We start from the raw sequence: 56013 nt of genomic DNA, 5'->3' as shown, positions 1-56013 counted from the left end.
GCGGGCGCCCGCACGCTCACCAGAGTGGAGCAGGCACTGGAGGCGGTCGAGCGCGAACTGTTCGCCGACCTCGACGACGACGAGATCGCCCAGCTCCACCGACTTCTCAGTCGCATCAAGACCGCACCGGACGACCCCGGCTGCACCGAGGACTGACCGCCCCACTACTCGCCGCCCAACAGGTGCCGGAAAGCAAACGAGCCGGGGCCCGCACCTCGAAGGTGCGGGCCCCGGCCCTGTTACGCCTGTCAGATCAGACGGGAACGATGTTCTCCGCCTGCGGGCCCTTCTGGCCCTGGGTGACGTCGAACGACACCTTCTGGCCTTCCTGGAGCTCGCGGAAGCCCTGAGCGGCGATGTTGGAGTAGTGGGCGAAGACGTCGGCGCCGCCGCCCTCCTGCTCGATGAAGCCGAAGCCCTTTTCCGCGTTGAACCACTTCACAGTGCCAGTAGCCATGTCAATCTCCTTTGATAGGGGGGGTCGAGCCGGAATCGGCACTGTGCCGACCCCGCGTCGCCGCGATGAGCCCATCCGGAGATGACCGGCAAAACAAAAATGCACCTGATGGTTACATCTCGTCAGGTGCACACAGAGTTTATGGGTACCACAACTGCAACTGACACGAGGATAGCACACAGCCGTCACGACCCCCGCGACCCCCCGCCGCGGCAGATCCGCCCCCACGCGGCCACCACCGAACGCATCGTTCCCATCACTCAGAGTGTCGAGGGCGATCGGCCGCAATCCATCCCGGCAGGTCACGCGTTGATCATGACCACCGGCAAACACCCCCACAAAAGCGACAATCCCAACATTAAGCGCTTTTATCGGGCTTTGTATTGGATTACGCGAGCATTTTGCCGGGAATTTATACCGCCAAAGATCAGGACTGGCGTTATGAATCCGATAATCCCCGGCGTCGTTCACCAGATACCAGGCCCTAGGCGGCCACCAAGGACACGGGTTCCGATCGCGGTGATATCCACCGCGAAATGGGTAAATCCGAGAAAGGCCCGTAGGTGCGGAACTGGCGGTCAATGAGCAGATTTTACTGATATCCGGGGGAAAACCATGCGTGGACGGCTCAAGTCAATCGTGCTAGGAATCGAGGTCGCGGTCCTGTTGGCCGTCTGTGCGCCCATGGCCACGGCCGCCTCCGGAGCGGAATCCGGCGGCGACGGGGACGGGCGGCGTTCGAATGGCGAGGTGGTCCCCGGTCGTGACGGGTCGGGCTCCACCGGGGTGTCGGTGCAGGTACTTCCCGCGCCCACCATCAGCCCGACCGTCAGCCCCACCCCCCTCCCGAGCCCACATCGGCCCGAGCACGGCACCGGCGGCCCGGCGCCCCACTGGCCCGGCGATCTCCCCGCCGGAACCTCGATCGACGAATCAGGAAGCCGTGACTACGGGACCTGGCCGGACATCGAGACCCACAGCTGGAGCAATCACGTCGAGGTCCGTGAATTCGGCCACGACCCATCCGCCGACACGGAAACCAGCCGCATAACACGCCACCAACCACGCGACGAACTCCCCGCCGGAACCGTCCCTTCAGCCCCCAACCCCGCGCCCCGTCAATCCGGCAAACTCCCCTTCACCGGAATGGACGCCCAGAGCGTGGGCATCGTGGTCGCGGGCAGTCTGGCGGCGATTATCCTGGGCGCCTTCCTCGTCAGCCTGTCGATCCGGCGAAGGCGGCCCGCTCCCCGCGAATAGCCCGCCGCCGTGGCACCGCCACGTCGCCGCCATGTCGTCGCCGTGTCACGGCCCTACGTGGACGTAGGGTGGGGCATCCCCATGCACGCGAACCGTGCCGCCACCCGCCGATGACATCATGTGACGGTGGATAGGGATGGGGAACACGGGCCGCGATGGGCCGGCGGGCAGGTCATGGCCGGGGGCTCTCCGCTGGTGCCGGGCGGGTACGCCCTGCCGGAGGCGGGCCTCCCCCTGGACTACTACCTGATCTTCGCCACGGCCGGTGACCGGCGCCGTGGAGCGCCGCCGTCGGGAGTCCTGGTCGAGGAGTTCCTCCTGCACGACGACCACACCGCGGCCGGCATCGGCAGCGCCGGGTGGACGCCGGCGACGGGCGCCTGGCGCAGCTCCCCCGCGCTGAGCCGCGAGATCCGCACCGACGCCCTGCTGCGTGAGCGGGTGCTCCCGGTGAGCCGCGCCGACGCCGCCGGCGCCTGCACGATGCTCGGCGGGGGCGCGTTGCCGCAGGAAGCACGGCTTCGCGGCTTCTTCGGTGACTGCCAGGCGCTGCCCACCGCCGCCCCCCTGGATCTGGGCTCACCCGATGGCGGAGGGGGGCGCCACTATCGCATCCTGTTCGCCGGAGACGTCCACGAACCCGGCCTCACCAACCTGCGGGCGTCCTTGAGGCTGGAGCCGGTCGGCGACCCGGCGGACCCGCGGGCACAAGTGATCGGCACGGCGACGGCGACCCCCGCCGGCCACACGCTCACCTGGGAGCTGCGCCGCATCGGGCCGGGAATCGCCTGGTGCCTCGACGTGACCGTGAGCCCGGGCGCCGGCCCGGCCTCCGCCGTCGGGGCGCTGCTCCACCACCACAGGCAGGCGATGCGCGGCCAAGGGCTGATTCCCGTCACGATCGAACGCTTCGCCTGACCTGTGCCGCGGACGACGCCGCGTGCCATCTCGACGAATCCGCCGGCTCCCCAGCGTCGCCACAGAATGCGCGGGGTCGGCGGCGAAGTGTCCTCCCTGGCCTGCGCCCCTACTCGGCGGTCTTTCCGCCGGCGTTGGCGTACAGCACATAGACCCAGGTCGCGAAGTAGGGGGACGAGAGGTACCGCTTGCCGTCGGCGGTGACCAGCAGACTGACGACCCCGTTGACGCAGCCCAGCTTCCTGGTGCCGTACTTCAGGATGAAGGGCCCACCGATTGCGCGTCCTTCTGGTTCCAGGTGAAGCCCTGGCCGCCCACCATCTCGCCGAGTGCGCCCGCGTCCGCCCAGGCATCTCCGTCGCGCTTGAGACCGCCGTGCACGGTGACGAAGGCGACGTCGAAGTCACCGTTCTTGGTGAAGCGGTTCCATACGTACCCGACCCTCCCCGCGTACACCCCGTACGGCGCCTCGCCGCGTCTGTACCCCGGGACGAACACCAGCGATTTGACGGCCGCCTGGCCGACGACGTCGTACACGCAGTGGCCCGCGGTCATGACGAGGCTCTTCTCGGCGCCCTTCGCGGAGGTCGCCGCGCAGGTGTAGTCGCGGCCGCCGCGGGTGAAGAAGACCCGGCCGACCGTCTTGGGCAACGCCGATGACCTTGGGCGGCTTCCCCTTCACCTTCCCGATCTTCTCCATCTGCCCGGTCGGCAGCCCCGGATTCCGCACCTTCTTGACCGGCACGGCCACCGCGGCCGGAGCCCTGGGTCCCGGCCGTCAGCGTTTGAGCCCACCGACCACCGTGGCGATCTGCTGCCACAACGCGCTGTCTCCGAGCGCGTAGCTGAGGAAGGGGATGAACAGCGCGGCATTGTTGAGGGTGACCCATCGGCGCAGGGATGGTTCGACCGGCCACGTGGGTGCTGCGAGAAGCAACCGGTAGCGGTTCAGCAGGGCTTCGAGCTGTTTACCGACCTCGTCGTGGTCCTCTCCGACCTCGGTCAACGATGTCTGCGCCACCCGAATACGCGGAATGAGCCGTGCGGCCTGTAATCGCCATTGATCTGAGTTGTTACGCATTACCCGGTGAGCTACCCGCATCGGTAGGACAAAAGCGAGAATCTCGAAAATGACGGCGATCGCCAAAAGCCCCAGATAGGGTGTTCGCCACTGCCAGAGAAACGAGGGAAGAAGGGGAATGAGAAACCACCACGTCGCCAGGTACACCGCGGGGAGTGCCGCCACCATAGACTGGCGGAAGTAGAATCGGCCGACCGGACCCAAGCCGGTGGCACCGTCGGGATGCTCCAGCATCGGGTCGAAGAGGGATCCGCGCCGGGGCGCGAGCCGCCACACCCTAGCGTAAGCGACCATCCTTCCCAGTCGTTGGCCCGCAACCACGCCCGCCAAAGACTGGAAGGCCAACCCCGCCGGGTTGTGCACAACGATATAGGCGAAGTTGGACGCGCTGGAGGCGAACCAGGCAGCGGCCAAGGCCACGCCGACCACAGTACCCGCGATTACTTGGTACCGTTTGCAGACCCGGCGCAGATCCCGACGGAGTCTACCCAGCTCGCGATTGGTAAGCCGCAGAATTCCGCTGTCAACCAGATCGCGCATTGTATGGTTCAACGCCGGGCCCAGAGTCTCACTCAACTCCACGCTGACGATGAAGGTCATCACCCCGCTCACATACAGCCAGTCCCACGGGTGACGATGTAGGGCGACCGACATGTATGCGACCACCAGCACGGCTACGATAACCGAAGCCCAAAGGAGCCTGCGCCGGAGTGCGGACATCGTCGTGGCTCTGAAAGAGTCGATGGCGATGACACCCACGGCGGTGATTGACCACGCATCGGCCAGGTTCCGGAGCGGCGCCTCATCTCCCCATACGGATTGGACAACCGCGACGACAGCGGCCACGAGTATCGGGATTACCCAGCTAAGCCAGCCGCGAAGATCGCTATCGCCTCGGAAAATACGGCGCCACATCATCGTCTTACGGTTCTCTTTCCTGGTCGAATTAGTGCCATCCTAAAGGATTCCGGTTGGACATATCCGCCTTACCACCTTCATCCGCCCTGTACCGATTTTGGGTTACCTCGCTATCATTTGCCGAGAACATTGCGGTATCCGATCAGAGAGGACTCCATGATGGAACTCGAGAACGGGACGGCGCAGGACTTCCGGAGATCGTCATTCTGCAACCCTGATGGTGGCTGCGTCGAGGTCGCTCGCGGCACGCGCGGGGCCGCAGTGCGCGACGCCAAGAACCCGGCCGGCGCTGTCCTCGTCTTCACCGAAGAAGAGTGGACTGCCTTCGTCCGCGGCGTCCGCGCCGGTGAGTTCGACTGAGACCGTGTCTCAGATGGGCGCCCTCCATCAAACTCTGACCGATCTGGTGACACCCGGCGAACAGGAACTCTTGCGCTCAGAGGCCCTGCGTCTTCGCGCTAGCGCGGACACCCGGATACGGCGGGACCCAAAATTGGTGGATGACGCCCAACTACTGAGCCCGGCCTCCGGCTGGTACACCTCCGGCGGGGATGTCCGCTGGGACCTGCACCAACGCACTCTGGTGGACCGGCTCGGTGGAATTCTGGGCCGTTCCGTGCAGGCTGTGGTGTCGTCCTATCTGTACTACGGGCGAGGCGACTTCATCGGCCTGCACACCGATCAAGGCGCCTGCCAGCTCACCGTGCTGGTTCTCCTGGACGGGACCGCAGGTCCGCTCTGGGTCCATCCTGAGCTCTGCGGACTGTCAGCCGCCGAGTTGCTTCAGCACACCCGTGAACATGGCGTCTGTCCGCCTGGTGGCGTCGCCGTTGACTTAGGAGACGGCCCGACCCTACTTCATGGCCAGCTCCTTCCTCACCACCGTTCCCCTCACGAAGACGACAGGGAGATCGCCCTGGCGGCCTTCTGCTACGAAACCGCCGCCGATTGACCGGCGTAGGGCGGCTCATGACGATGGATCGGCACCATGGCCCCGTGCAACGGCGCCGCCGTGCTCGGACTCAGTGTCGAAGCCCCGGGACACTCGCGCAGGCCGCACAGCTCATTGAGCAACGCCACCATCGACCACAATGATGACCCGCGGCGGACGCAGGGTGGTGATCGTTGATCGGCCGCTTGCGGTTCATCTCCGCCTACCGCCTCGTCTACGGGGTCAAGCGGCTGTGCCGGGTGTGAACGTGGCGCGCAGCGCCTTCTACGCCTGGCTGGGGCGGGAGCCGGCCGGCGCGGGCCGTTGAGGACGAGCGGATCGTGGAGAAGATCCGGCGCTTTCATGACGCCTCGGGGGGACGAACGGCTCGCCGCGGATCACCGCGGACCTGCGTGATTCCGGGGAGCGCGTCAACGCCGAGCGGGTGGCCCGGTTGATGCGTGTGCATGGCATCGTCGGGCTGCATCTGCGTAAGGGCAGGCGGACCACGATCCCTGACGAACTCGCTCCGCCGGTCCCTGACCTGCTCAAACGTGACTTCGCAGCCGGTGGGGTCAACCGGAGGTGGTGCGGGGACATCACCTATCTGCCGGTCGGTGACTCGTGGATGTATCTCGCGACGGTGATCGATATCGGGTCGCGGCGACTGGTCGGCTGGTCGATCGCCTACCACCTGCGGACCGAGCTGATCAGCGACGCGTTGAAGGCGGCGGTCGGAGCGCGAGGCGGCCAGGTCGACGGCGTGATCTTTCATGGTGACCGCGGCTGTCAGTACACCTCGGCCGAGTTCGCGGCGCTCTGCGACGGCTGTCGGATCCGCAGATCGGCGGGCAGGACAGGGACGTGCCTGGACAACGCCCTGGCGGAGGCGTTCAACGCCACGCTCAAGCGTGAACTGCTGCAAGGGGGACAACGATCATGCCGGAGACCCGGTCGCGACCAAAGAGCCCACAACGACCCCACACAGGCCCGGAAATGACTGTGGGCACCCTCCGTCAAGTGGAGAATGCCCAGGTCATCGGCCGGTGCCGTGGTGCGCCGCCAGGGACTCGAACCCCGGACCCGCTGATTAAGAGTCAGCTGCTCTAACCAACTGAGCTAGCGGCGCGTGACTACGGTGACTTTAGCAGTCCTGGCCAGGCTCCGCACATCCTCAGCGGCGATGTGGGGCTTTTCAGGTGGTTCCCCACAGGGCCCACGCCGGGCGTGTCGCGCGGAGGCCTCCGGGTCAGCCGGTGGCGAGGACCACCGGGGTGGGGGGCGTGGCGGGATTGGTGTCGTAGACGCCCCACGCGCCGTTGGAGAACGGGACGGGGTAGTTCTTCTTGCCCACGCCGTCGCCCCACTTGGTGATCACGTAGTCGACCTTGATGTGTCCGGCGGCGAAGCCGGTGACCACCAGGGAGGAGTTGTTGAAGGTACCGCCGGTCAGCTCCGCGAAGGTCTTCCCGTCGATGTCGAGCATGACGCCGCTCTCGGACGGGATCCCCGGGCCTCGGTCGCCGATGAAGAAGGGGGCCTTCTTGTCCTTGTAGACGACGTATCCCTCGGTGCCGAGAGGCCAGCTGGGGCTGGCGAACAGGCCCTTCTGCATCGGCTTGCCGATGGCCGGAAGTCCCGTGTCACCCATGCGTCCTGAGGCGTCGTCCCAGAAGTACGAGGCCCTGGTGGAGCCCTTGAGCAGCATCGGCTTCTCGGTCTGGACCGCGACGGGGTTCAGGGGCTTGTCGTCGGCGTGCGCCGAGACCGTGGCGCAGACGGCGGTGGCGCAGGCGAGGACGACGCCGGCGACACCGGACGTCCATCGACACTTGGGGGTGATCTTGAAAGGAGGCATGGGAGGATAGGATCTTTCATCAGAAGACAAGGGGACCCGCGCTCCGAGTGGTCAGGAGTTCGGTGCGGGGGGTGGAAAGCGCTCTCAGGGTGAGGCGAGGCTTCGTGGGGTCCATCGCGGCGCTGAGCGCGCATTCGTACGTGGTCGGTCAGCGGTGGCGGCTTGCCACCATGTGTCACAGAGGGCGTAGATCGCTCGCGTGCACGGCTGCTACCAGCCGACTTGTCCGCCGCTTCTGACGGCGAGATCCGGGTCTAGGGTTGCCCGGTGCAATGACTGCTCGGAGTGGGGTGCTCCACTCGGGTCTCCTCTCCAATCACGTCTACCGGGTTAGCTGACGGGTTCGGGCTTGGAGTCGCCCTACCGCTCACGCGGATTCACCCCAAGAGATTTGGGTCCCCGGCTCCCCCGGGCCTGGTGTGGCCCTGGAGATTCGACACTTGGGGCGGCGGCCTTCGGACTGAAGACCAGGTCACCGCCCCTTTCGTGGTTGAAACCTTACCCACCGAGTCAGGACAAAGCAAACGAAAGTGCTACAAAGCATTATTAGATCTACCTTCGCACTACAAACCCCTATATTTCAGACATCGGGGCTTATAGAGGACGTGCGGCGCGACGATCGGGGAGATCAGGGGAGATCAGGGGCCGGGAGACATGAATCGGGGCCGGACAGTCCCCCGCCTGTCCGGCCCCGATCTTCACGGTCCAGCGCCGATGCCTTCCCCCAAACGCATCGGGCGGTCCCGCTGTACGGACGCGGTCCCCCACCGCGTCCTTCTGGCGAAAAGCTCTGCGGCGCCCTCTCGGGCGGCTGGTCGCATCCCCCTTGACCTGCCTTAACACTACATACCGGGGCCTGAGCTACTCGTCATCGCCGGGTATAGATTCGGTCTAACTCGCTGGGATGACCGGGTACGGCCGGACCCGCCGGGCCAAGCGGCTATTCGGGCAGTTCGACCTTGACCTCGGTGCCCCTCTCCAGGGAGCGGCTGACCGTGCAGTGCCGCTCGTGGACCCGGTGGGCCACGGCGCGGAAGACCTCGTCCGCCTCCGCGTCTCCCTCGGGCAGCTCGACGTCGTACGTGATCGTGACCGGGCCGAGCAGCGTGGGCTCGGCCTTCTGGGCCTCGACCGTCATCGCCAGCCGTACGAGCCTGTGCCCGCGCTGGGCGGTGAGCGGCTCGACGGTCACGATGTTGCAGCCTCCGACCGCGGCGAGCAGTAGCTCGACGGGGGTGAAGACACCCTCCTCGTCACCACTGCCCATCGCGACCTCCGCTCCGCGCGCGTTGCGCGCCACGAAGCCGTTGTCAGTACGCTCCACATTCACCGATGCCATGCTCTGGAGCCTAGAGCCGGCGGGGAACGCTCAGGCGTCGGGGTGCTCGGAAAGGTAGGCGAGGTAGACGGGACGCAGCGCCTCCCCGAGCTCGCCCTCACCGGAGGCCATCGCGTCGCTGAGCAGCGCCGACACCCGGCTGAGATCGTTGGCCGTCTCATCCCCGTGACCGCTCGCGGCCTCGGCCGCCGGGATCACCTTCAGCAGTTCCCACAGGAAGCCGAAGTCACCGTGCGCCACGGCGTAGCGCACCGCCCTGTCGTGGAGCTCCTTGGGCGTCAGCGACTGCAGCTCGTCCTGGTCCATTAAGGCTCACCCCCTTTATGGCCCTTTCCCCGTGATCAGGGGGATATGCACGTTAGGCCAGTCGAACGATCATCTTGCCGAGGTTCTCCCCTCGGAGCATGCCGATGAAGGCGTCCGGGGCGTTCCGCAGCCCCTCCACGACGGTCTCCCCGAAGGTGATCTTGCCTTCCTGGAGCCACCCGCCGACCTCCCTGATCATGTCGGGCCTCCGGTCCGCGTGGTCCCCGACGATGAAGCCGCGCAGCGTGAGCCGCTTGCCGACGATCTTGGAGAGGTTGCGCGGGCCGCAGACCGGCTCGGCCGCGTTGTAGACGGAGATCGCCCCGCACGCCGCGGTGCGCCCGTAGCGGCGGAACACCTCGATGGCAGCCTCCAGGTGCTCGCCGCCGACGTTGTCGAAGTAGACGTCGATGCCGTCGGGGGCGGCCCGCCTGAGCTGCTCGACCACCGGCCCCTCGGCCTTGTAGTCGAACGCGTCGTCGAAGCCGAGCTTCTCGATCACATAGGCGACCTTGGCGGGGGAACCGGCGCTGCCGACGACCCGGGAGGCGCCCTTGAGGCGGGCGATCTGCCCGGCCAGGCTGCCGACCGCGCCCGCGGCCCCCGACACGAACACCGTGTCACCCTTCTTGAAGGCCGCGATGTCGAGCAGGCCCACGTACGCGGTCAGGCCCGGCATGCCGAGCACCCCGAGGTATGCGGACAGCGGCACTCCCGGCAGTGGCGTGATCCCACGCGCCTCCGGCGCGTCCAGCACGGCGTGCTCCCGCCAGCCGTAGTCGTGCAGGACGATGTCGCCGATCTGGAACTCCGGAGCGCGGGTCTCGACCACCTCGCCGATCGCGCCGCCGCGCAGCGGCTCACCCAGCTCGAAGGGCGGCACGTAGGACTCGCCCTCGTTCATCCGCCCGCGCATGTAGGGATCGACCGACATGTAGAGGCCGCGCACCAGGATCTGGCCTTCGCGCAGGGGCGGGAGCTCCAGCTCGACCGGCTCGAAGTTGTCCTTTGTCGGCCAGCCGACGGGCCGTGACCGCAACACGATCGCGCGTGTCATGGTTTACCCCCTTCGATCCTCAATTCGCCACCCCTCCAGCGAACACTCCCGGTCAAAACAATCTTCCACCGGCCCCGGAACCGAGGGCCCGAGGTCGTCCGGCCCTACCGCCGGCCCGTGTCCCCGTGCGACCATCGGGAGCGTGAAGATCATTATCAAGATCCTTGTCGTCGCGGCGGCGCTCTGGGCGGCCACGCGCCTGATTCCCGGGATCACCGTCTCCGGGTCGACCACGGCGAAGTCCGCGGGCACCCTCATCGCGGTCGCCCTCATCTTCGGCATCGTGAACGCCGTCCTCAAGCCGATCATCAAGACCTTCGGCTGCGCCTTCTACGTGCTGACGCTGGGCCTCTTCGCGCTGATCGTGAACGCCGTCCTGCTGCTCCTCACGAGCTGGATCGCCGAGCAGCTCAAGCTGCCGTTCCACGTGAGCGGCTTCTGGGCCGCCTTCCTCGGGGCGATCCTCGTCGGCCTCATCACCTGGATCCTCGACATGCTCCTCGGCCTCAACGAGGACTGAAACGAGGACTGAAACGAAAATTGGGACAAGGACGTGAACGAGGACTGACAGGCGGCCTCACGAAGGCGGCCCGACGGACCCCCGCTCGTGCAGCTCGGGCGCCTGGATGATCCTTCGCCTGCGGTTCTGCCCGTCCGCCGCGGCGACCACCAGCCGCACGGCGGCCCGCACGATGCCGTCGATGTCCCAGTTGACCGAGGTCAGGCCGGGGGTGAGCAGCCCTGACATCGGGTGGTCGTCGTACCCCATGACCGAGATGTCGTCGGGGACACGGAGCCCCAGCTCGGCCGCCGCCGCGTACACGCCGTAGGCGATGGAGTCGGAGAAGCAGAAGGCCGCGCTGGGCCGGGCGCCGCTGTCGAGCAACGCGCCCGCCACCTTCGTGGTGGCCGCCAGCCCGTGGGGGGCGGTCACGACGTCGATGTCCAGCCCCAGGCGCTCGGCCTCGGCGGTCACGTGGACGTCGGCGGGCCGGTCGGGGGTGCTGGACCACGTCGGGGTCAGGACGGCGACGCGGCGGTGGCCCTTCTCCCTGAGATATTCGAGGGCCAGCGTGACCCCCCTGCGGTTGTCGAAGACCACCTCCCCCGCCGTTCGCGCGTCGATCAGGGCGTCGCCGATGGAGACCACCGGCAGCGTCTCGGCGAGCTGCGCCCACAGCGGCGCCGCCGGGTCGACCGGTTGCACGATCAGGCCGTCGACCCGCTGGTCGCGGAGCTGGCGTGCCAGGGTGCGCTCACGCGCGGGGTCGCCCGCGGCGTCGAGGATGAGCGCGTACCGGTCCTTGTCGCGCAGGGCCCGCCCGATGCCGAACGCCAGCGACTGCTGCCAGAGGTCCTCCAGCGACCCGCAGAGCAGGCCGATCATGCCGGTGCGCCCGCTCGCCAGGGCGCGAGCGATGGGGTCGGCCTCGTACCCCAGCTCGGCGGCGGCCTGGCGCACCCGCTCTATGGTCTCCTCGGACACCTGCATGCCCCGCAGCGCGTAGGACACGGCCGCGGGCGACAGTCCGGTCGCCTGGGCCACCTCGCGGATCGTCGCCCGTTTGCGTGGCTGGGAGCGCGGCATCAAGCCAGCCTATGCGGAATCCCCGCCACGCGAGGGGCCCGGCGCGTCTCGTCCTCTGGACAGAGTGTTGACGGCGACGAGGTGAAGCGGTTCACTGAATCGAATCAGTGAACCGTTTCACAGCAGATCCCCAGGCATACCCGATAAAGTCGATAGGAATTGTTGGGTAGAGTGCTTCCAGGAGGTGACAGCGGTGAGCATCGATGTGCACCAGCACATGTGGACGCCAGGCTTCGTCGGCGCGCTGCGGGCGCGCACGGAGCCTCCCTTCCTCGATGGCTGGACGCTGTTCCTCCACGGCGAGGAGCCCTTCACGGCCAACCCCCTCGACCACGACCTCGGCCACCGGCTGGCGTTCAACCGCGAGCACGGTCTCGACCTGGCCCTGGTGTCGCTGTCGAGCCCGCTCGGCATCGAGCACCTGCCGGCCGCCGACGCCTGGCCGCTGCTCACCGCCTACCACGAGGGAGCGCTCGACCTGCCCGCGTCCTTCAGGGCATGGGCCTCCACCTGCGTCACCGAGATCGACCCGGCGCGCACCGCCAAGGTGCTGGACGACGGCTTCGCCGGCCTCCAGCTCCCCGCGACCGCCCTGCTCGACGCCGAGGGCTTCGCCAGGGTCGCGCCCCTGCTCGACCTGCTGGAGGAGCGCGACCTGCCGCTGTTCGTCCACCCGGGCCCGGCCGGGGCGCCGGACGGTCCCGCGTGGTGGCCGGCGGTCGTCTCGTACGTCCAGCAGATGCACGCCGCCTGGTACGCCTTCCAGGCGTTCGGCCGCCCGCGGCACCCGCGGCTCCGCGTCTGCTTCGCGCTGCTCAGCGGCCTCGCGCCCCTGCACGTGGAGCGTTTCATCGCCCGAGGCGGCTCCACCAGGGGCGTCGTCGACCCGGACGTCTTCCTTGAGACCTCGTCGTACGGCCACAAGGCCATCGACGCGATCAGCCGGGTGCTCGGCATCGAGGTCGTCGTCCTCGGTTCCGACGCCCCCTACGCCTCACCCCCCGAAGCCCTGCTCGGCGAGGCCGCCACCTACCAGATATCGGTGACCAATCCGAAGCGCCTGCTAGCTATGGAAGGAGTTGTGCCCAGATGAGCTGGGAGTCATTGCCCGACCGATTCCTCGACAAGCGCGAGCTGCGCGGTCTCGTCGAGGATCTGGCGGAGCGGCCTGAGCTCTGGTCGCACCACGTCACGTTCGGCGAGGCCGGAGAGGCCCGCCACTACGCCTCCCTCTACCGGGACTCCTACGTCGACGTGTGGCTCATCTGTTGGCGCCCCGACGACGACACCGGATGGCACGACCACGATGTGTCCTCCGGGGCCCTGCGGGTCGTCGAGGGCACACTCAAGGAGTCGAACCCCCGCATCGGGGGCGAGCACCTGGAGACCCTGCTGTCCGAGGGCGACTCGATCTCCTTCGGGCCCGACCACATCCACCGGGTCAACGGCCACGCGGAGACCAGCGTGTCGATCCACGCCTACTCTCCCCCGCTGTGGCGCCTCGGCCAGTACTCGATCAGTGACGACGGCGTCATGCGCCGGGTCTCTCTCAGCTACGCCGACGAGCTGCGCCCGACGGAGGCCGAGGCGCTGGTCTGAGCCCTGGCCGTGCCCCGGCCCGAGCCCTGCCCTGGCTCTGGCCTGAGCCCGTCGAAGGTACGCCTCGCGATGCCGGGGTCGTCGGTGAACACCCCGTCGACCCCGAGTTCGTAAAGCCTGGTCAGCCAGCTGGCCATGTCGCCGTGCGCGCTCGCGTACCCGGGGGCCGCCGGGTCTCCCAGGCGGTAGTCGGCGGGGAGCTCCGAGTTCTCCGGGCGCACGGTCCAGACGTGCACGGCCAGGCCCGCTCGGTGGGCGTCCCCGACGAGCGTGGTCGGCGCGCCAAGGGTGCCGCCCGCGCCCGTCGGCAGCACCAGGCCCACGGAGGGGCCGATGCCGTCGGCGTACGCGGCGATCTCGCGCAGCCCCTCGGGCGTCGCCAGGTCGCGGTAGGTGCGCGGGTCCCCTGAGACGACCAGGTCCTCCGGAGCCCCGGAGGACTCCAGGAGCTGGATGAGCCGCAGGCGCGTCCTGCCGCGCAGCGCCTTCAGGTTGGCGGTCTCGAACGACTGGATGAACACGGGGTCCGTCCGCTCGCGCCAGCCGTACCGGTCGAGGGTCGCGAGCATCGGCTCCTCCAGGGGAAGCCCGATGGAGGCGAAGTAGCCCGGGTGCTTGGTCTCGGGGTAGAGGCCGACGCCGGCCCGGCGGGCGAGGGCGGCGATCTCGTCGAACGTCGCGACGCGGGCCCTGCCGTCGAAGGCGGCGCTGCCGGGGCGGAGCCCGGGCAGGCGCTCCACGGCCCTCAGCGTGCGCAGCTCGGCCAGGGTGAAGTCCTCGGTGAACCATCCGGTCAGCCTGCGCCCGTCGATCACCTTGGTGGTCCGGCGCGTGGCGAACTCCGGGTGCGTGGCGACGTCGGTGGTGTGGGAGATCTCGTTCTCGTGCCGGGCGACGAGCACGTGGTCCTTGGTGGACACCAGGTCGGGCTCGATGAAGTCGGCGCCCATCCGGATGGCGGTCTCGTACGAGAGCAGGGTGTGCTCCGGCCGGTAGGCGCAGGCGCCGCGGTGCCCGATGACGATCGGGCGAGGACCGAGCCCGCTGGTGTGCGCGCCGGAGACCGCGGTCGCTCCCACGTACGGGTGCGGGCCGGGGGCCGTGACCCCCGGCAGCAGGGACACGACAGCGGCCACGACCCACGCAAAGACGATCACCGGTCGATGTTAGGCCTGGTCAGGGGCTCATTCCCCGGTCGACACGCAGGGGACTCCCGGCCTGCCGCCGCCTGGCGGCATCGATGGCCACGAGTATCGGCGATCACCAGCGGCCGTCACCACTTATCCGCAATCATCTGCACATAAAACGATCAGTCATGCGTCGGCGTCGTTTCATGCTTTCGCGACCTCCGAGGCTTCCCGGCCTCGCGGCCGGTCGCTCTTCCCGTCGGGCAGCACATCAGACACCTCATGAGGAGTCTCTCGTGAACGGACCGTCCCTCCTCCGCCGCACCCTCCTGAAGGGCGTGGGCCTCGGAGCCCTCGCCGCCGGCGCGACCGCGTGCGGCTCGGTCAACGGCCTGGGCGCCGGGCCCGGCGACAAGATCGTGATCGGGTTCGTCAGCCCCCGTACGGGACCGCTGGCCGGCTTCGCCTCCGGTGACGGCTTCGTCGTCGACCGCGTGCGCGCCACCGCCGCGTACGCCAAGGGCTTCACGGTCGGCGGGAAGACCTACGAGGTGGAGATCGTGGTCAAGGACACCCACTCGGACCCGGGCCGGGCGTCCCAGGCCGCTCGCGAGCTGATCTCGCGGCACCACGCCGACATGATCCTCGCCAGCTCCACACCCGAGACGACGAACCCCGTTGCGACGGTATGCGAGGCCCAGGGGATCCCCTGCGTCTCGACCGTGGTCCCCTGGGAGGCGTGGTACTTCTCCCGGCAGGCCGATCCCCGAAACCCCAAGCCGTTCACGTACACGACCATGTTCTTCTCCGGGGTCGACCAGTTCGGCGGATGCTTCGTCCCGATGTGGGACAGGATCTCCACCAACAAGGTGGTGGGCGGTATGTTCCCGGACGACCCTGACGGCAACGCCTTCCGCGCCGCGTACCCGCCGATCCTGGACAACGCCGGGTACACCTGGGTCGACGGCGGCGCCTACCGCGACGGGACGACCGCCTTCGGCTCGATGATCTCCACGTTCAAGCGCGAGCAGTGCGAGATCTTCATCAACGCCCCGCTCCCGCCCGACTTCACCGCCATGTGGAAGCAGGCCGCCCTGCGGGGGTTCCGGCCGAAGCTCGCCACCGTGGCCAAGGTCCTGCTGTTCCCCGCGGACACCGTCCCGCTCGGCAGCCTGGTCAGCAACATCGCGACCGACTCGTGGTGGGGCCCGTACATGCCCTACGCCTCCTCGCTCGACGGGGAGACCGCCAAGCAGCTCGCGGAGTCCTACCAGTCCGCCAGCGGCAGGCAGTGGCTGCAGACCCTGGGGTCGGTCTACTCGCTGTTCGAGATCGCCGAGAAGGCCTTCACCTCGGTCGACACCCCGCGTGACAGGAAGGCGGTCGCGACCGCGCTTCAGGAACTGAACTACTCGGGGATCTCGGGGGTGCTCGACTTCACCCGGGGGCCGGTTCCGGGCGTCGCCCTCCAGCAGCCCGTGGGGGTCCAGTGGAAGGAAGGGATCGGGCGGTGGCCGTACGAGATGGTCGTCGTGGACAACAGCCTCAACCCCGCCGTCAGGATCGGCGCGGACCTCACCCCCACGAACCCCTGACCGGCTCGGATGCGGGGCGCCCGGCGAGGACGCCGAAGGCCAGCTGGACGCCGCAGATGAGCAGGCCCGTCACCAGCGGCAGCGTCCAGCCGCCCGCGAGCTGGTGGAGCAGCCCGATGAGGAAGGGGCCGAGGGCGGCGAGCAGGTAGCCGGACGACTGCGCGACCGCCGACAACGCGGTGACCGAGGCGGGGTCGGGCGCCCGCAGGGCGATGATGAGCAGGGCGAGCGCGATCGAGGCGCCCTGGCCGACCCCGAGCACGATCATCCACAGCCACGGCAGCGTCGCCGGGGCGAACACCACGCCGAGGTACCCGGCGACGGTCAGCAGCGCGGCCACCACGATGTGCGGCACCTGCGACGGGACGCGACCCGCGTGTACCGGCACCATGAGCGTGGCGGCGATCTGGGCGAGGTTGGTGAGCGCCAGCAGGTAGCCGGCCTGGTCCGCGGGGAGCCCGGCGTCGCGGAAGATCGTCGGCAGCCAGGCGAGCATGATGTAGAAGGTCAGCGACTGAAGGCCCATGAACGCCATGACGTACCAGGTCACGCGCCTGCGCAGCAGCACGGCGTACGGCCTGTGCCCGCCGCCGTCCCGGTCGCGGCGGTACCGTCTCACCGCCTGCGGCGCCCACAGCACGGCCGCCGCCAGCGCGAGGACGGCGACGGATCCGGCCGCCGTGCGCCAGCCGTACCGCTCCTCGATGGGCACCATGACCGCCGACGCCGTGGCCGCGCCCGTCACCAGCCCCGACACGTAGATGCCGGTGAACAGCCCGACACGGTGGGGAAAGTGCTGTTTCACCACACCGGGCATGACCACGTTCATGATCGCGATAGCCGTGCCGGCGACGGCCGACCCGGCGTACAGGGCGGTCAGGCCGCCCATCCCGCGCAGGACGACGCCGGTGGCGAGGACGAGCAGCCCTATCAGCAGCGTGCGGTCGAGCCCGAGGCGCGTGGCCAGTGCGGGCGCGATCGGGGCCTGCAGGCCGAGGCAGACCACCATGACCGTGGTGATCGCCCCGCCCGCCGCGGGGGTCAGCGAGAGGTCGTCCATGATCTCGCTCAGCAGCGGCGACACCCCGGCGATGGCGGGCCGCAGGTTCAGCGAGGCCAGCACGAAACCCGCTATCAGCAGCACCCGTGCCCGGCCGAGCCCTCCAGGGGCGGATGCCCTGGTGGGGGTGGGGCGGGGCGCGGACCCCGATCCGGGCTCGGGGTCGGTGGTCGAACCGGTCATAGGCCCCGGAGCCTATCGGTGGCCATCACAACGGATACCTTGGGCTCAAATCCGTGGTGCTGTGCCGCCACCGTCCTCTGGGGTTCCGTACCTCTGTGGCGCCGCGCCTCTGTGGCGCCGCGCCGTACGGCCGCCCCCGCCCGGCGGGCCGATTGGGTGACAACGTTGTCACACCCCGTTGAAATGCGGGATGATGCGGACCGTGGCAGAGACCAGACGCGGGCGGCCGACGATGAACGATGTCGCCGCGACGGCCGGGGTCGCGCTCAAGACCGTCTCCCGCGTGGTCAACGACGAGCCGGGGGTCAACGCGGCGACCGCCGCGCGGGTCCGGCAGGCCATCGAGCTGCTCGGCTACCGCCGCAACGACGGCGCCCGTGTCCTTCGCCGGGGGCGCACGGCGAGCATCGGGCTCATCATCGAGGACGTCTCCGACCCGTTCTACTCCGGGCTGAGCCGCGCGGTCGAGGACGTCGCGATCCGCAACGGCTCACTGGTCTTCACCGGCTCGTCGGGGGAGGATCCCGAGCGTGAGCGCGAGCTGGTCCTGGCCTTCTGCGCCCGCCGGGTGGACGGGCTGGTCATCGTGCCCGCCGGCTCGGACCACGGCTACCTCGCCCCCGAGCTGAGCGCCGGCATCCGCGCCGTCTTCGCCGACCGCCCCGCCGGTCCCGGGCTCGACGTCGACACCGTGCTGTGCGACAACGCCGGCGGCGCCCGATCGGGGGTGGCGCACCTCATCGCCTGCGGCCACCGGCGCATCGGGTTCCTCGGCGACAGCGCCCGCATCTTCACCGCCGGGGAGCGCCTGCGCGGCTACCGGCAGGCCCTGGAGACGGCCGGCCTGCCGTACGACGGGTCGCTGGTCGTCATGGGCGCCCCCGACCAGAGGCGCGTCCACGCCGACCTCGCGCGCATGATGGAGCGGGGCGACCCGCCCACGGCCCTGTTCACCGGCAACGGCCGCACCACCGTCGCGACCCTGCGGGCCCTGGAAGCCCTCGGCACCGGGGGTCTCGGCGGCAGGTCGCCGTCGCGGATCGCGGTCGTGGGCTTCGACGACTTCGAGCTGGCCGACCTTCTCACCCCGCCCGTCACCGTGATCGCGCAGGATCCCGCGGGCCTCGGCCGCACGGCCGCCGAGCTTCTCTTCCGCCGCCTGGCCGGCGACAACGGCCCCGCCGAACGCGTCCAGCTTCCCACCCACCTCATCCCCCGAGGCTCCGGCGAACTCCCCCCGACCACCTGATCAGCGAACAGCGGCCTTACGACCAGAAATGAAGCGCCGGATCGTCGAGCGCCTCGACCACCTCGCGTCCCCGCAGCACCGTCTCGGCCCCCGGCAGGCTCCGGTAGCACAGCATCGCGTAAAGCACATCGGCGAAAGGCTGCTCACGGAGGGAGTCGGCTATTTCCGCCGCCTCCTCCTTGGCGTCCGAAGTCTGAATGAGACGTGCGCGGTCCCTGAGCATCGACACCGTTCGTATGAAGGCGGCGGCACGACCACGCTGCAGAGCACCCCGGTTCAACCCGAAGACGTCGATCGTCGCCGCGCCCCTGGGAGTCAGCGATCGGTAGACGCCGGTGTTCAGTGCCAGCTCAAGGTGTTCGTACGGGTCCTCGGCCGACGGATCCACGAGAAGGGGCGATCCGTCCTCGTCGAGCGGAAAGCACTCCCGCTTGTGGTGGCTGTTGCAATGGGAGCAGGCGAGGAGGTGGTTCGGCCAGTCGAAGGCGCGCAGAGGGGCATCGGCCAGGGGTTCGAAGTGGTCGATGTCGGTCCCGAAGCCGTCTCCGCAGTACATGCACCGCCTGATTCCGGTCGCCATGCTGTCGAGGTGGTCCGCCAACCCCGACCGGACGGCCCTGGCGTTCTTCCACATGGTGCGAGCCCTGGAGAGACCGGCGTTCTCCTCGCGGAGCTTGCTCGTATGCTCACGTAGCCGCGCACTCAGCTCGTCACTGAGGACGACTCGATAGACACGGATCATGGTGTCAGGCGATCCTCGCGGCGACCTCGTCGACGCGCGCGGCGAGCGAGCTGGTGAGGGTGTCCCGCAGGCGCTCGTACTCCTGCGCTTCCGCGGGAGAAGCCGTCCCCCGGAGGACGGCCCGTTCCAACTCGGTGAGCCTTCGCCGCATGTCCTCGGCGTGGTTCGAGTAGGGCGAATCCATGCCGAACAGGTCGGTCAGCAGCGCGTCGTCTCCACTGCCGTAGACCACGCGCTCGTACAGGTCGTCGTCGACGACGCGGGGAGGCACATGTTCGTCCACCCCGGGAAGCCGGATCAGACCTCCGGGATCGGCACTCTGGCAGATGTAGGGGCTGTGTGTGGTCACGATGAACTGGATGGCCGGGAAATGCTCCTTGAGCCACTCACCGATCTTCTTCTGCCAGCTGACATGCAGGTGGACGTCGATCTCGTCGATGAGAACCACTCCCGGCAGCGGGACAACGTACGTGCCGGAGAGCGCGGTGGTCATTTCGGTGCCGAAAACCTGGTGGAGCTGACGGGTCAGATCAAGCACCAGTGCTGTGACGGTCCTGTACCCGTCGCTCATCTCACGAAGAGAGATGAGCTCCCCGCCTCTCCTGGCCCACAGTCCCTCACTGTCGACCCGGTCGATCTGGAAACCATCCGGCAGCAGTCCGTCGTTGAGCAGGCCGGTGACGAAGTTCAGAAGGTCGGCGGCTCCCTCGCGCTGCTCCAGCCGGCGTAGGTGCAGGTCGACGAGCCAGCTCACGCTCTCGGCCAGGGAAGCGTCCTCGTGGAACAAACTCGCCAGGCGCGACACGGGGCCGCTGCTCACCATGAGTCGCTGCGTGTCGGACGAGCCACCCACCAGACGACGGAAGGGCCCGTACCCGGCGAAGAACCACCCTTGCGGATTGTCCGCCCACGGACCGCGAAGGGCAGTGGCTCCATATGCCCGCATGGTCGGCTGGGTCCCGTAGTGCCCTGACTCATCGATGAGCTCGCGGCTCCAGGTCAGGCTCGCGGAGAGCCTGGTACCGGGCGGACGGCGCCGCGTACGGCCCGTGAGCCTGTCCGTCTCCGCATCGAAGACCATCTGCACCTGGGATGTGCCTTGGGTGGCCTGGTGGGAGATCCAGCCGTCGAAGGCCGGCACGAGGCTCCGGGCCACCGAAGGCCCGGCAAGGGCGAGGGCGAGGGCGCGCAGCAGTGTGGTCTTGCCGGAGCCGTTGCGCCCAGCGAGGACGGTCCAACCCGCGTGGCTGCCGTCTGGCCTGGTCAGCCGCAGATTCGCCGCGCGCGGACCAGAGAAGCCGCGCACGCCTGCGACTTCGAACTCGGCGATGTGCACCGTCGACTCCAACCCGTGATCGCTGCCTTCCTGCCTGCTGCAACGATAAGACGTCGAAGGTCCCACAGCACCCGGCCACCGTCCCGCCGGATTCCAGCTACTCCGAGATCTTCAGCCCGCCGACGAACGCCCGCCACTCCTCAGAGGCGACCAGCAACACCGGCCCAGGCGAATCCTTACTATCCCTCACCGCGACAACCCCAGAGAGATTCATCGCCACTTCCACGCAGGCCGCCCCATTAGACCCTGATCGAGAAGACTTCCGCCAGATCGCATCACCCAGGTTGGTCACTCCATGGCCTCCTTCACTCCGCCGAGGAAAGTGCGCCACCCATCGGAAGTGACGATGACCGAGGGACCACCCGGGTCTTTGCTGTCCCGCACCCCCACCACCCCAGGAAGGTTCGTCGCCACTTCCACGCACTGCCCGCCGCTCGACCCGGATCGAGAAGACTTTCGCCACACTGCACCGCTCAAATCCATTTTCCGATCGCCTCCTGGACCAGGTTGAGAGATACGTGCTTCGGGTGGGCATCAGCGCGGATGGCATCGTACCTATTGATGATCATCTCAACGACGTCCGGACTGCCTGAGATCTGACCCTGCGCTGAGGACTCCACATGCACGATAGTCCTGGATCCTGGGAGTTCCGCAACCGTGAAGGGGCTCATCAGCCCACAGGTAGAAAAGGCGGTGAAAGGCACAACCTGGATCTTCAGATGCGGGTGCTGTGCTACTTCCGCAAGGTATCCGAGCTGGTCCTGCATGATCTGTGAACTGCCGACCGACCGGTGCAGAACCCCTTCGTCGATCACCGCCCAGATCAGCGGCGGCTTGTCCCGGGAGAGGATCGCCTTTCGCCGAGTGCGCGCCGCGAGCCGCTGTTCCACCTGTTCCGGTGTGGTGCCCGGCTCTCCCGAGAGAACCCGACGCGCATAGGCATCGGTCTGGAGAATACCGGGAATCAACAAGGGGTCCCAGCTCCGCAGTACGGTCGCCTCTTGCTCGACCTCAAGCCACTCGCGGAACCACCACGGAGCCCATTGCCTTTCTCGGTCCACCATGGCCCAAAGCTCCGTGAGAGTGCCGTCAAGGCCGAAAACCTGATCACAGCGCTCAGCGAAGGCCCTTTCCGGCTTGCGAGCCGCACGCTCGACCATGCCGACCATACTTGTCGAAAATAGGATCCTCTTCGCTAACTGGCGTTGCGTAAGCCTGGCTGCCATGCGATGGCAGCGCAGCTCGAATCCGAACTTGGCCAGTGGTGAGACCTCTGGATTCAGCTCGACCGGCTGAGGCACGCACCCTCCCTGTAACCCATGAGCGACATGGCACGACCCCGCACCAAAGAGTGTGTTCGGCGTGTTACCAATCAACTCCAAAGCGTAGTGGAAATTGGTCAAGCTGGGGAGACCAAGCCCTCTTTAGTGGGCAACACCCTGCGGGTCGATAGCACCCTCAAAGTGATCTTGCGTGTCACCCCTCCGGTGACGACGAGACGAGGACGAAATGGCGACGGACAATCTATTGGGGTCGTTGGAGCTGGTCGGGGCGGAGTCCTCGGTGGCGGGGGTGCGGGCGTTCGTGCGGGGGACGCTGGGCATGGGGCACCCCGCCCTGGACGACGTGACGCTCCTGGTTTCGGAGTTGACGACCAATGCCGTGCTGCACTCGGACTCGCGAGACGGCGGGCCGGTGAGCGTCACGCTGCTGGAATGCGATCAGGCCATCCGGGTGATCGTGAGGGACGCCGGTTCCGGCTCCCGGCCGCGCGTCTCGGGTGACCTCTGCGGCGAGGGCGGTCGCGGTCTGTTCCTCGTCGAGGAGCTCTCCCAGTGCTGGGGGGTCGACGAGGACGGGACCGGCCGGGCCGTCTGGTGCGAGGTCAAAGTGTGATCACCTACGAACCGACGGGCAGGGAGCGAAACAGAACGATCACGGTGTCAGACGTTCGCGGCCCCGGCCGCTCGTTCCGTAGCCTTCACAGGTGGAACGGATTCTTGTGGCGGGCATCAGCGGGGCAGGGAAGACCACCATGGCGCGGGCCCTGTCGGCACGGCTTCGGCTGCCGTTCCACGAGATGGACTCCCTTCACTTCGCCGGTCCCGACTGGGCGACAAATCCCGACTTTCACCAGCAGATCGCGAAGATCGCTTCCACCCCCGGCTGGGTCTTCGACTCCTTCGGGTACCCCGAGGTCCGCGATCTGCTGTGGACGCGTGCCGACACCGTGGTCTGGCTCGACTATTCGCGAGCCGTGATCATGCCTCGCATCCTGCGCCGGTCGTTGCTCCGGACGCTGCGCCGTGAGCGGATCTTCGGCGGGAACGTCGAAACGTGGTCCGACTGGCTCAGCCGTGAGCATCCCGCGAGGTGGGCGTGGTCCCAGCACGCCGCCCGCCGTGCGGAGATCGGGCGACGCGCCCGCGACCCCCGCTTCGAACCGCTCCAGGTCATACGGTTCGCCTCGCCCCGAAAGGCCGACGAGTGGCTCCGGTCCAGGTGAACCGACCTCCCGGACCCACCTACCCTCCTGCCGGACGGACGGACGGACGGCCGCGGCTCGCGCGGTTCGTCGTCTCCGCGCCGCACGCTCGTCAGGACATGCCGACTTGACCTCAACGTTGGTTGAGGTTCAAGACTGATCTCCACGAGATCGGTCATCGTCGTACAAGGAGAGTGGCATGCGGGTGGCACAGGTGACGCGTTTCGGAGGGCCCGAGGTTCTGGAGACGGTCGAGGTGCCGGATCCGGTCGCCGGGCCGGGACAGGTCGTGATCGACGTCTCGGTCGCCGACACCCTGTTCGTCGAGACGCAGATCCGCATGGGCTGGGGACGGGATTTCTTCCCCGATGAGCCGCCGTACGTACCGGGCGGCGCGGTCGGCGGGCAGGTGCTGAGCGTCGGCGAGGGGGTGGATGGAAGCTGGGTCGGCCGCAGCGTCGTGGCGAGCACGGGCGGTGGCGGAGGCTACGCCGAGCAGGCGGTGGTGTCGGAGGAGGCGCTGATCCCGGTGCCCGAGGGACTGGGCCTGGCGGAGGCGGCCGGGCTGCTTCACGACGGGGTGACGGGCCTTGGCGTGTTCGAGAGCGCGGAGGTCGAGCCGGGCGAGTGGGTGCTGGTCACGGCGGCGGCCGGCGGCATGGGGATCCTGCTCGTCCAGCTCGCGCACGCGGCCGGCGCGCGGGTCGCCGCCGCCGCGCGCGGTGTGCGGAAGCTCGACCTGGCCCGTGAGCTGGGCGCCGAGATCGCGGTCGACTACACCGAACCGGGCTGGGCCGAGCGGGTGCGGGAGGCGACCGGTGGCGCGGGTCCCGACGTGGTCTTCGACGGCGCCGGAGGCGAGTCCGGCCTGGCCGCGTTCGAGATCACGGCGCGTGTGGGCCGGTTCTCCGCGCACGGCGCGCCCAGCGGCGGCTTCAGCCCGGTCGACCCCGAAGAGGCGCGGCGGCGCGAGATCACCCTGCGCGGAATCCAGCACGTCCAGTTCGCCCCCGGCGAGCACAAGCGGCTGGCCGAGCGCGCGCTGTCGGAGGCGGCCGCGGGGCGGGTCAAGCCGGTCATCGGCCAGACCTTCCCCCTCGACCGGGCCTCCGACGCGCACGCCGCGATCGAGTCCCGCGAGGTCATCGGAAAGACCCTGCTGCTGGTGTGACCCACTTGGCCCGGTCCGGCTCCGCCCCACCGCTGCTCTAGGGGGCGGAAGCCGCGCCCGCCTGGAGGGAATCCGGCCGCGCGTGGGGAGGCTCCGGATGGGTGGGGTGGCGTTCCGGGCGCAGATGCCGTACGAGGGCGAGGGCGCCGAGGACGCCGCCCACTCCGGTCAGTGCGATGGCGAGGTGCGCGGGGACCATCTCGGCGAGCAGCCCGGCCAGCGCGGCCCCCGTCCCCTGGCTCGTCATCTGTCCCGAGGTCAGCAGGCCGAACGCCTGGCCGCGCACGTCCTCGGGCACGGAGTCGACGAACCTGCGCTGAAGGCCGAGGTTGTATGCGAGGCAGAGCCCCGTCAGCACGGCGAGCGCGAGGCACCAGGCAAGGCCGGGCCGTACGGCGAACCCGATCATCGGCGCCCCGGCCGCCAGCGCGAGCGGGAAGGACAGGCGTTCGCGCCGCGCGGGGGCGGCGAACCGGCCCACGACGAAGTCCCCGACCGCCATCCCCGCCGCGAACGCGGCCAGGACCAGTCCGGCCTGGGACGGCGCCCCGCGCTCGCTGAGGTAGGGCACCACGACGGCCTCGGCGCCGGCCACGAACATCATCGGCACCCACGTCGCGAGCAGCAGCCCTCGGACGCGTCCGTCGGCGAGGAGCAGCCGGTTGACCCGCAGCGTCGCCCGCACGGGGTTCCTCGCCCGCACGACTTCCCTGGCCGACACGCGATCACGCGGCGCCTGCGCTCCGGACGGGCCGGCGTCGCGTACCAGGGACGCTCGCGCGGGGCGGTCGGGCAGGCCGAGCCGCAGGACGAGCGCGCCCGCGGCGGACAGGGCCGCGGTGATCAGCAGCGCTCCTCCCGGCCCGGCGACCGTGAGGACGGCGCCGCCCACCGCGAGGCCGCCGATCTGCGCCCCCGCCGAGGTGACCGTCAGGACGGACCTGCCGAGGACGAACGCGTCGCCCGGCAGCAGTTCGGGTAGCGTCGCGGTGCGCGCGGCCCCGAAGACCGGGCTCAGCGCCCCGGTGGCCACGACGAGGAGCAGCATCGCCCAGACCGGCAGCCCCGCGAACCCCAGGGCGAGGCAGACGGCGGCGCGGGCGAGCTCGCCCGCGATCATCAATCGCCGGGGGCGCAGGCGGTCGGCGAGCGAGAGCAGGAAGGTCCCACCGATGACGTACGGCAGGAAACCGCTCATATAGGCCAGCGCGGACAGTCCCGCCGAGCCCGTGCGCCCGTACACGAGCACGGAGAAGGCGAGCATCTTCACCGTGTCGCCCGCCACCAGCAGCGTGAAGCTGCCGAATAGCACGCGGAACTCCCGGACGGCGAACACCTCACCGAACCTCGCCTGACGCTCAGATCCCTCGCTCAACGGCCACCTCCCCCTTCCGGGGACGATGCTGCGCGAGGGGCCGGGGGCCTGGCTAAGCTTTCGGAAATAGACGAAAGGTGAGCGCATGCCACGGCTGATCCGCATCGAGGTCAGCCCGCAGGATGTCGTGGCCAGCCGGTTCGCCATCTCGCCGCTGATCGAAACCCTGCACGCCCTGTGGATCCTGTCGGGGATGCAGGAGGCAGGCGTCCACCGGCCGTGGGCCGAGCGGAGGCGGCGGGGGTACGGACGGCTGCTCCGGGAGATGCCCGGTCTCGCGGCCCTTGTGGCGCTGTTCCGGCTTGGCGACTACAACGCGGACTTCATCGCCCCGCCCCCCTCCGGGGTGAACGTCGCGTTCGCGGACGAGCTGACGGCGATGCGCGCCACGCCCCTCGCGCAGGCCCGTGACGAGATCGCCAGGAACCTGCGCGGCAGGCAGGCACCGCCTCCGGAGGTCATGGCCGTCCTCGACCGGCCAGACGTGGTCCAGGTGTTCGCGGACGTGCTGGAGGCCGTCTGGAAGGAGACCGTCGAGCCTGACTGGCCGCGCTTCCACGCGATCCTCGAACGCGACCTCGTGCGGCGCGCGGGACGCCTCGCGACCTACGGGTGGGCGGCGGCGCTCGACGACCTCAGCCCCCAGGTCCGCTGGCGTTCGGACGGCGGGTCAGGTCATGTCCAGGTGCGCATGACCGGGTCAGGGGAGAGCGAGACGCACCGGCTCGGCGGCCGGGGGCTGCTCCTCGTGCCGAGCGTCTTCTACCCGAGCAAAGTGGGGGTCTACCTGGAGGACGCGTGGCCGTACGCGATCGTCTACCCCGCCCGGGGGATCGCCGTGGACGACAGGCCCTCGAAGGGCCTCGCGCGGCTCATCGGGAAGACGCGGGCGACGATCCTGCTGCGGACCCCGGCCACCACGACCCAGCTCGCCGCGCTGCTGGAGCTGAGCGTCGGCGGGACCGGCGACCACGTGGCCGCGCTGCGCGAGGCCGGGCTGATCACCGGCACCCGGGTGGGCCGGTCGGTCCTCTACCACCGGACGCCACTCGGGGACGCCCTGGTCGACGGCGGCTGACCGGTCGTCCGGCGATCGGCGCGGCAGCCCCTCAGCCCCTCAGCCCCTCAGCCCCTACAAGAGCGTCAGCCCTTCAGCGCGCCCGCCATGAGGCCGCGCATGAAGAACCGTCCGAGCAGCACGTAGACGACCATGGTCGGGATCGAGGCGAGGATCGCCGCGGCCATCTGCTGGCTGTACGGGACGGTCTGCGCGCCGGCGATGTTGTTGAGCATCACGGTCGTCGGCCACGACGTCGGGCCGGTCAGGAACACCGCGAACAGGAAGTCGTTCCACATCGAGGTGAACTGCCAGATGATCACGACGGCGAACGCGGGCCCGGAGACCGGGATCACGATCGACCAGAAGCTCCGCAGCATCCCCGCGCCGTCGACCCGGGCCGCTTCCATCAGCTCGTCGGGGATCGTGACGTAGTAGTTGCGGAAGATCAGCGTGCAGATCGGGATGCCGTAGACCACGTGGGCGAGGATCAGCCCGGGGATGCCCCCGTACACGCCGAGGTCCACCATGAGCTGGACGAGCGGGATCATCACCCCCTGGTACGGGATGAACATGCCGAACAGGAACAGCGTGAACACCAGGTCGGCACCGGGGAAGCGCCACTTGGACAGGACGAACCCGTTCATCGCGCCCAGCGCGGCCGAGATGATCGACCCCGGGATCGCCAGCAGGAAGCTGTTGGCGATGCCCGGCCTCAGCTTGTCCCACGCCACCTGCCAGGCCTCGGTCGTCCAGATCTTCGGCAGGCTCCAGGCCTGGCTCGGGTCCGCCTCGGTCAGCGGCTTGAAGCTGGTGACCAGCAGCACGTAGATGGGGATCAGGAAGACCAGGACGAAGCCGATCAGCAGCACAAACCGCACGTAGACCGGCCAGCGCGCCTGCCGGGCGACGGGCGAAGCCTCGTGCCCGGCCCTGGGCGTGGCCTCGACGGCCGTGGTCATGATCGCTTCTCCCTACGGGCGTTCCAGACCAGGTACGGCACCACGAAGACGGCGACCGTCAGCACGATGTACGCGGCGATCGTCGCGCCCTTCGCCGGGTCGTGGGCGTCGAACACGGCGACCCACATGAAGACGGCGGGCACGTCGGTAATGATCTGCTTGCCGGACACCGAGACGATCAGGTCGAAGACCTTGAGCGAGATGTGCCCGAGGATGATCAGCGCGGACAGGGTGACCGGCCGCAGGGACGGGAAGACGATGTGCCGGTAGACCTGCCACTCCTTGCAGCCGTCCACCCGCGCGGCCTCGCGCAGCTCCTCGGGTACGCCGCGGAACCCGGCCAGGTACAGCGCCATGACATATCCCGACATCTGCCAGATCGCTGGGATGGCCATCGCGGCCATCCCCCAGTCCTGGCCCCGGTACCACTCGTTCTGCAGGAACCCGAGGCCGAGCCCGTCGAAGAGCCGGTTCAGCCCGACCGCCTGGGCGTCCTGCCCGCTGTTCATCAGCCAGCGCCACACGACTCCGGTCGCGACGAAGGAGATGGCCATGGGGAACAGGTAGATGGCCCGGAAGCCGCCCTCACCCCTGATCCCCTTCTCCATGAGGAAGGCGAGGAGCCAGCCGAGGACCAGCGCGCCACCCACGAAGACCAGCGTGAAGACGACCGCGTGCCGGACCGAGATGCCCCAGCGCTCCTGGTCCCAGATGGAGACGAAGTTCGTGAGGCCCACGAACTTCCCCTCGGAGATCTCGTCGTGCTGGTCGGTCATGGCCAGCTTGAAGTTCCAGCCGAGCATTCCGTACACGAAGACCGCTATCGCGATGATCGACGGCGTCACCAGGAGCAGCCCTGGCAGCCATCTCTTGACGCGGGACACACATACCCCCAGTGAAGGCCCGCGCCCGCCACGCGCGGGCGCGGGCCGCTACGAGATCAGCTCACTGATTGTTGGCCTTGGCGGCCTCGACCAGCGCCGCCTGCAGCTTGACCGGGTCCTTGCTCTGCAGGAACAGGCCGACCGCCTCGGTGATGGCCGTCTTCCAGGCGTCGTTGGCGACCACGCCGTGCTGGATCGAACCCGCCAGCTTGTCGTTCGCCCACTGGCCGAGGTCCCACTCCAGGTAGTCCTTGTAGAGGGCCTTGTCTGCGTCCTTGCGAGCCGGGATGGAGCCCTTCTTGGGGTTGAAGGCGTCCTGGCCCTCCTTGCTCGCGGCGACCTTGAGCCACGCGAGCGCGCCCTCCTTGTTCGGAGCGCCCTTCGGGAGGGTGAAGCTGTCGGACAGCCACAGGAAGGTGCCGTCGGTGCCCGGCGACGCCGCCCAGTCGAAGTCCTGCTTGGACGTCTTGCCGAGGCCGCCGTCCGGGGGGTTGTGAAAGTAGCCGTACGCCCAGTCGCCCATGATGTTGAAGGCGGCGGCGCCGTCGGCGACCTGCTTGGCGGCGGGCTGCCAGTCGTCCTGCGGAGCGCCGGTGAACGACATGATCGTGCCGAAGTCGTTGAGCGCCTTGGTGACGGCGGGGCCCGACCAGTCCGCGCCCTTGACCCACAGCGCGTTGTAGGCGTCGGTGCCGAGGGAGCCGAGCAGCACGCTCTCCAGCAGGTGGACGGCCGTCCACTCCGAGCCGATCGACAGCGGGATCTTCCCGGCCTTCTTGACGGCCTGGAGGTCGGTGATGAACTCCTCGATCGTCTTCGGCGCCCCGTCCACGCCCGCGTGCTTCAGGACCCCCGGGTTGAACCACAGGACGTTGGAGCGGTGGATGTTCACCGGCACCGAGTAGACGTTGCCCTCGTAGGTGATCTGGTCGACCAGTTGCTGCGGGAAGACGTCCTTGAGCTTGAGCTCGTCGTAGAGGGAGTTCAGCGGTTCGAGCTTGCCGCCCTTGATGTAACCCTGCAGCTCGGCGCCCGCGTGCCCCTGGAAGGTGTCCGGCGGCTGGTTGGCCTGGAGCTTGCTGGAGAGCAGCGCCCGCGCCTTGTCACCCGAGCCACCCGCGACGGCGGCGTCGAAGAACGTCAGGTTGGGGTTCTGCTTCTCGAAGATCTCCCGCATGGCCTTCAGGCCGTCGGCCTCGCCGGGGCCCGTCCACCAGGAAAAGACCTCGACCTGCTTCCTCGCCGTCTGCCCGCCGCCGGTGTCGCTCGCGCCACCACCACCGCCACAGGCGGAGAGGGAGAGAACGCCCGCCACGGTGACCGCGACGGCCGACATCCACCGTCGTCGCATTCTTTGGTCCCTTCAAGGTTCGATGGAGGCTGTCCACGTAAGCCCGCCCCCGTGTACCAGGCCGTTGGTGACAACGTTGTCAGTACGCAATCAAGCCACTTCTCACAGCAGATCGTCAAGGGTGTGCAAATAACGTCTCCGTATAGGGCAAAACTCCCCATCCTCAAAGCCTGGTGATCACCTTGCGGTCCCCGTCGACGAGGGCCGCGAGTGTGATTCCGAAGTCGTCGACGATGCTCCGCAGCTGGGGGCGGGTGAGGCCGGGGACCGCGACCACCGTCGCGCCGCGCATCAGAGCCAGGCTCACCAGCACGGGGACGTCGCACCCGCCGTCGAGCGGCCAGGCCACCAGCACGACGTCCGACGCGACGAGGTCGGCCGTACGGTCGAGCGTGCGCACGCCCGCGAGGAACTCCCGGTGGCTCAGCACACCTTGCGCCATCGCCACGGCCGGCTCGGTGGCGGGGACCGGCTGCGGCTCGGGCAGGTCGCCCAGGGCGAGCAGTTCGTCGAAGTCGACCGAGTCCGGAGTGGGGCCGAACGTCACGATCTGCCGTACCCGCGAGGTGTCGGCCGCCTCGCCCGCCGCCTCCACGAGTTCGGGAGTGGTGAACAGCAGGCGGACGTCGTGGTGGGTGAACAGCGCGGCCATCTCGGCGATGCCGCTGCTCACGCTCACGGGCAGGGCCACTCCCCCGGCGGCGATCACGCTGAGCAGGGCGATGATCTGCGCGGGCACCGTGTGGACGTAGACCCCGGAGACCTGCCCCGCCTTCATTCCGCGCTTGACCAGGCCGGCCGCCGCCCTCGTCACGGTGGCCGCCAGCCGCTGGTAGGTGTAGACCGCTCCCCCGGCGAGGTCGACCAGGGCGTGCCGGTCACCCCGTTCGCCGGCCCTGCCGAGCAGGGCACCGGTCACGGTGGCGGTCGCCGGGAAAGTGCTGGGCGTCATCTGGACGACGGTACGGGCTGCCGCGTCTCTACCGGATCCGCCAATGTGTGTAGATAACTGTGTAGCCGCGCCGTGGACCCCTACACATGCCCCCTGACCGGAGCCCGGCCGCAGCGAGGCGATCACCGACCCACGGGCCGCGCGGGGACGAGCTCGGGCCGGCGGCGTCCTGAGACGCCGTGACCCGAGCTCGCGGGCCGCGCACCCCCGGGCTCGGTCTCCACCCCTCCGAGGTGACCTCACCCGTCACGCGGGACACGCGGCGTTCCTGCGCGACCGGCCGGCGGCCTGTCCGCGCCGCTCCCACGAGCCCCCTGCCCGGGGTCACCGGAGGACGGCCGCCGCCGACCGATCAGGCCACCAACTTAAGCCGGAAGACCGGGCCTCGCCCATGGTCCACTCTGCGCATTCAGGAGGTGACCAGGAGCCCGCCCACCTATGTAAGGGCTCACGCCCGCCGGCCTTCGGTCAGTCGCGCCCGCCCGACCTGTGGGCGCCCCACTCGACCATCCAGGCGGCCACCTGGGTGCGCGAGGAGAAGCCGAGCTTGGCCAGCATGTTGGCCACGTGCCGGGCGACGGTCGCCGAGCTGATGACCAGCTCGGCCGCGATCGCGCGGTTGCTGAGCCCCTGGGCGATGAGCAGGGCGATCTCCTGCTCCCGCGCGGTGAGGGTGGTTCCCGGGGCGAGGGAGGCGGGCGGCTCGCCGGGCGTGGCGGGGGGAAGGGCGCCGGGCGCGGAAGGGCGATCGCCCTGGGCCGTGATCTCCAGGGCGTACGCCACCGCCTGCTCCACCGTCATCCCATGGCCCCGCGAGGCGAGGCCGACCGGCGCGCCCGGCCCGGCCAGGCGCGCCGGGCCGCCCTGCTCGGCGGACCCCACCGGCTGGTCGAGGAGGGCGAGCAGGATCAGGGCGAGCGCGTCGCCCGCCGGCCCCTGGGCGGCGCGGTAGGACGCGAGCCCGGCCTCCGCGTGCTCGCCCGCCTCGTCCAGCCGCCCCTGCATCAGGGCGAGCGTGCCTCGCAGGGCGAGAGCCCGCCCGCGCAGGGCGCCCGACATGTGCGGCGGGGCGGTGGCGAGCAGGCGCTCCAGCCACGCGCCGACCTGGAACTGGCACGGCCCATCGCCGATCACCACCCAGCGCAGGTTGACGATCAGGCGGATCGCCGGCTCGGGGTCGCCGGTCTCGATCGACCATCTGATGGCGCTTGCCAGGTCGGGCCTCAACCCTTCGAGCCGCCGCGACAGGCGCTCATCCGCCGGCCAGGGCGCCTTGCGGCCCGGCCTGATCGCCGCGTCGAACTCCTCGGCGACCTGGTGGACGTAGTCGCGGTGACGCCGCCGGAAGCGGTCTTCCTCCCCTGCCGAGCTCAGCCGCTCGGCGGCGTAGTCACGAATGGGGCGGAGCAGGCGGTAGCGGGCCTCGCCCGCCATCTCGCCGCCGGGAACCACCAGCGACCTGGAGATCAGGCCGCGCGTGTGCGCCGGCATGTCCTCCATCCAGAGGCCGCCCCCCGCGCAGACCCGCTCGGCCATGCGCGGCGTCCATCCGTCCCTGAAGACGGTGACCCGCCGGAGCAGCGCCTTTTCGGGGTCGCTGAGCAGGTGGTAGCTCCAGTCGATGGTGGCGGCCAGCACGCGGTCGCGCGAGAGCGAACCCTCGCGGACGGGCGGGCTCATCGCCCGGAAATGGCCGCTGATGCCCGCGACCGCCTCTTCGACGCCGAGTTTCGTGGTCGTGGCCGCCACCAGCTCGATCGCGAGCGGGATGCCGCCGAGGCGGCGGACCAGCGACGCGACGGCCGCGGCTCCGTCACGGACCCTTGAGTACCCGGCCCACGCCCCGGCCGCGCGGTCGGAGAAGAGGCGTACGGCCTCACAGGGCGCGAGGTCACCGGGAAAGCGGCCGTCGCCGCCTTCGGGAAGCGTCAGAGGGGGGACCCGCCAGGCCGTCTCGCGAGCGAGCCCGAGCGGCCGGCGGCTCGTGGCGAGGATCCTGGCTTCGGGACAGGCGGACAGCACCCGCCCGCACAACCGGGCGCAGTCGTCGGGCATGGAGTCGCACCCGTCGAGGACCAGGAGCACGCGGCGGGTGCCTATCGCCTCGACCAGGGCGTCCTCGACCGGCTGCGACCCCTTGGGCGAGACGCGGAGCACCACGGCGACACAGGCGGCGATCTCGTGCGGCTGGACGGCGCCGGCGAGCTCCACCAGCCGCACGCCATCGGGGAACCGCCACGCCACCTCGGCTCCGACCCTCAGCGCGAGGCGGGTCTTGCCGATGCCGCCGACGCCGCACAGCGTCACCACGCGGCTCACGGCGAGGAGGTGCGCCAACTCGTCCACATCGGAGTGTCGCCCCACAAAACTGGTGGGCTCCGGCGGAAAGTTGGTGGTGGCGGTCATACGCCTCGGGGGGCTGGGGGGCTGGCCATTGCGTAAGTGTTCCATCAAACAACGGAGCGCGCTCGGCTGATGACGCTATTCGCGTCACCCCTGGTGGAGGCGGCCAAATCTGCCGACAGAATCAGAACTCTTTGTAGACTTCTGCGGGCGATTGAAGTCGCCGGGGAATGCGTCCGGGCACTTTGTCCCATCCAGGCGCCCCAAGTCCCTTCGTCTACGCGGGAGCAGATCTGTCAAGGCGGCGGCGCGATCCCGGTCGGCGGCCACAGAATGTTAACTACTTTCTCGTTTTTCGACCTTCCGTATTTGTGATCTTATTGGCTACTCTGCTCTGATCACGCCGCATGGACGGCCTCGCCGAGCGGGCCGTACACGAGCCCTGGCACGTTCCCGTGTGAAGTGTGCTCCAGCGGGCAGATCGGACGAGCAACGACGGAGACCGACGGTGACGCGAGAACGAACCCCCGTTTTCCTTCCCCCGCCCGTCCCGGGACCGAGGAAATGTTCCACCTCAAATCAGCGTTACGGACCGCCCGTTCTGCACGAAGAGTGATCGACAAAGGCTGAAGCTGCGATCCGCGGTCACGGAAGGTAAGATTCCACGAGCACCGGCCTCCTGGACGACTTTCGGACCGGTAAGGCACCTCACGTCGGGAGACTCAGATGGAAACCGCCGACCTGGAAGACCTGAGCCTCGAACTCCTCCTCATCGCCGCCCTTCACGAGGAGGCCGAGCGCCTTGCCGCGCAGCTTCCCGAGCCCTCGATCGGCAAGATCGACTGGGCCAGGCCCTTTCGCCGCGGGTAGCCCTGTAATGAGCGGCTTCGCCGGGCACAAGCGGAGCAACCGAAGTAATTGCCACTTTCAACTTAAATGCCCACCTTTACGAGGACGGCTTTAAACTGTCGGTGCCGCCGGTCACACTGCGAGCATGGCCGACCTCCCCCCGGAAACCTCCTCCCCGGACGACTCCACCCCCAAGGGCTCGCCACCGGGCGCCTCCGCCGCCGATGACGCGCCGGCCGATCTCGGCGAGGTCACCTTCAGCGACTGGAACGCCCACATCGTCACGATGACCGGCGTTGGATTCCTCACGGTGGCGCGCAGGCTCCCCGCCCTCATCGGCCACGCCGTCCGCATGGCCTGGCAGGCGAGCCCGCGCGACACCGTGGCGACGATCTCCCTGAGCTTGCTGGGCGGCGTCTTCACCGCCTTCGGGCTGCTCGCCACGACGGGCGTGCTGCAGGCCCTGTTCTCCGCCGGCCCGACTCCCGACCGGGTCAAGGCCGCGCTGCCCAGCCTGCTGCTCGTCGGCGTGGCCGCCACCCTGCGCACGACCCTGCAGGCCGGGGCCGGGTGGGCGCAGTCCCGGCTGGAGCCACAGGTCGGCCGCATCGCCGAGAAGCAGTTGTACGACCTGACCAGCCGCGTCGACCTGATCTGCTTCGACGACCCCGACTTCCACGACTCGCTCCAGCGGGCCCGCATGCGCGGCGTCTCCATGGTCGACAGCGTGGTCAACTCGGCGATCGACCTGCTCACCGGGCTGATCGGCATCGGCGCCGCCGCCGGCGTGCTCGGCATCCTGCATCCCGTGCTGCTGCCCCTGCTCGTGCTGGCCGTCATCCCCGACGCCTGGGCCGCCGTCCGCGCGGCCCGCATGCGGTACACCACGATGTTCTCCCTGATCCCGGTCCGGCGGCGCAAGTGGATCCTGAGCGAGCTCATGGCCGACAGGGAGACCGCGGCAGAGGTCCGCTCGTTCACCATGCGGCGCTTCCTCATGCGGCTGTACGACGCGGTGGCGGGCGCCGAGCAGGACGTCGTGGTCGACCTCGCCCGGCGGCAGACCCTGGCGAGGATCGTCGGTGAGGCGCTCGGCGGCGTCGGCACCGCCGTCGTCTACGTCGCGCTCGGCGTCCTGCTCGCGATCGGCGCGGTCCCGCTGGCCGTGGCGGGCACCGCCGTCCTCGCCATCCGGTCGGGTCAAAGTTCCCTGTCCAGCCTGATGTACGCCACCAACCACCTGTACGAGGAGGGCCTCTACTTCACCGATTTCCTCGACTTCTGCGCCCAGGCCCGCGACCGCATGGGCCCGGCCCGGCCTCGCGGGGCGCCCTCGGCCTTCGAGCGGATCACGGTCGACGATGTGACCTTCAACTATCCGGGGAAGGAGGAGCCCGCCCTCGACCACGTGTCCATCCACATCGACAAGGGCGAGGTGGTCGCGCTCGTGGGCGAGAACGGCTCGGGCAAGACCACCCTGTCGAAGATCCTCGCCGGGCTGTACGACCCCGGGAGCGGGCACGTCCGGTGGGACGACGTCGACATCGCGGACGTCGACCAGGAGGAGCTCCGCCGGCACATCGCCGTCATCGCCCAAGACCACACCCGCTGGCCGCTGACGGCGAAGGACAACATCGCCATGGGCCTTGAGAAGGGCGAGGAGGCGTTGATCTCCTCGGCCGAGGTCGCGGGGGCCGACCAGGTGGTCGCCGAGCTGCCGCACGGCTACCGCACCCTGCTCGACCGCCGTTTCAAGGACGGGCACGAGCCCTCGGGCGGCCAGTGGCAGCGCATCGCCGTGGCCCGGGGCTTCTACCGCGACGCGCCGCTGCTGATCTGCGACGAGCCGACGGCCGCGCTGGACGCCCGCGCCGAGCACTCGCTGTTCGAGCGCATCCGCAGGCACGCCGACGGCCGCACCGTCCTGCTCATCACCCATCGTCTGGCGAGCGTGCGCTACGCCGATCGCATCTACGTCCTCGACCACGGCGAGGTGGTGGAGCAGGGCACCCACGACCAGCTCATGGTCCACGACGGCATCTACGCCGACCTCTACAACCTCCAGGCCAGCGCCTACAGCGCGAACGCCGGCGGGCCTCGCAGCGGAGGGCCTGGATCAGCGTCACCTTGGCCATGAGCGCGCAGCCCCCCGCCACCCGGCGGAGGGACCATGGGTGCGGGAGAGCGCCCTCGGCGCGGGGCCGATCAGCCCGGCTGGGGTTCCTCGACGCGTTCGCACGGGGACGGCGTCTCGGAGAGGGCCAGCACGTCGCGGTAGTAACCGATCTTGCGCCGGAGGGCCGCCTGCTTCTCCCGGAGCTGGGCGATCTGCGCCTCGACCTCGCGGTCATGCGCCTCCAGCAGCGTGACGCGGTCGTTGATGGTGTCGTCCCCCTTGCGGACGAGCTTGGCGAAGCGCAGCATCTCGGCGATGGGCATCCCGGTGTCGCGCAGGCACCTGACCATGCCGAGCCACCCGAGGTCCTCGTCGCTGAACCGCCTCTGGCCGGCGGCGTTCCGCTCGACCGGCTCAAGGAGGCCGATGCGCTCGTAGTAACGGAGGGTGTCCAGGCTGAACCCTGTCTCCTCGGCGGCCTGTCCCGGTGTGTAGACGCTCACGGCGTCGAGCATGACACCTGGAGTGGGCTCCAGGTCAAGGGTGTTGACCTGGAGCCCACTCCAGCGTGCAAGGTGTGCCGCATGACACACATCGCACTCGGGACCATTCCCTTCGGTACGACCGTCGACGAGGCGACGTCGTTCGCGATCCTGGACCGCTTCGTCGAGGCGGGCGGCACCTGCGCCCCCGGCCGGGCGTGCGGCTCCCCGAAGGCGGTCACGTGCAGGTCGGCGAGGAGATGCTCGACGCTGCGCGCCCGGCTCGACGATCCCGCCCTGGCCTGATCACCGCCTGGCCTGATCACCGCGCGGGCCGCCTCACAGTTCGGGCAGGTGGTCGGCCAGGTAGCGGCGGACCAGCCGCCTGCACTCGGCGATCAGGTCGGGATCGCCCTCGGGATGTGACCGGAAGGCGAGCTTCAGCACGGCGTCGGCCGCCTCCACGGCCACGATCAGCGCGCGGTCGAGACCGGGGCCGGTCGGCGCCCCCAGAAGTTCGATGGTGAGCGCGCGGAGCCGGTCGGCGACGATGACGTTGTTCTCCAGCGCGGCGTCCAGCAGGCGGTTGGTCCCCTTGAGCGGTGGCCCCTCGGGGGTCGGCAGCACCTCGCCGAAGTCGACGATGGCGAACCCCGGGGTGGTGCGCTTCATCGCCACGAACTCGTCCACCGCCAGGTCGACGGCGTCGGTCCAGTCAGAGACGCCGGCGGCGCCCAGCCGGGCGGTGAGCCGGGCGAGGAACGCGTCGAGGTTGCGCAGCGCGAGCGCCCGCACGAGCCCCTGCTTGTCGGGGAAGAACTGGTAGAACGTGCCAATCGGCACCTCTGCCCTGCGGGCCACTTCCTTGGTGGTCAGCGCGTCGTACCCCACCTCGTCGAGGAGCCGGGCGCATTCGTCCAGCATCCGCTCGACCCGCTCGACACTGCGGCGCTGAGCGGGACGGCGGCGGAGCGTCCCTGCGGAGACGTTCGTCATCCCCCCATCATCCTCCCGAATCGGTTTCCTGGGCTTAACATGAGTTTCACTCATATCACCGGAGGCGACCATGTTCCTTTGGGGTACGGCCACCGCGTCCTACCAGATCGAGGGCGCCGTGGAGCAGGACGGCAGGGGAAGGTCCATTTGGGACACCTTCGCCCACGAGCCCGGCCGGATCAGGGACGGCCGCACCGGAGACGTCGCGTGTGACCATTACAACCGGTGGTCAGAGGATGTCATGCTCATGGACGCCCTGGGGGTGAACTCCTACCGGTTCTCGATCTCGTGGTCACGGATCCAGCCCGAGGGACGGGGGAAGCCCAACGAGGCCGGGCTCGGCTTCTACGACCGGCTGGTGGACGAGCTGTGCGCGAAGGGCATCGTGCCTGCGGCCACGATCTTCCACTGGGACCTGCCGCAGGCCCTGGAGGACCGGGGCGGCTGGCTGAACCGCGACACCTCCCTCTACCTGGCGGACTACGCGGGGATCCTGGCGGAGCGCCTCGCCGACCGGGTCCCGATGTGGATCACGCTCAACGAGCCGTTCATCCACATGGTGTTCGGCTACGCCCTCGGCACCCACGCCCCGGGCAGGACGCTGTTCCTCGACGCGCTGCCCGCCGCCCATCACCAGTTGCTCGGCCACGGGCTCGCCGTACAGGCCCTGCGGGCGCACGGAGCCGAGCGGGTGCTCATCACCAACAACTGCACGCCCGTCTGGCCCGCGTCCGGCTCGGCGGAGGACCTGGCCGCCGCCGATGCCTACGACACCCTGCACAACAGGCTGTTCAACGACCCCGTCCTTCTCGGCAAATATCCGGACTTGTCGGCGTACGGGGTGACCACGCTGGACGCCGTACGGGACGGCGACCTGGAGATCATCGCCCAGCCCCTGGACGGCCTCGGCGTCAACTACTACAACCCCACACGTATCGCCGCCCCCGCCCCGGGGCAGGACCCCGCGCCGCTGCCATTCGAGGACGCGGGCGTCACCGGCTACCCCACCACGGCCTTCGGCTGGCCCGTCGTCCCCGACGGCCTGCGCGAGCTGCTGGTCGGGCTCAGGGACCGGTACGGCGACACGCTGCCGCCGGTGTACGTCACCGAGAACGGCTGCTCGCAGGCGGACGAGCCGGGCCAGGACGGCACGGTGGACGACCAGGCGCGCATCGCCTTCCTCGACGGGCACATCGGCGCCGTCGGCGCCGCCATCGCCGAGGGCGTGGACGTGCGCGGGTACTACGTGTGGTCGCTGATGGACAACTTCGAGTGGGCCGAGGGGTTCGGCCAGAGGTTCGGCCTGGTCCACGTCGACTTCGCCACGCAGAAGCGCACACCCAAGGCGTCGTACCACTGGCTGAGGGAGCGCATCGCCGCCCGGCCCCGGCCGTGACCGGGCGGGACGGCTAGAAGACCGACACGTGGACGTGGTCGTAGTGGTTGGCGGTGACGCCGCCTCTGTCCGACATCTGCCGCCAGCCCGCGCCCGTGCGTATGTCGTAGTAGCGCTGCCGCCAGATGATGTACATGATGCCGATCTGGCGGCCGTTCTCGATGCACCACTGGGCCAGGGCGTCCCCACGGGCGACCGACGCGGCGTCGGGCATGCGTCCGCCCGTGCTCATCATGAAGTCGCAGGCGCGGCCCTTGCCGTGCTCGCCCGGGTCGCCGGAACGCAGGCATCCGACGCTGAACGGCATCGGGAAGCTCTGCATGATGAGGGCCCGGACGCTCACCATGCGCGCGGTCAGGCCGCTGGCCGAACCGGGCGTCTGGAACCCGAACTTCTTGAGCAGCTGCTCGACGTCCTGCTTCTTCGACTGGAGCTGCCTGATCTCCTTCTTGAGATCGACGATCTTGTCGTCGGCGTCCGCCTTGGCGGCCTTCGAGTCCTTGATCAGCGAGCTGATGTGCTTCAGCCGCTGGTTCTTCTCCTCGGCCAGGTAGGTGACGGTGGCGGCCTGCCCGAGGATCGTGTCGGGGTCACCGCTGTACGTGAACACCTTCGGGCCGTCGATCGTGCCGGACATGTAGGAGTTGCGGTAGAACTGCGCGACCTGCTCCTCGGCGTCGGCCAGGTCGGCCCGGAGCTTCCTGACCCGGTCGCCGGCCTTCTGCGCGGCTTCCCGGACGTCCTCCAGGCTCTGGATCTGGCCTCGGTAGGCCTTCTGCAGGTCGGCGGCCTGCTTGGTCAGCCTGTTGAGCTGGGCCTGGGGGCTGGGCTTGGCCTCGGCCGCCGGCACGGCGAGCACCGAGAACAGGCCGACGAGGACGGCGGCCAGCCCCATCACACGGCCTGATCGCATCAGCCCTCCCCAACTTCAGACGCCCCGACTATAGAAGCCGATCTTCAGGGCTGTCACACGATCGGAAGAACCTACACACCCTTAGTGAACTATCTACCACTTTGGGAAGATCCGGCATGCGGGTTTCCCGACAATGGGCTCGACCGGACATGCGGACGCCGGATGACGTTCGCGCTGATCGCAGGGTTGACCGAACCTCGACAGCCGGGCGACCGATCTTACCGAGGGACGCTCCCCGGAGTCCGCCACTCTTGCCAACCGGGACAGAACATGATTCTGTCTCAGCGACCGGGCGATGCGGCCCCTTGTGAGCCCGGCCCTCGGCGGCAAGACTAAAACAAGCAAGCATTCGGTCAAGTAAGGACCCGGCCCGCCCGACCAGGAGGCAGACACATGCTTCAGCACGACCGTCTTTTCATCGGGGGCGACTGGGTTGCCCCCGCGGGCACGGCGACGATCGACGTCATCTCCCCCCACACCGAGGAGGTCGTCGGGCGGGTGCCCGACGGCACTCCCGCCGACATGGACAAAGCGGTGGCCGCCGCCCGCCAGGCCTTCGACCACGGACCGTGGCCGAGGATGTCCATGGCCGAGCGCGCCGAGGTGGTCGGCAAGCTGGCCGAGCTGTACGCCGCCCGCCAGGCCGAGATCGCCGACATCATCACGCTCGAAATGGGCAGCCCGATCACCTTCTCGCAGCTCGCCCAGGCCCCGCAGCCGCTCGGCATGTTGCAGTACTTCAGCGAGCTGGGCAAGACCTTCGCGGTCGAGGACGAGCGTCCGGGCCTGTTCGGCCCGGTCACCGTTCGCCGGGAGCCGGTCGGCGTCGTCGCGGCCGTGGTGCCGTGGAACGTGCCGCAGTTCGTCATCATGACCAAGCTGGCCCCCGCGCTGATCGCCGGCTGCACGGTCGTGGTCAAGCCCGCTCCCGAGACCCCGCTCGACTCCTACCTCCTCGCGGAGATGATCAAGGAGTCGGGCGTCCCGGACGGCGTCGTGAACATCGTGGCCGCCGGTCGCGAGGCGGGCGAGCACCTGATCTCGCACCCGGGCGTCGACAAGGTGGCCTTCACCGGGTCCACGGCCGCCGGCCGCCGTATCGCGGGCATCTGCGGCGAGCAGCTGAAGCGCTGCAGCCTCGAACTGGGCGGCAAGTCGGCGGCGATCGTCCTGGACGACTGCGACCTGGGCGCGGCCATGGGGTTCCTCTCGATCGCCTCCCTCATGAACAACGGCCAGGCGTGCGTGGCCCAGACCCGCATCCTCGCCTCCTCCGCGCGGTACGACGAGGTGCTGCAGGCCGTGGCCGACATGGTCGGCGGCCAGCAGGTCGGCGACCCGTCCGAGCCGGCCACCGGTATCGGCCCGCTGGTGGCCAAGCGCCAGCAGGAGCGGGTCGAGGGCTACATCAGGCTCGGCATCGAGGAGGGCGCGAAGCCCGTCATCGGCGGTCTCGACCGTCCCTTCGACCGGGGCTGGTACGTCGCGCCGACCGTCTTCGCCGGCGTCTCCAACGACATGCGCATCGCCCGTGAGGAGATCTTCGGCCCCGTGCTGTCGGTGATCGAGTACCAGGACGAGGCCGACGCCATCCGCATCGCCAACGACAGCGACTACGGCCTGTCGGGCACGGTCTGGACCTCCGACACCGACCACGGCATGGACATCGCCCGCCAGGTCCGCACGGGCACGTACGGCGTCAACATGATGAACACCATGGAGCCGTCCGCGCCGTTCGGCGGGTACAAGGCGAGCGGCGTCGGCCGCGAGCTCGGCCCCGAGGGCCTGTCGTCGTACCTGGAGTACAAGTCGATCGCCCGCCTGGGCTGAGACGGAGTGCGCAACCGCCGCCCAGCGCGCCCCCGCGTCGGTGGGCGACGGCCCCGCATTACAAGGATGTCCGAGATCGCCCCCGCCAAGAGACATGCCCGGGTCTGGAATTCTCCTGGTGGATCTCATACCTCCTTTGGAGGTAGACGACATTTACTCGGATTTAGTTCGCGCCAGTACCTCGGAAGTTTCCCTGGCGATCTCCAACTCCTCGTCGGTCGGGACGACGGCGACGGCCACGGCCGAGTCGTCGGCGGAGACCAGCCGGGCCCCCTTGACCGAAACGTTGCGGAGCGGATCAAGCCGGATGCCCATCGGTTCGAGGCCCGTGAGCACGTTGCGCCTGACCAGAGCGGAGTTCTCCCCCACCCCGCCGGTGAACGCGATCACGTCGACCCTGCCGAGGACCGCGCAGTAGGCGCCGATGTACTTCCTGAGCCGGTGGCTGTACACGTTGTAGGCCAGGGCGGCCTCCTCGTCGCCCGACTCGACCCGCTCCATGACCGTGCGCATGTCGTTGTCGCCGCACAGGCCGAGCAGGCCGCTGCGGTGGATCAGCATCGACTCGACCTCGTCCGGCGTCATGCCGCCCCGGATCAGGTGGAAGATGATCGCCGGGTCCAGATCTCCCGACCGGGTGCCCATGACCAGGCCTTCCAGCGGTGTCATGCCCATGGAGGTGTCCACGCACCGCCCCGCGGAGACCGCCGAGGCGCTCGCGCCGTTGCCCAGGTGCAGGACGATCACGTTGGCGGTGCCGGGCTTGCCCACGAGGGCCGCCGCCGCGCGAGAGACGTACGCGGTGGAGGTGCCGTGGAACCCGTACCTGCGCACGCCGAAGCGCTCCGCCACCTCGCGGTCGATGGCGTACGTGCGGGCGGCGGGCGGGATCATGCTGTGGAACGCGGTGTCGAAGACCGCCACCTGTGGCAGGTCGGGCCGGAGCCGGCGCGTCACCTCTATGCCTGCGAGGTTCGACGGGTTGTGGAGCGGGGCCAGCGGGACGGCCTCCTCGATCTGTTTGACCACGTCGTCGGTGATCAGGACCGGTCCGGTGAACAAGGGCCCGCCGTGGACGACCCGGTGACCGATGGCGGTCAGGTCGGCGGAGTCCATCGACACGTCCTCGGCCACGCGCAGGAGGGCCGCTTCGTGGTCGGGGACGTCCGACCCGGGCTCCCCGATGCGCTCGATCTTGCCCTCCTTGAGCCGGATGGGCCCGTCGAGGTCGACGAGCTGGTACTTCACCGAGGACGACCCGGCGTTGACGACCAGGATCACTGGTCCACCCCCTGTGCCCGGAAAAGATGATGATGTCCGGGACCGATGCCCCAGGAAAGGGCGGTTAACCGGCGGTGTGCGTCCCCGCAGGCCGGGGACCCTCGTCTGCCCCCACGCGGGAGATCCACGTGCCGACGCGCCTGATGAGATCGGGCGTGGCGGAGGACTCCGCGTGGCCGTAGCCTGGCTCGATCCACAGCTCCTTCGGCTCGCGCGCGGAGTCGAAGAGCTGGTGGGCGTGCTCCAGGGGGAAGAAGTCGTCCGCGTCGCCGTGGACGATCAGCAGCGGCGTGGGCGAGATGCGCGCGACCGCCTCGTACGGCGCGAGCGGCACCGGGTCCCACTTCCCCGACTGGATGCGGGTGCGCTTGGCCAGCCGCGCCGCCAAGCGCCCGGACGCCCTCTCGATGGCCCAGTGGACCTGCCGCATCGGCCGGGTGCCGCGGTAGTACCAACGGGCGGGAGCGCTCACGGCGACGACCGCGTCCGTCCCTCCGTGCAGGGCCGCGTGACGTACGGCCACCGCGGCCCCCATCGAGAAGCCGACGGTCGCCACGCGGGTGTACCCGATGGAACGCGCGTGCCGTACGGCCGCGTCGAGGTCGAGGACCTCGGCGTCCCCGACCGTGGACAGGCCGCCCGACCTGCCATGGCCGCGGAAGTCGAGCGCCACGACGCCCCCGAAGCCGCTCAGCACGTGCGCGATGCGCCGCGTCGTCCCCTCACGCCAGGAACCGGTGAACCCGTGGGCGAGGACGATGCCGAGATCGGTGTCGCCTCGCGAGGGGGTGTGCGCCGCGTCGATCCGCACACCGTCCTTCGTGATCAGCGTCGCGGGGAATGCTGCGGCAAGAGGCATGGAACGAGCCTATTCGGATCCGCGTCCGCACAGGAGGTGTGCCACGGAGAGGCCGCCATGGCCGAGGGGGTTTCGGCCTTGGCCACCGCCGGCGTGACGCATCCGGTCACGAAGGCGCCGAGCACGAGTGCCCATACGGCGAGGCGGCAGCGGTGTCCCATCTGCCGCCTGCACGGAAACTGGCCGACAGGTTCGGCGGCCCGGCGTGCGGAGGCGGCGAATTGCGTCAGTCCTTCGTCCACCATGCTGGCAGGTCTGCCCGGGCATGGCGGTGTTAGTCCAGAGTGCGCATTCCTTGACCATCTGCGGCCGGGGTCCTGATCTTCCTCTTCCGCGTTCCATCCCTGGTCATCGGGGGTGCGACCGGCAGACCACAGATTTGTGAAACTCGCCGGAATTGCCCCTCTTTGCGCAGACCCGGCACGTGGTGGTAACAGCGATCAACTAAAATGGTGGAGGCCGCAGTGTCCGCGGCCGGCCTCCACGACCTTGAGCGAGACTCCATCATGCCTTTGAACAGCCGCGACGACCTGCGGAACATCGCGATCATCGCGCACGTCGACCATGGCAAGACCACGCTCGTGGACGCCATGCTCTGGCAGTCCGGGGCGTTCCGCGCCAACCAGGACGTCGACGAGCGAGTCATGGACTCCAACGACCTGGAGCGCGAGAAGGGCATCACCATTCTCGCCAAGAACACCGCGGTCAAGCACGCCGGCATGACCCTCAACATCATCGACACCCCCGGCCACGCCGACTTCGGCGGTGAGGTCGAGCGCGGCCTGTCCATGGTCGACGGCGTCGTGCTGCTGGTGGACGCCTCCGAGGGCCCGCTGCCGCAGACCCGGTTCGTCCTGCGCAAGGCCTTCGCCGCCAAGATGCCGGTCATCCTGTGCATCAACAAGGTCGACCGTCCCGACGCCCGCATCAAGGAAGTCGTCGACGAGGTGTACGAGCTCTTCATGGATCTCGACGCCACCGAGGAGCAGATCGACTTCCCGATCGTCTACGCCTCCGCCAAGGCGGGCCGGGCCAGCCTCAACCGTCCCGAGGACGGCGGCATGCCCGACTCCGAGGACCTTGAGCCGCTGTTCGAGACCATCACCAAGACGATCCCCGCGCCGGTGTACGACCCCTCCGCGACGCTCCAGGCCCACGTCACCAACCTGGACGCCTCCAGCTACCTCGGCCGCATCGCGCTGTGCCGCGTCCACCAGGGCACCATCAAGAAGGGCCAGCAGGTCGCCTGGTGCCGCACCGACGGCACCATCCAGCGGGTCAAGATCAGCGAATTGCTGATGACCGAAGCACTGGAGCGCAAGCCCGCCGAGCAGGCGGGCCCCGGCGACATCATCGCCATCGCGGGCATCCCCGACATCATGATCGGCGAGACGCTGGCCGACCCCGACGACCCGCGCCCGCTGCCGCTCATCACGGTCGACGAGCCGGCGATCTCGATGACCATCGGCACCAACACCAGCCCGCTGGTGGGCAAGGTCAAGGGCTCCAAGGTCACTGCCCGTATGGTCAAGGACCGGCTCGACAAGGAGCTCGTCGGCAACGTCTCGCTGCGCGTGCTCAGCACCGACCGTCCCGACACCTGGGAGGTCCAGGGCCGTGGCGAGCTGGCGCTCGCCATCCTGGTCGAGCAGATGCGCCGCGAGGGCTACGAGCTGACCGTGGGCAAGCCGCAGGTGGTCACCAAGACCATCGACGGCAAGCTGCACGAGCCGGTCGAGCGCCTCACGGTGGACGCCCCCGAGGAGTACCTGGGCGCGATCACCCAGCTCCTGGCCGTCCGCAAGGGCCGCATGGAGCACATGACCAACCACGGCACCGGCTGGATCCGCATGGAGTTCGTGGTCCCCGCCCGGGGCCTGATCGGCTTCCGCACCGAGTTCCTCACCGAGACGCGCGGCACGGGCCTGGTCCACCACGTCTTCGAGGCGTACGAGCCGTGGTTCGGCGAGCTGCGCACGCGTAACAACGGCTCGCTGGTGGCCGACCGGGCAGGCGTGGTGACCGCGTTCGCCATGATGAACCTCCAGGAGCGCGGCACGCTGTTCGTCTCCCCGACCACCGAGGTCTACGAGGGCATGATCGTCGGGGAGAACTCCCGCTCCGACGACATGGACGTCAACATCACCAAGGAGAAGAAGCTCACCAACATGCGCTCCTCCACCAGTGACGAGACCGAGAAGCTCATCCCGCCGCGGGTGCTCTCTCTGGAGCAGGCCCTGGAGTTCTGCCGCGAGGACGAGTGCGTGGAGATCACCCCGAACACCGTCCGCATCCGCAAGGTCGTGCTCGACGCGGCCATCCGCGGTCGCTCCGCCGCCCGCGCCAAGCGCGGAGGCTGACGCGGCAGAGCCGGTCTGGGTCCCATCGAAGGTCACCGCCCGTCTCACTTGAGGGCGGTGACAAGCCGGGTCCAAGCCGTCTCCCAATCCCGGATGTGACGATCCATGTCATAGGGATAGGGGGTGTGCCATGCAGATGGCTCACGGCCGGTTGTCACTGGCCTTCCTGATCGCGTGGACGGCGTTCGCCGCGATCGTGCTGCTGCTCGCCTGAGCGGCTTTCCGTACGGCTCGCATCAGAGCCGGGAGTTCCGTACGGCTCGCGTTCGAGCCGGAGTTCCGTACGGCTCGCGTCCGGGGGGGCGCGGGCCGTACCCGATCAGGGCCGGAGGATCAGCGGCGCCTCTTGTCCTGCTCCTCCTCGCCCGCCTCACCGGCGTAGCGCTTTCCAGGAGCCAGACCACGGGCCCCGTACAGCTCCGACACGGTCACGAAGGTGTAGCCCTTGGCCGTGAGCTCCCGCAGCAGGTTCGGCACGGCCTCGGCCGTGGTCTTGTGGATGTCGTGCAACAGCACGATCGAGCCCGGCCTGGCCACCGAGGCCCGCTGGGCGACCAGGACGCTGTTCCTGTCGCGCCAGTCGAGCGTGTCGAGGTCCCAGAGGATCTGCGCCAGCCCCTCGCGGGCGGCCTCCTGCGCCACCGTGGCGTTCGTCGAGCCGTACGGCGGGCGCAGCAGCCGCATCGTGGCCCCGGTGGTGTCCTTGACCATCTGCTGGGTGCGTTCAAGCTGGGCGCGCAGGGCGTCGTGGGACAGCGAGGTGAGCGACGGGTGGTCCCAGGAGTGGTTGCCCAGCTCGTGCCCCTCGGAGACCATGCGGCGCAGGTAGGGCCTGGTCTGGGCGTTCACCATCTGCCCGACCACGAAGAACGTGGCCTTGGCGTGGTACTCCGCGAGGACGTCGAGCACCCTTCCGGTGTAGTCGAACGGGCCGTCGTCGAACGTCAGTGCCACGCACTTGACCTGCCCGCACCGTATGGAGCGTTGAGGCGGCGCCACGATCGGGCGCGTCCCCGGCCACCCCGGCTGCTGGGCGATCACCCGCGCGGCCAGGAGCGCGGGATCGACCGCGAGGCGGACGGGCGCGGACTTCCGCACCCGGACGACGTCGTCCTTACGGCCCTGCTGGACGGGCGCCACCACCTCGCCGCATCCCGACAGTCCGAGGACCATCGAGACCGCGAGCGGGAGCGACCACAGGACTCCGACACGAAGAACAGCCACCCGCACGCTCCCCCCGAACAGCGGCAGGGGTCACGGGTAGTTCTCGGCCGCTTCCCCTCGCAGAGTCTTGGCGAGCTCGTCCCACCAGGGAGGAGTGTCGGCCTGCAACTCCGCGTGACGACGCGCCACACGAATGGCGCATCCGACGGGATCTGTACCCAGGTGACGACGTTTCACCACACCCTCCTGCCAATGGTAAAAGCCATCACGGAACGTGACGACCAGCCCGATCCAGACAGAAAGGATGGCGTCATCGCACACTTCGTACGCGTCCGTCACCCCCAGGCCGGCGAGTTCCACGCGGAGTTTCGCCATCGCCGCGCGGGAGTCAGTCACCTGACCACCTCCCGGCGACTTCCGGCCGGCCAGAACGGTAAGCCTTCAGCGCACACACAAGGATGATGTACCCCCATTGGGCGGGGCTTTGCACCACCATGAGCGAGACGTGATGTGACTGTGAGGAATCAATCACACACTCAGGGTCGCCCTACTGGTCGAGGGTCTCCCGAGGCTCCGTGACGACCATGACGAAGCGGAGCGTCGTCTCGCCCTCGTTGGCGTAGCGATGCGGACGGTCGGCGCTGAAGAGCACGGCCTCGTCCCGGCCGACGGCGTGGCTGCGGCCGTACACCGAGAGGGTGAGCTCGCCTTCGAGGACGGTCAGCATCTCGCGCGTGCCTGCCGGGTGCGCGTCGCCGTCGTGGTACTCCCCCGGCGCCAGGGTCCAGTCCCACAGCTCCAGGATCGCGGGGGCGTCCGATCCCACCAGGAGCCGTGCCGAGCCGCCCTTGTCGCTGCGCCACAGGGTGACGACGTCCGAGGCGTGGACGACCCGGACCACCGGGGTGTCGGAGACCTCCACCAGGCGGGCGACCGTCACCCCGAGCGCGTCGGCGACGCGCGTCAGCGTGGTCACGCTCGGGTTGGTGCGGCACTGCTCGATCTGGACGAGCATCCCCCGGCTCACACCCGAGCGCGCCGCGAGAGCGTCGAGGGTCAGCCCTCGATGGGCGCGCTGGGCGCGGACGTTGTTGGCGATCGCGGCCGTGATGGTCTCCGGGTCCGGCATGAGTGCAGTGTAGTGACATTTGTGTGCAATGGATTATCCCAATATATTGCCCTAACAGTGCAATCCATTGGGGGTGAGCCGGCGATGACGGCTGTACTACTGGCGGCGACCTGCGCCGTGGTCTACGGCACGGCGGACTTCTTCGGCGGACTCGCCACCCGGCGCTCGCGCGTGCTCGCCGTGGTCATGCTCACCCAGGTCACGGGCTTGCTCTTCGTGCTGCCGCTGCTTCCGCTGCTGCCCGGCGCGCCGAGCCTCGGGGCGCTCATCTGGGGCATGGCGGCCGGGCTGTCCGGCGGGCTCGCCGTCATCCTGTTCTACCGGGCGCTCGCCGGCGGCGTGATGTCCGTGATCGCGCCCACGACGGCCACCATGTCGATGGCGCTGCCTGTGGTGGTCGGCCTGCTGATGGGCGAGCGGCCCGAACCGGTCGCCCTGGGCGGGGTGGCCGTGGCGCTGGCCGCGGTGGTGCTCGTCAGCCGTGAGACGGGAGGCGCCGGAGGCCGGGCGGCGCTCACCCCGATCCTCACTTCCCTGGCCTCGGGCATCGGGTTCGGCGGGTTCTTCATCCTGCTCAAGCAGGTGCCGGAGGACACCGGCATGTGGCCGCTGTTCGGCGCCCGCCTCAGCTCGGTGGTCGTGGTCGCCGTCCTGGCCCTGTCGACGGGGCGTACGCTCCGGCCCGGCAAGGGCTCGTTGCCCACGATCATCGCCGCCGGGGTGCTCGACATGGCGGCCAACGTGCTCTACCTGCTGGCGGTCCAGCGCGGCCTGCTAGCCCTGGTGGCGGTGCTCGTGTCGCTGTATCCCGCCAGCACGCTGCTGCTCGCGCGGTATGTGCTCGGGGAGCGCCTCAACGCCGTGCAGACGGCGGGGGTAGGGCTCGCTCTCGCGGCCGTCGCCCTGATCGCCTCCGCGTAGAGGCCCCGCGTCGAGCCTTCGTCGTTTACACCTTCGTCGTTTACACCTTCGTCGTTGACACCTTCGCGTTGAATCGTTCGCGTTGAATCGTTCGCGTAGAAGCCTTCAGACGGCCGGAGCGCGGGGAGCCGCGCTCCGGCGTCGCGTCAGGCTCCCGGGGCGCGGTGCGCCGTCACCTCGATCTCGATGCGCATACGGGGGTCCGACAGGCCGCACACCAGCATGGTGGCGGCGGGACGTACATCGCCGAGATACCGGTGCAGCACCGGCCAGCAGGGTTCGAAATCGGCTGGGTCAGGCAGCATGTAGCGCACCCGCACCACGTCCGCGAAGGAGCACCCCGCTTCTTCCAGCGCGGACGCGATGTTGCTCAAGCACTGCTCGGCCTGCTCCACGATGTCGTCCGAGATCGTCATGGACCGGTAGTCGAACCCGGTGGTCCCGGACACGTGCACCCAGTCGCCGTCGACCACCGCGCGCGAGTAGCCGACCTCCTGCTCGAAGGTGGAACCGCTTGAGATCAATCTGCGTGTCGTCATGGCGAGCACCGTAGGCACTGGGCCAAGTGTACGTCTATATGAGATCGATCTCGGCCGCCCGTCTCCGGGCATGAGACCGTCCGTCTCGGTACATGAGAGAGGCCGGCACGGCGACGCCGTACCGGCCCTTGCCTTCAGTCGTGCGCTGTCAGGCCGCCTGGAACTGGGGGGACGGGCGCAGGGCGCCCTCCTCGTGGGCGTAGCCCTCCAGCATGGTCCTCAGCTGGCGGCGGCCACGGTGCAGACGGGACATGACGGTGCCGATGGGCGTGCCCATGCGCTCGGCGATCTCCTTGTACGCGAACCCCTCGATGTCGGCGAGGTACACCGCGACCTTGAAATCCTCCGGAAGCGACCGCAGGGCGTTCATCACAACGGTGTCGGGGAGTTGGTCCAGCGCTTCGGTCTCGGCGGACCTCAGGCCCGTCGACATGTGCGACTCGGCAGCCGCGAGCTGCCAGTCCTCGATGTCCTCGGCGGCCGACAGCTTCGGCGACCGCTGCTGCTTGCGGTAGTCGTTGATGAAGTTGTTGGTCAGAATGCGGTGCAGCCACGCCTTCAGGTTCGTACCGGGGCGGAACTGGTGGTAAGAGGTGTACGCCTTGGCCACCGTCTCCTGCACCAGGTCCTCCGCGTCAGCGGTGTTGCGGGTGAGGCGCATGGCAGACGCGTAGAGCTGGTTCGTCACGGGCATGACGTCGCGCTCGAACCATGCCTGCCGCTGCTGTTCGGTCATCGAGATCATCTCATCCCCCTCATGCCTGCCTGTCCCCCGTTACCCATCCGGCATGAACCCATGCAGGCTCGGTAACCGCTTTACTCCATCTGACGGCTGATCACATGCTTACGGTTCACCTATAAGGGTGACGTTAAGGGTATTAGCTGGTCAGGAGGGCCTTGAAGCGATTGGCCCGGGGTGGCCACTTCACACCCGAGGCCGGACAAGTCTCATTATAGTAACAGACAACACCCAAAAGATGAGAAAATGTGGTAAGGGTCACATAGATCGGGCACCCGGTAGCGTAGGGCCATGAAGTACGTGGACAGGCATGATCCGACAACGCGGTCGTGGGTCTCCGAGGCCATCCGCACCGTTGAGGCCGACGCCAACCGCAGCTGCGACACCCACCTGCACATTTTCCCGCTCCCGCAGAGATGGGGCATCGAGCTCTACCTCAAGGACGAGTCGGTCCACCCGACAGGGTCGCTCAAGCACCGCCTGGCCCGTTCGCTGTTCCTGTACGGCCTCGCCAACGGCTGGATCGGCCCCTCCACGACCGTCATCGAGGCCTCCAGCGGCTCCACGGCGGTCAGCGAGGCGTACTTCTCGCGCATGCTCGGCCTGCCGTTCGTCGCGGTGATGCCCGCGTCCACGTCTCCGGAGAAGATCGCGCTCATCGAGTTCTACGGCGGCAAGTGCCGGCTGGTCGCGGACCCCCGAGCGATCTACGAGGAGTCCCGCCGCCTGGCCGAGGACACCGGCGGCCACTTCATGGACCAGTTCACCTACGCCGAACGGGCCACGGACTGGCGGGGCAACAACAACATCGCCGAGAGCATCTACCAGCAGATGTCCCTGGAGCGGCATCCGGAACCGGCGTGGATCGTCGTGGGCGCCGGCACGGGCGGCACGTCCGCCACGATCGGCCGCTACATCCGCTACCGCCGCCACCAGACGCGCCTCGCTGTGGTCGACCCGGACGGGTCGGCGTTCTACCCGTCGTGGATCGCGGGCGACGCCGGCGTGACCGGCCGCGGCTCCCGCATCGAGGGCATCGGCCGCCCCCGGGTGGAGCCCTCGTTCCTGCCCACGGTCATCGACCGCATGATCCAGGTGCCGGACGCCTCCTCGATCGCCGCCATGCGCTGGGTCCGCGAGGTCACCGGCCGCGACGTCGGCGGCTCGACGGGGACGAACGTGGCCGCGGCCGTCCAGCTCATCAGGGAGATGCGCGAGAACGGCGAGCGGGGCAGCGTGGTGACCCTGATCTGCGACGGCGGCGAGCGCTACCGCTGCACGTACGGCGACGACGGCTGGCTCGCCGAGCGGGGCATCGACATCGAACCCTCGCTCGGCGAGCTCCGCGCCTTCCTCACGCTCTGAACGTTCTGACCCACGTTCCGGCCCGGGCCCTCAAGGCTCGGGCGGCGGCGTCCACCCTGAAGGCGGCGGCCAGGTCGTCCGGCCGCCGGCCCCCGGAGGGGCCGATCGGATCAGTCGCCGAGGATGGCGTCGATGAAGACCTCGGCGTCGAACGGGGCCAGGTCGTCGGGGCCCTCGCCGAGCCCCACGAGCTTGACCGGGACTCCCAGCTCGCGCTGGACCGAGATCACGATGCCGCCCTTGGCCGTGCCGTCGAGCTTGGTCAAGACGATGCCGGTGATGTTCACCGCCTCGGCGAACACCTGCGCCTGCCGCAGGCCGTTCTGACCCGTGGTCGCGTCGAGCACGAGCAGGACCTCGTCGACCGTGGCCTTCTTCTCGATTACCCGCTTGACCTTGCCCAGCTCGTCCATCAGGCCGGTCTTGGTGTGGAGGCGGCCGGCGGTGTCGACGATCACGGTGTCGACCTTGTCGTCGATGCCCTTGCTCACGGCGTCGAAGGCCACCGACGCCGGGTCGGCTCCCTCGTCCTTGCGCACCACCTCGGCGCCGACACGCCGCCCCCAGGTCTGGAGCTGGTCGGCGGCGGCGGCACGGAAGGTGTCGGCCGCGCCCAGGAGCACCTTGCGGCCGTCGCCGATGAGCGCGCGGGCGAGCTTGCCGGTGGTCGTGGTCTTGCCGGTGCCGTTGACTCCCACCACGAGCACGACGGCGGGCCGCTCGCCGTGGGGCGCGGTGTGCAGCGTGCGGTCCATGTCGGCGCCGATCTGGGCGAGCAGTTGCTCGCGGAGCAGCGCCCGCACCTCGCCGTCGCTGCGGGAGCCGAGCACCTTGACCTTGGTGCGCAGCTCCTCGACCATCGCCCGGGTGGGCGCGACGCCCACGTCGGCGGTGATCAGCATGTCCTCGATCTCGTCCCAGGCGTCGTCGTCCAGGCGGTCACGGGACAGGAGCTCCAGCAGCCCCTTGCCGAGCGCGCTCTGGGAACGGGCCAGCCGGGCGCGCAGCCGTACCATGCGGCCGGCCGAGGGCGGCGGGATCTCGATCGCCGGCGGCGCGGGGGCGACCGGCTCGACCGGCTTGGCGGGCGGGGGGACGGTGGTCGTGGCGGCGTCGTCCTCGACGACGCCGGTGGCCGGGGCCTGTTCCCGCTCGGGGAGGGTCGGCGCCTCCGGCGGCCTGACCGGTGGAGCGTGCCTCTCCTTGGGCCGGAAGAGCAGGAACATGCCACCCGCCGCGAGCAGCGCGACGAGGAGGACGATCACGATGATGCCGAGGTACCCATCCACAAGATGTCAGTTTTCCAGACAACCGGCCGTGCTCACGCCCGGGCTCGCCCACGACGCGCCGATATACCGATATTTACTGATTTACCCACCTGGCCGAAAGCCCACGATCCGGTGTCGCGCCGTCCGGCCGTCCGGCGTCACGCGGCCCGCCGCCCCACGGGCCGCCCGTCCCACGGGCCGCCGTCAGGCGGTCTCGCGTTCGCGGAGGCGCTGGCTGACCACCTGGGTGACGCCGTCGCCGCGCATGCTCACGCCGTACAGCGCGTCGGCGATCTCCATCGTGCGCTTCTGGTGTGTGATCACGATGAGCTGCGAGCTCTGCCTCAGCTCCTCGAACAGGGTGAGCAGCCGCTGGGTGTTGGTGTCGTCGAGCGCGGCCTCGACCTCGTCCATGACGTAGAACGGGGACGGGCGCGCCTTGAAGATCGAGATGAGGAACGCCACGGCGGTCAGCGACCGCTCGCCGCCCGACAGCAGTGACAGGCGCTTGACCTTCTTGCCGGGCGGCCTCGCCTCGACGTCGACACCCGTGGTGAGCATGTCGGAGGGGTCGGTCAGCAGCAGGCGCCCGTCGCCTCCGGGGAAGACCCGGCCGAAGATCGCCTCGAACTCGCGCGCGACGTCCTCGTAGGCGGCGGTGAAGACCTGCTCCACCCGCTCGTCGACCTCCTTGACGACCGTCAGCAGGTCGCGCCGGGTCCTGCGCAGGTCCTCCAGCTGGGAGTTGAGGAAGGTGTGCCGCTCCTCCAGCGCGGCGAACTCCTCCAGCGCCAGCGGGTTGACCTTGCCGAGCTGGGTCATCTGCCTCTCGGCGGTCCTCGCGCGCTTCTCCTGCTCCTCGCGGACGTAGGGCGCCATCTCGCCGCCGGCGAGCGGAACGGGCTGCTCGGGGCCGTACTCGGAGATCAGGGCGTCCATCTCGACGCCGTACTCCTCCATCGCCCGGGTCTCCATCTGCTCCAGGCGCAGCCGCTGCTCGGTGCGGGCCACCTCGTTGCCGTGCACGCGGTTGACCAGCTTGTCGAGCTCGCCCGACAGCTCGCGGACGCGCACACGCACGGCCTTGAGCTCGGCGTCGATCTCGCCGCGCGCCCGCTCGGCCTCGTCGCGCTCGTCGGCGGCCAGCGCCAGGGACGCCTCCAGCACCCCGAGCGCGCGACCGGCGCCGTGGACGACCACCTCGGCCACCTGGGCCTGGGCGCGCCGCCGCTCCCGCAGGGCCGCGGCCCCCGCCCGCTCCTCACGCTCGCGCCTGGCCGCCCGCGTGAGCTGGTCGGCGCGGCCCGCGATGCCCTTGACCCGCTCCTCCGCCGTGCGGACCGAGAGGCGGGCCTCCATCTCGGCCTGCCGGGTGACCGAGCAGGCACTGGCCAGCTCGTCGCGCGTCTCGGTGGTCGGCTCGGCGGAAAGCTCGTCGGCGTACTCGGCCTCGGCCAGGCACTCTTCCAGCTCGACCACGCCGGCGAGGTCGCGGTCGCGCGCCTCCTCGGCCGCCACGACGTTCTTCGCCAGCCGGTCGCACTCGTCACGGGCGGCCTTCGCCGCCGCGTCGAGCTGCGCCAGTCTCCTGGCCGCGACGGCCACCCGCTGGTCGGCCTCGCGCTGCCTGCCGCGCACGCGATCGAGCACGCCCTGGGCGGTGTTCACCCCGGCCTGGGCGGTGTTGACGCCGGTCTGCGCCTGGCCCGCCCATGCCTGGGCGGCCTCCACGGCCTGCTGGGCGGCGCGCTCGGCCTCGGCCGCCTCCGTCAGCGCGACGGCCGTACGATCGGCGGTGCCGCGCGCCTCGGACAGATCGGCGACCGCCTGGTCGAGAGCGGTGCGCACCTGGAGCACCGAGGTGCCGCCGCCGGACCCGCCGGTCGCGAAGTACGCGCCGACCAGGTCGCCCGACCAGGTGACGGCCCGCAGGTCGGGACGCTCCTCCACGAGCTTCCTGGCGATCGAGACGTCGTCCACCACGACGACGCCGGACAGCAGGGTCTCCACGGCGGGACGGAACGCGTCGGAGACCACCACGAGGTCGCCCGCCCACGGGTGGCCGTCGACCGCCGCGGGCCTCGCGACGGCGGCGTCGGAGGCGATGACCAGCCCGGCCCTGCCCGCCTCCTCGGCCCTGAGCAGCTCGACCGCGTCGACGACGGTGGACAGCGACTCCACGGCGACCGCCTCCGCGGCGGCGCCGAGCACGGCCGCGACGGCCACCTCGGCCCCCGCCTGGACGGTCATCATCGTGGCGAGCGGCCCCAGCACTCCGGACAGACCCGCCGCCATGAGGGCCGCGCCGCCGTCGGCACCCTGGGAGAGACCCATCTCCAGGGCGTCGCGGCGGGCCTCCAGCGCGGCGACCGCCCGCTGTGCCTCCTGGTCGGCGGCCCGTGCCGCGCTCATGGCCGAGCGCGCCTCGGCGAAGGCCCTCCTCGGGCCCTCCACGGAGGCCTTGGCCTCCTCGACGGCGGCTCTGGCCTCCTCGACCGCGGCCTTGGCCTCGGCCACGCCTTCCTCGGCCCGCGCCAGCTCCTCGGCGAGGACCGGGTCGGCGGCGGGCTCGCTGAGCTCCTGGGCGTCGTGCTCCTCCTGTGCCTGCTCGCTGCGCTGCCG

General features: G+C 69.3%; 55 protein-coding genes, 1 tRNA gene, 1 pseudogene and 1 riboswitch (1 of these 58 only partly in view). Of the genes and pseudogenes, 23 read left to right on the top strand and 34 right to left on the bottom strand.

Annotation, left to right across the window (positions count from 1 at the left end):
* Window positions 1-156: the final stretch of a MarR family winged helix-turn-helix transcriptional regulator gene (locus AB0B89_RS05650; RefSeq protein WP_358548601.1), read on the top strand. 309 nt of this gene lie to the left of the window's left edge; only the last 156 of its 465 coding nucleotides appear in the window; its start codon lies beyond the left edge, outside the window; the stop codon is at window positions 154-156.
* A gap of 97 nt (window positions 157-253) precedes the next feature.
* Here AB0B89_RS05650 and AB0B89_RS05645 read toward each other — a convergent pair whose 3' ends face one another.
* On the bottom strand, window positions 254-457 hold the full coding sequence (locus tag AB0B89_RS05645; protein ID WP_358548598.1) for a cold-shock protein: 204 nt from the start codon (window positions 455-457) through the stop codon (window positions 254-256).
* Between the two features lie 615 nt (window positions 458-1072).
* On the opposite strand from AB0B89_RS05645, the gene AB0B89_RS05640 reads away from it, so the two are divergent.
* Together AB0B89_RS05640 and AB0B89_RS05635 are read left to right on the top strand one after the other, a co-directional pair.
* On the top strand, window positions 1073-1717 hold the full coding sequence (locus tag AB0B89_RS05640) for a hypothetical protein (RefSeq protein ID WP_358548595.1): 645 nt from the start codon (window positions 1073-1075) through the stop codon (window positions 1715-1717).
* 126 nt (window positions 1718-1843) lie between these two features.
* Entirely contained in the window at window positions 1844-2635 is a 792-nt protein-coding gene (locus AB0B89_RS05635) for a hypothetical protein (protein WP_358548592.1), read from the top strand.
* Window positions 2636-2890: 255 nt separating this feature from the next.
* Here the strand turns inward: AB0B89_RS05635 and AB0B89_RS05630 are convergent, their stop codons facing one another.
* Together AB0B89_RS05630 and AB0B89_RS05625 are read right to left on the bottom strand one after the other, a co-directional pair.
* The gene (locus tag AB0B89_RS05630) at window positions 2891-3286 is read right to left on the bottom strand and encodes a hypothetical protein (RefSeq protein WP_358548590.1); all 396 of its coding nucleotides are present in this window, start codon (window positions 3284-3286) and stop codon (window positions 2891-2893) included.
* A gap of 127 nt (window positions 3287-3413) precedes the next feature.
* A complete protein-coding gene (locus AB0B89_RS05625; protein WP_358548587.1) occupies window positions 3414-4562 on the bottom strand; it encodes a hypothetical protein in 1149 nt (382 codons plus the stop codon).
* A 231-nt stretch (window positions 4563-4793) separates the two neighbouring features.
* Between AB0B89_RS05625 and AB0B89_RS05620 the strand changes: the two genes are divergently transcribed.
* The 3 genes and pseudogenes from AB0B89_RS05620 to AB0B89_RS05610 all read left to right on the top strand — a co-directional run.
* Window positions 4794-4994 (top strand): DUF397 domain-containing protein, encoded by a 201-nt coding sequence (locus AB0B89_RS05620; RefSeq protein WP_358548584.1) that lies wholly within the window; start codon window positions 4794-4796, stop codon window positions 4992-4994.
* A gap of 13 nt (window positions 4995-5007) precedes the next feature.
* A complete protein-coding gene (locus AB0B89_RS05615; protein ID WP_358548581.1) occupies window positions 5008-5586 on the top strand; it encodes a hypothetical protein in 579 nt (192 codons plus the stop codon).
* A gap of 367 nt (window positions 5587-5953) precedes the next feature.
* Window positions 5954-6565, top strand: a pseudogene (locus AB0B89_RS05610) (IS3 family transposase); the annotation flags it as partial.
* 52 nt (window positions 6566-6617) lie between these two features.
* Here AB0B89_RS05610 and AB0B89_RS05605 read toward each other — a convergent pair.
* The 5 genes from AB0B89_RS05605 to AB0B89_RS05585 all read right to left on the bottom strand — a co-directional run bounded on the left by AB0B89_RS05605 (window position 6618) and on the right by AB0B89_RS05585 (window position 10125).
* Window positions 6618-6694: transfer RNA gene (locus AB0B89_RS05605), tRNA-Lys, on the bottom strand.
* A gap of 120 nt (window positions 6695-6814) precedes the next feature.
* Entirely contained in the window at window positions 6815-7423 is a 609-nt protein-coding gene (locus AB0B89_RS05600) for a hypothetical protein (RefSeq protein ID WP_358548579.1), read from the bottom strand.
* Between the two features lie 303 nt (window positions 7424-7726).
* Window positions 7727-7872, bottom strand: a riboswitch (cyclic di-AMP (ydaO/yuaA leader).
* 491 nt (window positions 7873-8363) lie between these two features.
* Entirely contained in the window at window positions 8364-8762 is a 399-nt protein-coding gene (locus AB0B89_RS05595) for an OsmC family protein (RefSeq protein ID WP_358548576.1), read from the bottom strand.
* 30 nt (window positions 8763-8792) lie between these two features.
* Window positions 8793-9068, bottom strand: a complete 276-nt coding sequence (locus AB0B89_RS05590) for a hypothetical protein (protein ID WP_358548574.1) — start codon at window positions 9066-9068, stop codon at window positions 8793-8795.
* 52 nt (window positions 9069-9120) lie between these two features.
* Entirely contained in the window at window positions 9121-10125 is a 1005-nt protein-coding gene (locus tag AB0B89_RS05585; protein ID WP_358548572.1) for an NADP-dependent oxidoreductase, read from the bottom strand.
* 142 nt (window positions 10126-10267) lie between these two features.
* Here AB0B89_RS05585 and AB0B89_RS05580 point away from each other — a divergent pair, with 142 nt between their 5' ends.
* Window positions 10268-10645, top strand: a complete 378-nt coding sequence (locus AB0B89_RS05580) for a phage holin family protein (protein WP_358548569.1) — start codon at window positions 10268-10270, stop codon at window positions 10643-10645.
* A 57-nt stretch (window positions 10646-10702) separates the two neighbouring features.
* Here AB0B89_RS05580 and AB0B89_RS05575 read toward each other — a convergent pair whose 3' ends face one another.
* Window positions 10703-11713, bottom strand: coding sequence for a LacI family DNA-binding transcriptional regulator (locus tag AB0B89_RS05575; RefSeq protein ID WP_358548567.1), 1011 nt, complete (start codon window positions 11711-11713; stop codon window positions 10703-10705).
* A gap of 193 nt (window positions 11714-11906) precedes the next feature.
* Here AB0B89_RS05575 and AB0B89_RS05570 point away from each other — a divergent pair, with 193 nt between their 5' ends.
* Both AB0B89_RS05570 and AB0B89_RS05565 read left to right on the top strand, forming a co-directional pair.
* Window positions 11907-12806: an amidohydrolase gene (locus AB0B89_RS05570; protein WP_358548564.1), complete on the top strand. Its 900-nt coding sequence runs from the start codon at window positions 11907-11909 to the stop codon at window positions 12804-12806.
* Entirely contained in the window at window positions 12803-13312 is a 510-nt protein-coding gene (locus AB0B89_RS05565) for a cysteine dioxygenase family protein (protein ID WP_358548561.1), read from the top strand. Before AB0B89_RS05570 ends, AB0B89_RS05565 begins: the two co-directional genes overlap by 4 nt.
* On the opposite strand, the gene AB0B89_RS05560 is transcribed toward AB0B89_RS05565, so the two are convergent.
* A complete protein-coding gene (locus tag AB0B89_RS05560) occupies window positions 13267-14469 on the bottom strand; it encodes a glycerophosphodiester phosphodiesterase (RefSeq protein ID WP_358548559.1) in 1203 nt (400 codons plus the stop codon). The genes AB0B89_RS05565 and AB0B89_RS05560 overlap by 46 nt on opposite strands.
* A gap of 266 nt (window positions 14470-14735) precedes the next feature.
* Here AB0B89_RS05560 and AB0B89_RS05555 point away from each other — a divergent pair, with 266 nt between their 5' ends.
* A complete protein-coding gene (locus AB0B89_RS05555) occupies window positions 14736-16034 on the top strand; it encodes an ABC transporter substrate-binding protein (protein ID WP_358548555.1) in 1299 nt (432 codons plus the stop codon).
* Here the strand turns inward: AB0B89_RS05555 and AB0B89_RS05550 are convergent.
* The gene (locus AB0B89_RS05550; RefSeq protein ID WP_358548552.1) at window positions 16015-17277 is read right to left on the bottom strand and encodes an MFS transporter; all 1263 of its coding nucleotides are present in this window, start codon (window positions 17275-17277) and stop codon (window positions 16015-16017) included. The two genes, AB0B89_RS05555 and AB0B89_RS05550, sit on opposite strands and share 20 nt — an antisense overlap.
* Before the next feature lie 193 nt (window positions 17278-17470).
* On the opposite strand from AB0B89_RS05550, the gene AB0B89_RS05545 reads away from it, so the two are divergent.
* A complete protein-coding gene (locus AB0B89_RS05545) occupies window positions 17471-18526 on the top strand; it encodes a LacI family DNA-binding transcriptional regulator (protein ID WP_358548550.1) in 1056 nt (351 codons plus the stop codon).
* Between the two features lie 16 nt (window positions 18527-18542).
* Here AB0B89_RS05545 and AB0B89_RS05540 read toward each other — a convergent pair whose 3' ends face one another.
* The 5 genes from AB0B89_RS05540 to AB0B89_RS05520 all read right to left on the bottom strand — a co-directional run bounded on the left by AB0B89_RS05540 (window position 18543) and on the right by AB0B89_RS05520 (window position 21905).
* Window positions 18543-19268 (bottom strand): HNH endonuclease, encoded by a 726-nt coding sequence (locus AB0B89_RS05540; RefSeq protein ID WP_358548548.1) that lies wholly within the window; start codon window positions 19266-19268, stop codon window positions 18543-18545.
* A gap of 4 nt (window positions 19269-19272) precedes the next feature.
* A complete protein-coding gene (locus AB0B89_RS05535) occupies window positions 19273-20604 on the bottom strand; it encodes an AAA family ATPase (protein ID WP_358548545.1) in 1332 nt (443 codons plus the stop codon).
* Window positions 20605-20701: 97 nt separating this feature from the next.
* Window positions 20702-20896: a DUF397 domain-containing protein gene (locus AB0B89_RS05530; protein ID WP_358548542.1), complete on the bottom strand. Its 195-nt coding sequence runs from the start codon at window positions 20894-20896 to the stop codon at window positions 20702-20704.
* The gene (locus AB0B89_RS05525; protein WP_358548540.1) at window positions 20893-21087 is read right to left on the bottom strand and encodes a DUF397 domain-containing protein; all 195 of its coding nucleotides are present in this window, start codon (window positions 21085-21087) and stop codon (window positions 20893-20895) included. Before AB0B89_RS05525 ends, AB0B89_RS05530 begins: the two co-directional genes overlap by 4 nt.
* Window positions 21078-21905, bottom strand: a complete 828-nt coding sequence (locus AB0B89_RS05520) for a helix-turn-helix transcriptional regulator (protein WP_358548538.1) — start codon at window positions 21903-21905, stop codon at window positions 21078-21080. The genes AB0B89_RS05525 and AB0B89_RS05520 overlap by 10 nt, the downstream gene beginning before the upstream one ends.
* Before the next feature lie 208 nt (window positions 21906-22113).
* Here AB0B89_RS05520 and AB0B89_RS05515 point away from each other — a divergent pair, with 208 nt between their 5' ends.
* The 3 genes from AB0B89_RS05515 to AB0B89_RS05505 all read left to right on the top strand — a co-directional run bounded on the left by AB0B89_RS05515 (window position 22114) and on the right by AB0B89_RS05505 (window position 24260).
* Window positions 22114-22500: an ATP-binding protein gene (locus AB0B89_RS05515; protein WP_358548535.1), complete on the top strand. Its 387-nt coding sequence runs from the start codon at window positions 22114-22116 to the stop codon at window positions 22498-22500.
* Window positions 22501-22591: 91 nt separating this feature from the next.
* Window positions 22592-23110 (top strand): hypothetical protein, encoded by a 519-nt coding sequence (locus AB0B89_RS05510; protein ID WP_358548532.1) that lies wholly within the window; start codon window positions 22592-22594, stop codon window positions 23108-23110.
* Window positions 23111-23288: 178 nt separating this feature from the next.
* Entirely contained in the window at window positions 23289-24260 is a 972-nt protein-coding gene (locus AB0B89_RS05505; RefSeq protein WP_358548529.1) for a zinc-binding dehydrogenase, read from the top strand.
* Window positions 24261-24297: 37 nt separating this feature from the next.
* Here AB0B89_RS05505 and AB0B89_RS05500 read toward each other — a convergent pair whose 3' ends face one another.
* Complete coding sequence (locus AB0B89_RS05500) at window positions 24298-25635, bottom strand: MFS transporter (RefSeq protein ID WP_358548527.1); 1338 nt, start codon at window positions 25633-25635, stop codon at window positions 24298-24300.
* A gap of 85 nt (window positions 25636-25720) precedes the next feature.
* Between AB0B89_RS05500 and AB0B89_RS05495 the strand changes: the two genes are divergently transcribed.
* Window positions 25721-26713, top strand: coding sequence for a DUF5937 family protein (locus AB0B89_RS05495; protein ID WP_358548524.1), 993 nt, complete (start codon window positions 25721-25723; stop codon window positions 26711-26713).
* A 65-nt stretch (window positions 26714-26778) separates the two neighbouring features.
* Here the strand turns inward: AB0B89_RS05495 and AB0B89_RS05490 are convergent, their stop codons facing one another.
* From AB0B89_RS05490 to AB0B89_RS05470, 5 genes are all read right to left on the bottom strand, one after another.
* Window positions 26779-27654: a carbohydrate ABC transporter permease gene (locus AB0B89_RS05490; RefSeq protein ID WP_358548522.1), complete on the bottom strand. Its 876-nt coding sequence runs from the start codon at window positions 27652-27654 to the stop codon at window positions 26779-26781.
* A complete protein-coding gene (locus tag AB0B89_RS05485; RefSeq protein ID WP_358548520.1) occupies window positions 27651-28538 on the bottom strand; it encodes a sugar ABC transporter permease in 888 nt (295 codons plus the stop codon). The genes AB0B89_RS05490 and AB0B89_RS05485 overlap by 4 nt, the downstream gene beginning before the upstream one ends.
* A 61-nt stretch (window positions 28539-28599) precedes the next feature.
* Window positions 28600-29889 (bottom strand): extracellular solute-binding protein, encoded by a 1290-nt coding sequence (locus tag AB0B89_RS05480; protein WP_358548518.1) that lies wholly within the window; start codon window positions 29887-29889, stop codon window positions 28600-28602.
* A gap of 163 nt (window positions 29890-30052) precedes the next feature.
* The gene (locus AB0B89_RS05475) at window positions 30053-30841 is read right to left on the bottom strand and encodes an AMP-binding protein (protein WP_358548516.1); all 789 of its coding nucleotides are present in this window, start codon (window positions 30839-30841) and stop codon (window positions 30053-30055) included.
* 468 nt (window positions 30842-31309) lie between these two features.
* Window positions 31310-33187 (bottom strand): LuxR C-terminal-related transcriptional regulator, encoded by a 1878-nt coding sequence (locus tag AB0B89_RS05470; RefSeq protein WP_358548514.1) that lies wholly within the window; start codon window positions 33185-33187, stop codon window positions 31310-31312.
* A gap of 723 nt (window positions 33188-33910) precedes the next feature.
* Here AB0B89_RS05470 and AB0B89_RS05465 point away from each other — a divergent pair.
* Window positions 33911-34054: a hypothetical protein gene (locus AB0B89_RS05465; protein ID WP_358548512.1), complete on the top strand. Its 144-nt coding sequence runs from the start codon at window positions 33911-33913 to the stop codon at window positions 34052-34054.
* Window positions 34055-34178: 124 nt separating this feature from the next.
* The gene (locus AB0B89_RS05460) at window positions 34179-36170 is read left to right on the top strand and encodes an ABC transporter ATP-binding protein (protein ID WP_358548509.1); all 1992 of its coding nucleotides are present in this window, start codon (window positions 34179-34181) and stop codon (window positions 36168-36170) included.
* A 68-nt stretch (window positions 36171-36238) separates the two neighbouring features.
* On the opposite strand, the gene AB0B89_RS05455 is transcribed toward AB0B89_RS05460, so the two are convergent.
* Window positions 36239-36652, bottom strand: a complete 414-nt coding sequence (locus AB0B89_RS05455; RefSeq protein ID WP_358548507.1) for a MerR family transcriptional regulator — start codon at window positions 36650-36652, stop codon at window positions 36239-36241.
* Window positions 36653-36733: 81 nt separating this feature from the next.
* Between AB0B89_RS05455 and AB0B89_RS05450 the strand changes: the two genes are divergently transcribed.
* A complete protein-coding gene (locus tag AB0B89_RS05450; RefSeq protein WP_358548505.1) occupies window positions 36734-36937 on the top strand; it encodes a hypothetical protein in 204 nt (67 codons plus the stop codon).
* Between the two features lie 33 nt (window positions 36938-36970).
* Here AB0B89_RS05450 and AB0B89_RS05445 read toward each other — a convergent pair whose 3' ends face one another.
* Window positions 36971-37627, bottom strand: coding sequence for a TetR/AcrR family transcriptional regulator (locus AB0B89_RS05445; RefSeq protein WP_358548503.1), 657 nt, complete (start codon window positions 37625-37627; stop codon window positions 36971-36973).
* A 70-nt stretch (window positions 37628-37697) separates the two neighbouring features.
* Between AB0B89_RS05445 and AB0B89_RS05440 the strand changes: the two genes are divergently transcribed.
* Window positions 37698-39023, top strand: a complete 1326-nt coding sequence (locus tag AB0B89_RS05440) for a GH1 family beta-glucosidase (RefSeq protein ID WP_358548500.1) — start codon at window positions 37698-37700, stop codon at window positions 39021-39023.
* A gap of 13 nt (window positions 39024-39036) precedes the next feature.
* On the opposite strand, the gene AB0B89_RS05435 is transcribed toward AB0B89_RS05440, so the two are convergent.
* Window positions 39037-39936, bottom strand: coding sequence for a hypothetical protein (locus tag AB0B89_RS05435; protein WP_358548497.1), 900 nt, complete (start codon window positions 39934-39936; stop codon window positions 39037-39039).
* Between the two features lie 393 nt (window positions 39937-40329).
* Here AB0B89_RS05435 and AB0B89_RS05430 point away from each other — a divergent pair, with 393 nt between their 5' ends.
* Window positions 40330-41766: an aldehyde dehydrogenase gene (locus AB0B89_RS05430; RefSeq protein WP_358548494.1), complete on the top strand. Its 1437-nt coding sequence runs from the start codon at window positions 40330-40332 to the stop codon at window positions 41764-41766.
* Between the two features lie 153 nt (window positions 41767-41919).
* Here the strand turns inward: AB0B89_RS05430 and AB0B89_RS05425 are convergent, their stop codons facing one another.
* Both AB0B89_RS05425 and AB0B89_RS05420 read right to left on the bottom strand, forming a co-directional pair.
* Window positions 41920-43047, bottom strand: a complete 1128-nt coding sequence (locus tag AB0B89_RS05425; protein WP_358548492.1) for an acetate kinase — start codon at window positions 43045-43047, stop codon at window positions 41920-41922.
* A 64-nt stretch (window positions 43048-43111) separates the two neighbouring features.
* Window positions 43112-43906, bottom strand: a complete 795-nt coding sequence (locus AB0B89_RS05420) for an alpha/beta fold hydrolase (RefSeq protein WP_358548489.1) — start codon at window positions 43904-43906, stop codon at window positions 43112-43114.
* A gap of 506 nt (window positions 43907-44412) precedes the next feature.
* Here AB0B89_RS05420 and typA point away from each other — a divergent pair.
* Window positions 44413-46266 carry a translational GTPase TypA gene (gene typA, locus AB0B89_RS05415; protein WP_358548486.1) on the top strand — a complete coding sequence of 618 codons (1854 nt, stop codon included), beginning with the start codon at window positions 44413-44415 and terminating at the stop codon, window positions 46264-46266.
* A gap of 333 nt (window positions 46267-46599) precedes the next feature.
* Here typA and AB0B89_RS05410 read toward each other — a convergent pair whose 3' ends face one another.
* From AB0B89_RS05410 to AB0B89_RS05400, 3 genes are all read right to left on the bottom strand, one after another.
* Window positions 46600-47490 (bottom strand): polysaccharide deacetylase family protein, encoded by an 891-nt coding sequence (locus AB0B89_RS05410; protein WP_358548483.1) that lies wholly within the window; start codon window positions 47488-47490, stop codon window positions 46600-46602.
* 30 nt (window positions 47491-47520) lie between these two features.
* Complete coding sequence (locus AB0B89_RS05405; protein WP_358548481.1) at window positions 47521-47826, bottom strand: hypothetical protein; 306 nt, start codon at window positions 47824-47826, stop codon at window positions 47521-47523.
* Window positions 47827-47977: 151 nt separating this feature from the next.
* A complete protein-coding gene (locus AB0B89_RS05400) occupies window positions 47978-48559 on the bottom strand; it encodes an XRE family transcriptional regulator (protein ID WP_358548478.1) in 582 nt (193 codons plus the stop codon).
* An 84-nt stretch (window positions 48560-48643) separates the two neighbouring features.
* Between AB0B89_RS05400 and AB0B89_RS05395 the strand changes: the two genes are divergently transcribed.
* Window positions 48644-49480: a DMT family transporter gene (locus AB0B89_RS05395; RefSeq protein ID WP_358548475.1), complete on the top strand. Its 837-nt coding sequence runs from the start codon at window positions 48644-48646 to the stop codon at window positions 49478-49480.
* Between the two features lie 146 nt (window positions 49481-49626).
* Here the strand turns inward: AB0B89_RS05395 and AB0B89_RS05390 are convergent, their stop codons facing one another.
* Complete coding sequence (locus AB0B89_RS05390; protein ID WP_358548473.1) at window positions 49627-50019, bottom strand: RidA family protein; 393 nt, start codon at window positions 50017-50019, stop codon at window positions 49627-49629.
* A 148-nt stretch (window positions 50020-50167) separates the two neighbouring features.
* Window positions 50168-50764 (bottom strand): sigma-70 family RNA polymerase sigma factor, encoded by a 597-nt coding sequence (locus tag AB0B89_RS05385; protein WP_358548470.1) that lies wholly within the window; start codon window positions 50762-50764, stop codon window positions 50168-50170.
* Window positions 50765-51049: 285 nt separating this feature from the next.
* Here AB0B89_RS05385 and AB0B89_RS05380 point away from each other — a divergent pair, with 285 nt between their 5' ends.
* Entirely contained in the window at window positions 51050-52123 is a 1074-nt protein-coding gene (locus tag AB0B89_RS05380) for a PLP-dependent cysteine synthase family protein (protein WP_358548467.1), read from the top strand.
* A 110-nt stretch (window positions 52124-52233) separates the two neighbouring features.
* On the opposite strand, the gene ftsY is transcribed toward AB0B89_RS05380, so the two are convergent.
* On the bottom strand, window positions 52234-53412 hold the full coding sequence (gene ftsY, locus AB0B89_RS05375) for a signal recognition particle-docking protein FtsY (protein ID WP_358548465.1): 1179 nt from the start codon (window positions 53410-53412) through the stop codon (window positions 52234-52236).
* 183 nt (window positions 53413-53595) lie between these two features.
* Window positions 53596-56013: AAA family ATPase (locus AB0B89_RS05370; RefSeq protein ID WP_358548463.1), on the bottom strand; the 2418-nt coding region annotated here is incomplete at its 5' end.

The sequence above is a fragment of the Sphaerisporangium sp. NPDC049002 genome (assembly GCF_040649355.1).
GTDB lineage: Bacteria > Actinomycetota > Actinomycetes > Streptosporangiales > Streptosporangiaceae > Sphaerisporangium.
Note: the sequence above shows the minus strand (reverse complement) of the source record. Positions and strands in the feature narration are given on the sequence as shown.

Coding starts and splice junctions, on each gene's coding strand:
- AB0B89_RS05565 (WP_358548561.1), top strand. CDS start 12,803: ATGAGCTGGGAGTCATTGCCCGACCGATTCCTCGACAAGCGCGAGCTG.
- AB0B89_RS05645 (WP_358548598.1), bottom strand. CDS start 457: ATGGCTACTGGCACTGTGAAGTGGTTCAACGCGGAAAAGGGCTTCGGC.
- AB0B89_RS05460 (WP_358548509.1), top strand. CDS start 34,179: ATGGCCGACCTCCCCCCGGAAACCTCCTCCCCGGACGACTCCACCCCC.
- AB0B89_RS05490 (WP_358548522.1), bottom strand. CDS start 27,654: ATGACCACGGCCGTCGAGGCCACGCCCAGGGCCGGGCACGAGGCTTCG.
- AB0B89_RS05385 (WP_358548470.1), bottom strand. CDS start 50,764: ATGATCTCGATGACCGAACAGCAGCGGCAGGCATGGTTCGAGCGCGAC.
- AB0B89_RS05640 (WP_358548595.1), top strand. CDS start 1,073: ATGCGTGGACGGCTCAAGTCAATCGTGCTAGGAATCGAGGTCGCGGTC.
- AB0B89_RS05440 (WP_358548500.1), top strand. CDS start 37,698: ATGTTCCTTTGGGGTACGGCCACCGCGTCCTACCAGATCGAGGGCGCC.
- AB0B89_RS05540 (WP_358548548.1), bottom strand. CDS start 19,268: ATGATCCGTGTCTATCGAGTCGTCCTCAGTGACGAGCTGAGTGCGCGG.
- AB0B89_RS05450 (WP_358548505.1), top strand. CDS start 36,734: ATGACACACATCGCACTCGGGACCATTCCCTTCGGTACGACCGTCGAC.
- AB0B89_RS05380 (WP_358548467.1), top strand. CDS start 51,050: ATGAAGTACGTGGACAGGCATGATCCGACAACGCGGTCGTGGGTCTCC.
- AB0B89_RS05545 (WP_358548550.1), top strand. CDS start 17,471: ATGCGGACCGTGGCAGAGACCAGACGCGGGCGGCCGACGATGAACGAT.
- AB0B89_RS05575 (WP_358548567.1), bottom strand. CDS start 11,713: ATGCCGCGCTCCCAGCCACGCAAACGGGCGACGATCCGCGAGGTGGCC.
- AB0B89_RS05505 (WP_358548529.1), top strand. CDS start 23,289: ATGCGGGTGGCACAGGTGACGCGTTTCGGAGGGCCCGAGGTTCTGGAG.
- AB0B89_RS05420 (WP_358548489.1), bottom strand. CDS start 43,906: ATGCCTCTTGCCGCAGCATTCCCCGCGACGCTGATCACGAAGGACGGT.
- AB0B89_RS05395 (WP_358548475.1), top strand. CDS start 48,644: ATGACGGCTGTACTACTGGCGGCGACCTGCGCCGTGGTCTACGGCACG.
- AB0B89_RS05475 (WP_358548516.1), bottom strand. CDS start 30,841: ATGACGCCCAGCACTTTCCCGGCGACCGCCACCGTGACCGGTGCCCTG.
- typA (WP_358548486.1), top strand. CDS start 44,413: ATGCCTTTGAACAGCCGCGACGACCTGCGGAACATCGCGATCATCGCG.
- AB0B89_RS05445 (WP_358548503.1), bottom strand. CDS start 37,627: ATGACGAACGTCTCCGCAGGGACGCTCCGCCGCCGTCCCGCTCAGCGC.
- AB0B89_RS05515 (WP_358548535.1), top strand. CDS start 22,114: ATGGCGACGGACAATCTATTGGGGTCGTTGGAGCTGGTCGGGGCGGAG.
- AB0B89_RS05525 (WP_358548540.1), bottom strand. CDS start 21,087: ATGGATTTGAGCGGTGCAGTGTGGCGAAAGTCTTCTCGATCCGGGTCG.
- AB0B89_RS05390 (WP_358548473.1), bottom strand. CDS start 50,019: ATGACGACACGCAGATTGATCTCAAGCGGTTCCACCTTCGAGCAGGAG.
- AB0B89_RS05600 (WP_358548579.1), bottom strand. CDS start 7,423: ATGCCTCCTTTCAAGATCACCCCCAAGTGTCGATGGACGTCCGGTGTC.
- AB0B89_RS05620 (WP_358548584.1), top strand. CDS start 4,794: ATGGAACTCGAGAACGGGACGGCGCAGGACTTCCGGAGATCGTCATTC.
- AB0B89_RS05550 (WP_358548552.1), bottom strand. CDS start 17,277: ATGACCGGTTCGACCACCGACCCCGAGCCCGGATCGGGGTCCGCGCCC.
- AB0B89_RS05430 (WP_358548494.1), top strand. CDS start 40,330: ATGCTTCAGCACGACCGTCTTTTCATCGGGGGCGACTGGGTTGCCCCC.
- AB0B89_RS05480 (WP_358548518.1), bottom strand. CDS start 29,889: ATGCGACGACGGTGGATGTCGGCCGTCGCGGTCACCGTGGCGGGCGTT.
- AB0B89_RS05400 (WP_358548478.1), bottom strand. CDS start 48,559: ATGCCGGACCCGGAGACCATCACGGCCGCGATCGCCAACAACGTCCGC.
- AB0B89_RS05615 (WP_358548581.1), top strand. CDS start 5,008: ATGGGCGCCCTCCATCAAACTCTGACCGATCTGGTGACACCCGGCGAA.
- AB0B89_RS05495 (WP_358548524.1), top strand. CDS start 25,721: ATGCCACGGCTGATCCGCATCGAGGTCAGCCCGCAGGATGTCGTGGCC.
- AB0B89_RS05465 (WP_358548512.1), top strand. CDS start 33,911: ATGGAAACCGCCGACCTGGAAGACCTGAGCCTCGAACTCCTCCTCATC.
- AB0B89_RS05595 (WP_358548576.1), bottom strand. CDS start 8,762: ATGGCATCGGTGAATGTGGAGCGTACTGACAACGGCTTCGTGGCGCGC.
- AB0B89_RS05590 (WP_358548574.1), bottom strand. CDS start 9,068: ATGGACCAGGACGAGCTGCAGTCGCTGACGCCCAAGGAGCTCCACGAC.
- AB0B89_RS05435 (WP_358548497.1), bottom strand. CDS start 39,936: ATGCGATCAGGCCGTGTGATGGGGCTGGCCGCCGTCCTCGTCGGCCTG.
- AB0B89_RS05585 (WP_358548572.1), bottom strand. CDS start 10,125: ATGACACGCGCGATCGTGTTGCGGTCACGGCCCGTCGGCTGGCCGACA.